This window comes from Streptomyces sp. NPDC045695 (assembly GCF_056432025.1).
In genome coordinates this window covers 54,557-109,370 of sequence record NZ_JBWKJU010000020.1, presented here as the reverse complement: position 1 = coordinate 109,370, position 54,814 = coordinate 54,557, and the positions used below count along the sequence as shown (strand labels likewise).

At 71.2% G+C, this 54,814-nt stretch carries 57 protein-coding genes (2 of these 57 cut by a window edge); 18 read left to right on the top strand and 39 right to left on the bottom strand.

What is annotated here, in order from left to right; genetic code table 11:
• The 7 genes in view from AC07DU_RS27600 to AC07DU_RS27570 are tightly spaced (at most 15 nt apart) and all read right to left on the bottom strand, a layout consistent with a single transcriptional unit that may run on beyond the window.
• A protein-coding gene (locus AC07DU_RS27600; RefSeq protein WP_479114258.1) for an NADH-quinone oxidoreductase subunit G crosses the window boundary here: on the bottom strand, positions 1 to 772 show its start. Its footprint begins 1,763 nt before the window's first position; 772 of the gene's 2,535 nt are visible here — the first part of the coding sequence; its start codon is at positions 770 to 772; its stop codon lies off the left edge, out of view.
• Positions 769 to 2,118, bottom strand: a complete 1,350-nt coding sequence (gene nuoF, locus AC07DU_RS27595) for an NADH-quinone oxidoreductase subunit NuoF (RefSeq protein WP_360890776.1) — start codon at positions 2,116 to 2,118, stop codon at positions 769 to 771. The genes AC07DU_RS27600 and nuoF overlap by 4 nt, the downstream gene beginning before the upstream one ends.
• Positions 2,118 to 2,855 carry an NADH-quinone oxidoreductase subunit NuoE gene (nuoE, locus tag AC07DU_RS27590; protein ID WP_360890773.1) on the bottom strand — a complete coding sequence of 246 codons (738 nt, stop codon included), beginning with the start codon at positions 2,853 to 2,855 and terminating at the stop codon, positions 2,118 to 2,120. The genes nuoF and nuoE overlap by 1 nt, the downstream gene beginning before the upstream one ends.
• The gene (locus AC07DU_RS27585; protein ID WP_360890770.1) at positions 2,852 to 4,195 is read right to left on the bottom strand and encodes an NADH-quinone oxidoreductase subunit D; all 1,344 of its coding nucleotides are present in this window, start codon (positions 4,193 to 4,195) and stop codon (positions 2,852 to 2,854) included. The genes nuoE and AC07DU_RS27585 overlap by 4 nt, the downstream gene beginning before the upstream one ends.
• Positions 4,195 to 4,929, bottom strand: coding sequence for an NADH-quinone oxidoreductase subunit C (locus AC07DU_RS27580; RefSeq protein WP_361941329.1), 735 nt, complete (start codon positions 4,927 to 4,929; stop codon positions 4,195 to 4,197). The genes AC07DU_RS27585 and AC07DU_RS27580 overlap by 1 nt, the downstream gene beginning before the upstream one ends.
• Positions 4,926 to 5,480: a NuoB/complex I 20 kDa subunit family protein gene (locus AC07DU_RS27575; RefSeq protein WP_030010012.1), complete on the bottom strand. Its 555-nt coding sequence runs from the start codon at positions 5,478 to 5,480 to the stop codon at positions 4,926 to 4,928. The genes AC07DU_RS27580 and AC07DU_RS27575 overlap by 4 nt, the downstream gene beginning before the upstream one ends.
• Positions 5,481 to 5,495: 15 nt before the next feature.
• Entirely contained in the window at positions 5,496 to 5,855 is a 360-nt protein-coding gene (locus AC07DU_RS27570; RefSeq protein WP_030028256.1) for an NADH-quinone oxidoreductase subunit A, read from the bottom strand.
• Positions 5,856 to 6,778: 923 nt separating this feature from the next.
• On the opposite strand from AC07DU_RS27570, the gene AC07DU_RS27565 reads away from it, so the two are divergent.
• Both AC07DU_RS27565 and AC07DU_RS27560 read left to right on the top strand, forming a co-directional pair.
• Complete coding sequence (locus tag AC07DU_RS27565; protein ID WP_479026174.1) at positions 6,779 to 7,621, top strand: C40 family peptidase; 843 nt, start codon at positions 6,779 to 6,781, stop codon at positions 7,619 to 7,621.
• A 218-nt stretch (positions 7,622 to 7,839) separates the two neighbouring features.
• Entirely contained in the window at positions 7,840 to 8,115 is a 276-nt protein-coding gene (locus tag AC07DU_RS27560) for a hypothetical protein (RefSeq protein WP_479114256.1), read from the top strand.
• Positions 8,116 to 8,204: 89 nt separating this feature from the next.
• Here the strand turns inward: AC07DU_RS27560 and AC07DU_RS27555 are convergent, their stop codons facing one another.
• A complete protein-coding gene (locus tag AC07DU_RS27555) occupies positions 8,205 to 9,488 on the bottom strand; it encodes a geranylgeranyl reductase family protein (RefSeq protein WP_360890759.1) in 1,284 nt (427 codons plus the stop codon).
• Positions 9,489 to 9,585: 97 nt separating this feature from the next.
• Between AC07DU_RS27555 and AC07DU_RS27550 the strand changes: the two genes are divergently transcribed.
• The gene (locus tag AC07DU_RS27550) at positions 9,586 to 10,116 is read left to right on the top strand and encodes a GNAT family N-acetyltransferase (RefSeq protein WP_360890756.1); all 531 of its coding nucleotides are present in this window, start codon (positions 9,586 to 9,588) and stop codon (positions 10,114 to 10,116) included.
• Between the two features lie 1,253 nt (positions 10,117 to 11,369).
• Here the strand turns inward: AC07DU_RS27550 and AC07DU_RS27545 are convergent.
• Both AC07DU_RS27545 and AC07DU_RS27540 read right to left on the bottom strand, forming a co-directional pair.
• A complete protein-coding gene (locus AC07DU_RS27545) occupies positions 11,370 to 11,600 on the bottom strand; it encodes a hypothetical protein (protein WP_479114254.1) in 231 nt (76 codons plus the stop codon).
• On the bottom strand, positions 11,593 to 11,763 hold the full coding sequence (locus tag AC07DU_RS27540) for a hypothetical protein (RefSeq protein WP_479026166.1): 171 nt from the start codon (positions 11,761 to 11,763) through the stop codon (positions 11,593 to 11,595). The genes AC07DU_RS27545 and AC07DU_RS27540 overlap by 8 nt, the downstream gene beginning before the upstream one ends.
• Before the next feature lie 197 nt (positions 11,764 to 11,960).
• Here AC07DU_RS27540 and AC07DU_RS27535 point away from each other — a divergent pair, with 197 nt between their 5' ends.
• On the top strand, positions 11,961 to 12,743 hold the full coding sequence (locus AC07DU_RS27535; RefSeq protein WP_479114252.1) for a GntR family transcriptional regulator: 783 nt from the start codon (positions 11,961 to 11,963) through the stop codon (positions 12,741 to 12,743).
• A 12-nt stretch (positions 12,744 to 12,755) separates the two neighbouring features.
• On the opposite strand, the gene AC07DU_RS27530 is transcribed toward AC07DU_RS27535, so the two are convergent.
• Genes AC07DU_RS27530 through AC07DU_RS27520 form a run of 3 tightly spaced genes read right to left on the bottom strand, consistent with a single transcriptional unit; the run spans position 12,756 to position 14,803 of the window.
• Entirely contained in the window at positions 12,756 to 13,139 is a 384-nt protein-coding gene (locus AC07DU_RS27530) for a VOC family protein (RefSeq protein ID WP_360890744.1), read from the bottom strand.
• A gap of 36 nt (positions 13,140 to 13,175) precedes the next feature.
• On the bottom strand, positions 13,176 to 14,087 hold the full coding sequence (locus AC07DU_RS27525) for a glutaminase (protein WP_360891175.1): 912 nt from the start codon (positions 14,085 to 14,087) through the stop codon (positions 13,176 to 13,178).
• A gap of 23 nt (positions 14,088 to 14,110) precedes the next feature.
• Positions 14,111 to 14,803, bottom strand: a complete 693-nt coding sequence (locus AC07DU_RS27520; RefSeq protein ID WP_360890741.1) for a demethylmenaquinone methyltransferase — start codon at positions 14,801 to 14,803, stop codon at positions 14,111 to 14,113.
• A 243-nt stretch (positions 14,804 to 15,046) separates the two neighbouring features.
• On the opposite strand from AC07DU_RS27520, the gene AC07DU_RS27515 reads away from it, so the two are divergent.
• Positions 15,047 to 15,958 (top strand): DUF3152 domain-containing protein, encoded by a 912-nt coding sequence (locus AC07DU_RS27515; protein ID WP_479114250.1) that lies wholly within the window; start codon positions 15,047 to 15,049, stop codon positions 15,956 to 15,958.
• Between the two features lie 48 nt (positions 15,959 to 16,006).
• Entirely contained in the window at positions 16,007 to 16,336 is a 330-nt protein-coding gene (locus tag AC07DU_RS27510; protein WP_360890735.1) for a response regulator transcription factor, read from the top strand.
• On the opposite strand, the gene AC07DU_RS27505 is transcribed toward AC07DU_RS27510, so the two are convergent.
• The 4 genes from AC07DU_RS27505 to AC07DU_RS27490 all read right to left on the bottom strand — a co-directional run bounded on the left by AC07DU_RS27505 (position 16,302) and on the right by AC07DU_RS27490 (position 21,163).
• On the bottom strand, positions 16,302 to 16,946 hold the full coding sequence (locus tag AC07DU_RS27505; RefSeq protein WP_479026155.1) for an imidazolonepropionase-like domain-containing protein: 645 nt from the start codon (positions 16,944 to 16,946) through the stop codon (positions 16,302 to 16,304). The two genes, AC07DU_RS27510 and AC07DU_RS27505, sit on opposite strands and share 35 nt — an antisense overlap.
• Before the next feature lie 55 nt (positions 16,947 to 17,001).
• On the bottom strand, positions 17,002 to 18,201 hold the full coding sequence (gene mqnC / locus AC07DU_RS27500) for a cyclic dehypoxanthinyl futalosine synthase (protein WP_360890729.1): 1,200 nt from the start codon (positions 18,199 to 18,201) through the stop codon (positions 17,002 to 17,004).
• 78 nt (positions 18,202 to 18,279) lie between these two features.
• Positions 18,280 to 20,088 (bottom strand): protein kinase domain-containing protein, encoded by a 1,809-nt coding sequence (locus AC07DU_RS27495; protein WP_479114248.1) that lies wholly within the window; start codon positions 20,086 to 20,088, stop codon positions 18,280 to 18,282.
• A 211-nt stretch (positions 20,089 to 20,299) separates the two neighbouring features.
• Positions 20,300 to 21,163 carry a menaquinone biosynthetic enzyme MqnA/MqnD family protein gene (locus tag AC07DU_RS27490; protein ID WP_360890723.1) on the bottom strand — a complete coding sequence of 288 codons (864 nt, stop codon included), beginning with the start codon at positions 21,161 to 21,163 and terminating at the stop codon, positions 20,300 to 20,302.
• A gap of 237 nt (positions 21,164 to 21,400) precedes the next feature.
• On the opposite strand from AC07DU_RS27490, the gene AC07DU_RS27485 reads away from it, so the two are divergent.
• Complete coding sequence (locus AC07DU_RS27485; protein WP_030162033.1) at positions 21,401 to 21,604, top strand: cold-shock protein; 204 nt, start codon at positions 21,401 to 21,403, stop codon at positions 21,602 to 21,604.
• A 212-nt stretch (positions 21,605 to 21,816) separates the two neighbouring features.
• On the opposite strand, the gene AC07DU_RS27480 is transcribed toward AC07DU_RS27485, so the two are convergent.
• Positions 21,817 to 23,466 carry a lytic transglycosylase domain-containing protein gene (locus AC07DU_RS27480; RefSeq protein ID WP_453375025.1) on the bottom strand — a complete coding sequence of 550 codons (1,650 nt, stop codon included), beginning with the start codon at positions 23,464 to 23,466 and terminating at the stop codon, positions 21,817 to 21,819.
• 284 nt (positions 23,467 to 23,750) lie between these two features.
• On the bottom strand, positions 23,751 to 26,501 hold the full coding sequence (locus tag AC07DU_RS27475; protein ID WP_479114246.1) for a PKD domain-containing protein: 2,751 nt from the start codon (positions 26,499 to 26,501) through the stop codon (positions 23,751 to 23,753).
• A gap of 267 nt (positions 26,502 to 26,768) precedes the next feature.
• Between AC07DU_RS27475 and AC07DU_RS27470 the strand changes: the two genes are divergently transcribed.
• Together AC07DU_RS27470 and AC07DU_RS27465 are read left to right on the top strand one after the other, a co-directional pair.
• Positions 26,769 to 27,365 (top strand): dihydrofolate reductase family protein, encoded by a 597-nt coding sequence (locus AC07DU_RS27470; protein ID WP_479114244.1) that lies wholly within the window; start codon positions 26,769 to 26,771, stop codon positions 27,363 to 27,365.
• Between the two features lie 191 nt (positions 27,366 to 27,556).
• On the top strand, positions 27,557 to 28,579 hold the full coding sequence (locus AC07DU_RS27465; RefSeq protein WP_479114242.1) for a tyrosinase family protein: 1,023 nt from the start codon (positions 27,557 to 27,559) through the stop codon (positions 28,577 to 28,579).
• A 40-nt stretch (positions 28,580 to 28,619) separates the two neighbouring features.
• Here the strand turns inward: AC07DU_RS27465 and AC07DU_RS27460 are convergent, their stop codons facing one another.
• Positions 28,620 to 29,168, bottom strand: coding sequence for a hypothetical protein (locus tag AC07DU_RS27460; protein WP_479114240.1), 549 nt, complete (start codon positions 29,166 to 29,168; stop codon positions 28,620 to 28,622).
• Between the two features lie 87 nt (positions 29,169 to 29,255).
• On the bottom strand, positions 29,256 to 30,998 hold the full coding sequence (locus tag AC07DU_RS27455) for an AMP-dependent synthetase/ligase (RefSeq protein ID WP_479114238.1): 1,743 nt from the start codon (positions 30,996 to 30,998) through the stop codon (positions 29,256 to 29,258).
• 134 nt (positions 30,999 to 31,132) lie between these two features.
• Between AC07DU_RS27455 and AC07DU_RS27450 the strand changes: the two genes are divergently transcribed.
• The 4 genes from AC07DU_RS27450 to AC07DU_RS27435 all read left to right on the top strand — a co-directional run bounded on the left by AC07DU_RS27450 (position 31,133) and on the right by AC07DU_RS27435 (position 35,615).
• Positions 31,133 to 32,143, top strand: coding sequence for an AraC family transcriptional regulator (locus tag AC07DU_RS27450; RefSeq protein WP_479114236.1), 1,011 nt, complete (start codon positions 31,133 to 31,135; stop codon positions 32,141 to 32,143).
• Positions 32,144 to 32,202: 59 nt separating this feature from the next.
• Positions 32,203 to 32,664 (top strand): MarR family winged helix-turn-helix transcriptional regulator, encoded by a 462-nt coding sequence (locus AC07DU_RS27445; protein ID WP_479114234.1) that lies wholly within the window; start codon positions 32,203 to 32,205, stop codon positions 32,662 to 32,664.
• Between the two features lie 96 nt (positions 32,665 to 32,760).
• On the top strand, positions 32,761 to 34,263 hold the full coding sequence (locus AC07DU_RS27440) for an MFS transporter (RefSeq protein ID WP_479114232.1): 1,503 nt from the start codon (positions 32,761 to 32,763) through the stop codon (positions 34,261 to 34,263).
• A 179-nt stretch (positions 34,264 to 34,442) separates the two neighbouring features.
• A complete protein-coding gene (locus tag AC07DU_RS27435) occupies positions 34,443 to 35,615 on the top strand; it encodes a lipase family protein (RefSeq protein ID WP_479114230.1) in 1,173 nt (390 codons plus the stop codon).
• 39 nt (positions 35,616 to 35,654) lie between these two features.
• On the opposite strand, the gene AC07DU_RS27430 is transcribed toward AC07DU_RS27435, so the two are convergent.
• The 4 genes from AC07DU_RS27430 to AC07DU_RS27415 all read right to left on the bottom strand — a co-directional run bounded on the left by AC07DU_RS27430 (position 35,655) and on the right by AC07DU_RS27415 (position 41,168).
• The gene (locus AC07DU_RS27430; RefSeq protein WP_479114228.1) at positions 35,655 to 37,205 is read right to left on the bottom strand and encodes an alpha/beta hydrolase; all 1,551 of its coding nucleotides are present in this window, start codon (positions 37,203 to 37,205) and stop codon (positions 35,655 to 35,657) included.
• Positions 37,206 to 37,541: 336 nt separating this feature from the next.
• Entirely contained in the window at positions 37,542 to 39,437 is a 1,896-nt protein-coding gene (locus AC07DU_RS27425) for an AMP-dependent synthetase/ligase (RefSeq protein WP_479114226.1), read from the bottom strand.
• A 164-nt stretch (positions 39,438 to 39,601) separates the two neighbouring features.
• The gene (locus tag AC07DU_RS27420) at positions 39,602 to 40,507 is read right to left on the bottom strand and encodes a helix-turn-helix domain-containing protein (RefSeq protein WP_479114224.1); all 906 of its coding nucleotides are present in this window, start codon (positions 40,505 to 40,507) and stop codon (positions 39,602 to 39,604) included.
• A gap of 259 nt (positions 40,508 to 40,766) precedes the next feature.
• Positions 40,767 to 41,168, bottom strand: coding sequence for a hypothetical protein (locus AC07DU_RS27415; RefSeq protein WP_479114222.1), 402 nt, complete (start codon positions 41,166 to 41,168; stop codon positions 40,767 to 40,769).
• A gap of 198 nt (positions 41,169 to 41,366) precedes the next feature.
• On the opposite strand from AC07DU_RS27415, the gene sigJ reads away from it, so the two are divergent.
• Positions 41,367 to 42,320, top strand: coding sequence for an RNA polymerase sigma factor SigJ (gene sigJ, locus AC07DU_RS27410; protein WP_479114220.1), 954 nt, complete (start codon positions 41,367 to 41,369; stop codon positions 42,318 to 42,320).
• A complete protein-coding gene (locus AC07DU_RS27405) occupies positions 42,317 to 42,622 on the top strand; it encodes a hypothetical protein (RefSeq protein ID WP_360901656.1) in 306 nt (101 codons plus the stop codon). The genes sigJ and AC07DU_RS27405 overlap by 4 nt, the downstream gene beginning before the upstream one ends.
• Positions 42,623 to 42,718: 96 nt before the next feature.
• On the opposite strand, the gene AC07DU_RS27400 is transcribed toward AC07DU_RS27405, so the two are convergent.
• The 5 genes from AC07DU_RS27400 to AC07DU_RS27380 form a co-directional block, all read right to left on the bottom strand.
• Positions 42,719 to 44,068: a dicarboxylate/amino acid:cation symporter gene (locus tag AC07DU_RS27400; protein WP_479114218.1), complete on the bottom strand. Its 1,350-nt coding sequence runs from the start codon at positions 44,066 to 44,068 to the stop codon at positions 42,719 to 42,721.
• Positions 44,069 to 44,521: 453 nt separating this feature from the next.
• Entirely contained in the window at positions 44,522 to 44,890 is a 369-nt protein-coding gene (locus AC07DU_RS27395; RefSeq protein WP_360901650.1) for a DUF4229 domain-containing protein, read from the bottom strand.
• Between the two features lie 44 nt (positions 44,891 to 44,934).
• On the bottom strand, positions 44,935 to 45,459 hold the full coding sequence (locus AC07DU_RS27390) for a GNAT family N-acetyltransferase (protein ID WP_360901647.1): 525 nt from the start codon (positions 45,457 to 45,459) through the stop codon (positions 44,935 to 44,937).
• Positions 45,460 to 45,554: 95 nt separating this feature from the next.
• Positions 45,555 to 46,718 (bottom strand): aminofutalosine synthase MqnE, encoded by a 1,164-nt coding sequence (gene mqnE / locus AC07DU_RS27385; RefSeq protein ID WP_360901644.1) that lies wholly within the window; start codon positions 46,716 to 46,718, stop codon positions 45,555 to 45,557.
• A 70-nt stretch (positions 46,719 to 46,788) separates the two neighbouring features.
• Entirely contained in the window at positions 46,789 to 47,244 is a 456-nt protein-coding gene (locus tag AC07DU_RS27380; protein ID WP_030009228.1) for an Lrp/AsnC family transcriptional regulator, read from the bottom strand.
• 122 nt (positions 47,245 to 47,366) lie between these two features.
• Here AC07DU_RS27380 and AC07DU_RS27375 point away from each other — a divergent pair, with 122 nt between their 5' ends.
• The gene (locus AC07DU_RS27375) at positions 47,367 to 47,501 is read left to right on the top strand and encodes a hypothetical protein (RefSeq protein WP_360901709.1); all 135 of its coding nucleotides are present in this window, start codon (positions 47,367 to 47,369) and stop codon (positions 47,499 to 47,501) included.
• Here the strand turns inward: AC07DU_RS27375 and AC07DU_RS27370 are convergent.
• The 5 genes from AC07DU_RS27370 to AC07DU_RS27350 are packed head-to-tail and all read right to left on the bottom strand — an operon-like array spanning position 47,498 to position 51,691.
• Complete coding sequence (locus AC07DU_RS27370; RefSeq protein ID WP_360901640.1) at positions 47,498 to 48,190, bottom strand: UbiX family flavin prenyltransferase; 693 nt, start codon at positions 48,188 to 48,190, stop codon at positions 47,498 to 47,500. The genes AC07DU_RS27375 and AC07DU_RS27370 overlap by 4 nt on opposite strands.
• 39 nt (positions 48,191 to 48,229) lie before the next feature.
• Positions 48,230 to 48,793 (bottom strand): Uma2 family endonuclease, encoded by a 564-nt coding sequence (locus AC07DU_RS27365; RefSeq protein ID WP_479026097.1) that lies wholly within the window; start codon positions 48,791 to 48,793, stop codon positions 48,230 to 48,232.
• 44 nt (positions 48,794 to 48,837) lie between these two features.
• Positions 48,838 to 49,764: a menaquinone biosynthesis prenyltransferase MqnP gene (mqnP, locus tag AC07DU_RS27360; protein ID WP_361951602.1), complete on the bottom strand. Its 927-nt coding sequence runs from the start codon at positions 49,762 to 49,764 to the stop codon at positions 48,838 to 48,840.
• Positions 49,761 to 50,237 carry a hypothetical protein gene (locus AC07DU_RS27355; RefSeq protein WP_479114216.1) on the bottom strand — a complete coding sequence of 159 codons (477 nt, stop codon included), beginning with the start codon at positions 50,235 to 50,237 and terminating at the stop codon, positions 49,761 to 49,763. The genes mqnP and AC07DU_RS27355 overlap by 4 nt, the downstream gene beginning before the upstream one ends.
• Positions 50,234 to 51,691 carry a menaquinone biosynthesis decarboxylase gene (locus AC07DU_RS27350; RefSeq protein ID WP_360901628.1) on the bottom strand — a complete coding sequence of 486 codons (1,458 nt, stop codon included), beginning with the start codon at positions 51,689 to 51,691 and terminating at the stop codon, positions 50,234 to 50,236. Before AC07DU_RS27350 ends, AC07DU_RS27355 begins: the two co-directional genes overlap by 4 nt.
• A gap of 90 nt (positions 51,692 to 51,781) precedes the next feature.
• On the opposite strand from AC07DU_RS27350, the gene AC07DU_RS27345 reads away from it, so the two are divergent.
• On the top strand, positions 51,782 to 52,117 hold the full coding sequence (locus AC07DU_RS27345; RefSeq protein ID WP_479114214.1) for a PLD nuclease N-terminal domain-containing protein: 336 nt from the start codon (positions 51,782 to 51,784) through the stop codon (positions 52,115 to 52,117).
• A gap of 18 nt (positions 52,118 to 52,135) precedes the next feature.
• On the opposite strand, the gene AC07DU_RS27340 is transcribed toward AC07DU_RS27345, so the two are convergent.
• Complete coding sequence (locus AC07DU_RS27340; protein ID WP_479026089.1) at positions 52,136 to 52,501, bottom strand: cupin domain-containing protein; 366 nt, start codon at positions 52,499 to 52,501, stop codon at positions 52,136 to 52,138.
• 142 nt (positions 52,502 to 52,643) lie between these two features.
• On the opposite strand from AC07DU_RS27340, the gene AC07DU_RS27335 reads away from it, so the two are divergent.
• Positions 52,644 to 53,108 carry a MarR family winged helix-turn-helix transcriptional regulator gene (locus tag AC07DU_RS27335; protein WP_453374616.1) on the top strand — a complete coding sequence of 155 codons (465 nt, stop codon included), beginning with the start codon at positions 52,644 to 52,646 and terminating at the stop codon, positions 53,106 to 53,108.
• A 19-nt stretch (positions 53,109 to 53,127) separates the two neighbouring features.
• Here AC07DU_RS27335 and AC07DU_RS27330 read toward each other — a convergent pair whose 3' ends face one another.
• The 3 genes in view from AC07DU_RS27330 to resB are tightly spaced (at most 25 nt apart) and all read right to left on the bottom strand, a layout consistent with a single transcriptional unit that may run on beyond the window.
• A complete protein-coding gene (locus AC07DU_RS27330; protein WP_360901619.1) occupies positions 53,128 to 53,631 on the bottom strand; it encodes an SRPBCC domain-containing protein in 504 nt (167 codons plus the stop codon).
• Between the two features lie 25 nt (positions 53,632 to 53,656).
• A complete protein-coding gene (gene ccsB / locus AC07DU_RS27325) occupies positions 53,657 to 54,760 on the bottom strand; it encodes a c-type cytochrome biogenesis protein CcsB (protein WP_360901616.1) in 1,104 nt (367 codons plus the stop codon).
• Positions 54,757 to 54,814 carry the 3' portion of a cytochrome c biogenesis protein ResB gene (gene resB / locus AC07DU_RS27320; protein WP_479114211.1) on the bottom strand. 1,733 nt of this gene lie beyond the right edge of the window, so 58 of the gene's 1,791 nt are visible here — the last part of the coding sequence; its start codon lies off the right edge, out of view — the gene reads right to left on this strand; its stop codon occupies positions 54,757 to 54,759. The genes ccsB and resB overlap by 4 nt, the downstream gene beginning before the upstream one ends.

The following is a 54,814-nucleotide window of genomic DNA, read 5'->3' as shown; positions in this document are numbered from 1 at the left end:
GGTCGGTCCGGGTCGCGCAGCCGCCCGCGCAGTGCTCGCACACGCTCGGGGAGGAGACGAGGTCGAAGGGGCGGGAGCGGAACCGGTAGGCGGCCGAGGTCAGCGCGCCGACGGGGCAGATCTGGATGGTGTTGCCGGAGAAGTACGACTCGAAGGGGTCGCCCTCGCCGGTGCCGACCTGCTGGAGCGCACCGCGTTCCAGCAGCTCGATCATCGGGTCGCCGGCGATCTCGTTGGAGAAGCGGGTGCAGCGGGCGCAGAGCACGCACCGCTCGCGGTCCAGGAGCACCTGCGTGGAGATCGCGACGGGCTTCTCGTAGGTGCGCTTCATGCCTTCGAAACGCGATTCGGCGTTGCCGTGCGACATCGCCTGGTTCTGCAGCGGGCACTCGCCGCCCTTGTCGCAGACCGGGCAGTCCAGCGGGTGGTTGATGAGCAGCAGCTCCATCACCCCGCGCTGGGCCTTGTCGGCGACCGCCGACGTCAGCTGGGTCTTGACGACCATGCCGTCGGTGCAGGTGATGGTGCAGGAGGCCATTGGCTTGCGCTGGCCCTCGACCTCGACGATGCACTGGCGGCAGGCGCCGGCCGGGGAGAGGAGGGGGTGGTCGCAGAACCGGGGGATCTCGATGCCGAGCTGTTCGGCGGCCCGGATGACGAGCGTGCCCTTGGGAACCGAGAGCTCGGCCCCGTCGATGGTCAGCGAGACCAGATCGCCGGGCGGTACGGCGGGCCCTCCGCCACCGGCGGGAGCGTTACTGGTGACGGTCATGCGTTCACCTCCGTGTCAGCCCAGAGGGTCGACTTCCTGGGGTCGAAGGGGCAGCCCCTGCCCGTGATGTGCTGCTCGTACTCCTCGCGGAAGTACTTGAGCGAGGAGAAGATCGGGCTGGCCGCGCCGTCGCCGAGCGCGCAGAAGGACTTGCCGTTGATGTTGTCGGCGATGTCGTTCAGCTTGTCGAGGTCGGACATGACGCCCTTGCCGGCCTCGATGTCGCGCAGGAGCTGGACCAGCCAGTACGTGCCTTCGCGGCAGGGCGTGCACTTGCCGCAGGACTCGTGGGCGTAGAACTCGGTCCACCGGGTGACGGCCCGCACCACGCAGGTGGTCTCGTCGAAGCACTGGAGGGCCTTGGTGCCGAGCATCGAGCCGGCGGCGCCCACGCCCTCGTAGTCGAGCGGGACGTCGAGGTGCTCGTCGGTGAACATGGGGGTGGAGGAGCCGCCCGGGGTCCAGAACTTCAGCCGGTGCCCGGGCCGCATCCCGCCGCTCATGTCGAGCAGCTGGCGCAGGGTGATGCCGAGCGGGGCCTCGTACTGGCCGGGGCCGGCGACGTGCCCGGAGAGCGAGTACAGCGTGAAGCCGGGGGACTTCTCGGTCCCCATCGCCTTGAACCAGTCCTTGCCCTTGTTCAGGATCGCGGGAACCGAGGCGATGGACTCCACGTTGTTCACGACAGTGGGGCACGCGTAGAGCCCCTCGACGGCAGGGAAGGGAGGACGCAGCCGGGGCTGACCGCGCCGGCCTTCGAGGGAGTCGAGCAGCGCCGTCTCCTCGCCGCAGATGTATGCGCCCGCCCCCGCGTGCACCGTGATGTCGAGGTCGAGCCCGCTCCCCAGGATGTCCTTGCCGAGGTAACCGGCCTCGTACGCCTCGCGCACCGCCTCGTGCAGGCGCCGCAGGACCGGCACGACCTCGCCGCGCAGGTAGATGAAGGCGTGCTGCGAGCGGATCGCGTAGCAGGCGATGATCATTCCCTCGATGAGGGAGTGCGGATTGGCGAAGAGGAGGGGGATGTCCTTGCAGGTTCCCGGCTCCGACTCGTCCGCGTTCACCACGAGGTAGTGCGGCTTTCCGTCGCCCTGCGGGATGAACTGCCACTTCATTCCGGTGGGGAAGCCCGCGCCGCCGCGGCCGCGCAGGCCCGAGTCCTTCACGTAGGCGATGAGGTCGTCCGGGGTCATCGCGAGGGCCTTGCGCAGGCCCTCGTAGCCCTCGTGGCGCCGGTAGGTCTCCAGCGTCCACGACTCGGGCTCGTCCCAGAACGCCGTCAGGACGGGTGCGAGGAGCTTCTCCGGGCTCGTGCCGTTCTTACTCAGTTCCGTGGACACGGACATCACTCCCCTCCCTCGGTGGTGGCCTCGCCACGCGGGTGGACGATCGGGGTGTGCGGCGATTCGCCGCGGGCGATGCGCAGTCCGATCAGGGAGGCGGCGCCGGCGCCGCCGCTCGCCGCGACCGCGCCCTCGCGCTCGTCCGGGAAACCGGCCAGGATCCTGGCGGTCTCCTTGTAGGTGCACAGCGGCGCGCCCCGGCTCGGCGCGACCTCGCGGCCGGCCAGCAGGTCGTCCACCATGGCTTTGGCGGACTCGGGGGTCTGGTTGTCGAAGAACTCCCAGTTGACCATCACCACGGGGGCGTAGTCGCAGGCCGCGTTGCACTCGATGTGTTCGAGGGTGATCTTGCCGTCGGGCGTGGTCTCGTTGTTGCCGACCCCGAGGTGCTCCTTGAGCTCCTCGAAGATGGCGTCGCCGCCCATGACCGCGCAGAGGGTGTTCGTGCAGACGCCGACCTGGTACTCCCCTGAGGGCTTGCGCCGGTACATCGTGTAGAAGGTCGCCACCGCGGTCACCTCGGCGGTGGTCAGGCCCAGCACCTCGGCGCAGAAGCGGACGCCGGTGCGCGAGACGTAGCCCTCCTCGGACTGGCACAGGTGCAGCAGCGGCAGCAGTGCGGAGCGGCTGTCGGGGTAGCGGGCGATGACGTCCTTGGCGTCCGCTTCGAGGCGCTCGCGTACCTCCGCCGGGAAGTCGGGGGCGGGCAGCTGGGGCATACCCAGCGAGATCTCTGTCATCGGTCGACGCCTCCCATCACGGGGTCGATGGAGGCGACGGCGACGATGACGTCGGCGACCTGGCCGCCCTCGCACATCGCCGCCATGGCCTGCAGGTTGGTGAAGGACGGGTCGCGGAAGTGGACCCGGTAGGGGCGGGTCCCGCCGTCGGAGACCACGTGGACGCCGAGCTCGCCCTTGGGCGACTCGACGGCCGCGTACGCCTGTCCGGCCGGGACCCGGAAACCCTCGGTCACCAGCTTGAAGTGGTGGATGAGGGCCTCCATCGAGGTGCCCATGATGTTCCTGATGTGGTCGAGCGAGTTGCCGAGGCCGTCCGGGCCCATCGCCAGCTGCGCGGGCCAGGCGATCTTCTTGTCGGCGACCATCACCGGGCCCGGCTCCAGCCGCTCCAGGCACTGCTCGACGATCCGCAGCGACTGGCGCATCTCCTCCAGGCGGATCAGGAACCGCCCGTAGGAGTCGCAGGTCTCGGTGGTCGGCACGTCGAACTCGTAGGTCTCGTAGCCGCAGTACGGATCCGACTTGCGCAGGTCGTGCGGCAGGCCGGCGGAGCGCAGGATCGGGCCGGTGGCGCCGAGCGCCATGGCACCGGTCAGGTCGAGGTAGCCGACGTCCTGCATGCGGGCCTTGAAGATGGGGTTGCCTGTGGCGAGCTTGTCGTACTCCGGCAGGTTCTTCTTCATGGTCTTGACGAAGTCGCGCAGCTGGTCGACGGCGCCCGGGGGCAGGTCCTGCGCGAGGCCGCCGGGACGGACGAACGCGTGGTTCATGCGCAGTCCGGTGATCAGCTCGAAGATGTCGAGGATGAGCTCGCGGTCGCGGAAGCCGTAGATCATGATCGTGGTCGCGCCCAGCTCCATGCCGCCGGTGGCGATGCACACCAGGTGGGAGGAGAGCCGGTTGAGCTCCATCAGCAGGACGCGGATGACGGTGGCGCGGTCCGGGATCTGGTCGGTGATGCCGAGCAGCTTCTCGACGCCGAGGCAGTACGCCGTCTCGTTGAAGAACGGCGTCAGGTAATCCATGCGCGTGACGAAGGTGGTGCCCTGCGTCCAGTTCCGGAATTCGAGGTTCTTCTCGATGCCGGTGTGCAGGTAGCCGATGCCGCAGCGGGCTTCGGTGACCGTCTCGCCGTCGATCTCCAGGATCAGGCGCAGCACTCCGTGGGTGGAGGGGTGCTGCGGGCCCATGTTGACGACGATCCGCTCGTCGTCGGCCTTGGCCGCGGACTGGACGACCTCGTCCCAGTCGCCGCCGGTGACGGTGTAGACGAGGCCTTCGGTCGTCTCGCGCGAGGAGGCGGGGGAGGCCGGGGAGGCGTGGTTTGACGTGGACATCAGCTGTACGACCTCCGCTGGTCGGGAGCCGGGATCTGGGCGCCCTTGTACTCGACGGCGATGCCGCCGAGCGGGTAGTCCTTGCGCTGCGGGAAGCCCTGCCAGTCGTCCGGCATCATGATCCGGGTGAGGGCCGGGTGCCCGTCGAAGATCAGGCCGAAGAAGTCGTACGTCTCGCGCTCGTGCCAGTCGTTGGTCGGATAGACGGAGACGAGCGAGGGGACGTGCGGGTCGCTGTCCGGGACGGACACCTCCAGCCGCAGGATCCGGCCGTGGGTGAGCGAGCGCAGGTGGTAGACGGCGTGCAGCTCGCGGCCCTTGTCCCCGGGGTAGTGCACCCCCGAGACGCCGGTGCACAGCTCGAAGCGCAGGGCCGGGTCGTCGCGCAGGGTGGCGGCGACCCGGACGAGGTGCTCGCGGGCGATGTGGAAGGTGAGCTCGCCCCGGTCGACGACCGTCTTCTCGATGGCGTTCTCGGGCAGCAGGTCCTGCTCCTCCAGGGCGCCTTCGAGTTCGTCGGCCACCTCGTCGAAGTAGGAGCCGTACGGGCGGACGGCCGGGCCGGGCAGGCGTACGGAGCGCACGAGGCCGCCGTAGCCGGAGGTGTCGCCGCCGCCCAGGGCGCCGAACATGCCGCGCTGGACGCGGATCTCCTCGCCGTGGTCCCCGCGCTGGCCGGGGAGGTTCTCGCGGCTGAGTTCCTTGTCGGGGTTGGGTTCGCGGGTCTCACTCACCGGAGCAGCCCCTTCATCTCGATGATGGGGAGGGCCTTGAGGGCCGCCTCCTCCGCCTCACGGGCCGCTTCTTCCCGGTTCACGCCGAGCTTGGAGCCCTGGATCTTCTGGTGGAGCTTGAGGATCGCGTCCATCAGCATCTCGGGGCGCGGCGGGCAGCCGGGCAGGTAGATGTCCACCGGGACGATGTGGTCCACGCCCTGGACGATCGCGTAGTTGTTGAACATTCCGCCCGAAGATGCACAGACCCCCATGGAGATGACCCACTTGGGAGCGGGCATCTGGTCGTACACCTGCCGCAGCACGGGCGCCATCTTCTGGCTGACCCGGCCGGCCACGATCATCAGGTCGGCCTGGCGCGGGGAGCCGCGGAAGACCTCCATGCCGAAGCGGGCCAGGTCGTACCGGCCCGCTCCGGTGGTCATCATCTCGATGGCACAGCAGGCGAGGCCGAAGGTCGCCGGGAAGACGGATGACTTGCGCACCCAGCCCGCGGCCTGTTCGACGGTGGTCAGCAGAAAGCCGCTCGGCAGCTTCTCTTCCAGTCCCATGGAAAATTCAGCCCCTCAGTCCCATTCCAGGCCGCCGCGGCGCCACACGTAGGCGTAGGCGACGAAGACGGTGAGCACGAAGAGCAGCATCTCGACGAGCCCGAAGATCCCCAGGGAGTCGAAGGTGACGGCCCAGGGGTAGAGGAAGACAACCTCGATGTCGAAGACGATGAAGAGCATCGCCGTCAGGTAGTACTTGATGGGGAAGCGGCCTCCGCCGGCCGGCGTGGGAGTCGGCTCGATGCCGCACTCGTACGCCTCAAGCTTCGCCCGGTTGTACCGTTTTGGGCCGATCAGCGTGGCCATGACCACGGAGAAGATCGCAAACCCTGCGCCGAGGGCGCCGAGCACGAGGATGGGCGCGTACGCATTCACGCTCCTCGCTCCTTCCAGTCGTCCTTGACCGTTGGACCGCTGCCGGCGCCGAGTGCCCCGCCTCGCGAAGATCGCGCCGTGATCGCGCTGCGATCGAGCGCTTGCATGTGAGGCAGTTCACAAGCCGGACTGCTGCGCATCTTATGCCCGCTCGTCTGTGATCTGCGACACGGGTTACAACACCGAGTTTGTGATCTCCACCACCTGACGAACGATCATGAACTCCGATGAGTGGTGATCTTCATACGCGAAGCATCCACATGATCACCAAAGGTGACATCCGACCCCGTTACCGCAGGTAGAGAGCCGGACCGCTTTATCAAAGATGGCCATTACATGCAAATTGGCAAGACGGGCCGCTGTGGTGATAAAGGGATCGGCGTCGCTCGGTCGGGGGGACCGCGCGTACGGAGGTGGACGCGGGGCACGCGGGGTGGAGCGGCGGCTCCGGGCGCGTGCATCCGTTCACGAAGGGCGCGGCAAGATCGCGGCGCGGCGGCGGCAAGATCGCGACGGCAGATGGGGAGATCGTCTCGCGCCGGGGCGTTTCCCGCCGCGCACCCGGGGTCGACTAAACCGAGGATCCGAGCGAGAACTTCACGGCAAGCACTCGGCCGGTTCACAGGAAGGTCACGGCCGGCCCGCAACGTCCGCATCACGTGACGCTCCTGTGACCTGCGCCACTCTGAATGGGCGCTTCCGAAAGGGGGCTTGGCCATCTGTGCGGCGGGATGGTAGGTCAAGGATCAATTCGGACTTATTAGAGAAACCCCATGATCACAGCCCTGCGGAGCCCTGTCCGTTTCGCCCGTTACGGCGTCAATAAAGGCTGAGAAGCACCCGGTTAGCGCCCTTCGCGCGCAACTGTGGCGCAAGCCACGTTTCTTGAAGGGAACCCTGACGCCCTGATAGCGGTTGTCCTCATGTCCCACACCGCTCACATACCCAGCCACCGGAAGCCCCGCCGCAGCGCCTCGAAGCTCGCGGTCCGCGCCGGAGTTGCCGGTGGCGTCCTCAGCACCCTGGCCATGGCCGGCACCGCGAGCGCGTCCCCCGCCGAGCCCGTGGCCGAGACGACGCTCGAAATGCCGGTCCTGAACCTGGACCTGGGCGCCGAGGTCTCCTCCGCCGTCACCCAGGCCGCCGAGAACACCCGCCTCGCGGCCGTCGAGGGCGAGCTGAACGCCCAGGAGGAGAGCGCCCGTACCGGCGCCGCCGCCGAGGCGAAGCAGGCCAAGGAAGAGGCCCAGAAGAAGGCCGACGAGGAGAAGAAGGCCAAGGACGAGGCGGACCGCAAGGCCGAGGCCGAGCGCGCCACCCGCAGTTCCGAGCGCACCAAGCTCCAGAGCGCCTCCGGTTCCGACTCCGGCTCCACCGCCCAGGGCTCCGGAACCGTCACCGCCCCGGCCACCGGCTCCGCCGCCGCCATCGTCAACTTCGCCCGCGCGCAGGTCGGCAAGGCGTACGTTTCGGGCGGAACCGGTCCAAACTCCTTCGACTGCTCCGGTCTCGTCCAGGCCGCCTACCGTCAGGCCGGCATCTCCCTGCCGCGCATGTCCCAGGCGCAGTCCTCGTCGGGCACCGCGGTCTCGCTCAGCGCGCTGCAGCCCGGCGACATCCTGTACTGGGGCTCCCGCGGCAGCGCGTACCACGTCGCCATCTACGTCGGCGGCGGCAAGTTCGTCGGCGCGCAGAACTCCAGCACCGGCATCGTCGAGCGCAGCCTCAGCTACGACAAGCCGACGGGCGCCGTCCGCGTCCTCTGAGTCGTCTGAGTCGTCTGAGTCGTCCGCACGTGCCGAAGGGCCGGTACTCCCCCGCTCGGGGGTGGAGTACCGGCCCTTCGGCGTGCCCGCACGACTGCCCGTCCGCCTGACCGTCCGCCTGACCACCTAGTGGGCGGCCCATACCGGACCGGCCGCGGCCCTGCGAAGATGGGGGCCGTGGCTCGATGTGATCGTTCGACCCTGGAGGTGGTGGTTCCGTGACGCCGATGCCGAAGTCGTACGAGTACCACGGCACCGACGACCCCACCGCGGCCCCGGCCGCGCTCGGGCTCACCCTGCTCGCCATCGGCGGCTGGCTGCTGACCACCGCCCGCCCCTGGCAGAAACCGGGGCACCCGCTCACGCTGGGCCTCGGCTGGACCGCCTCGGGCGCGCTGCTGCTGTGCGGCCTGGTCCTGCTGGGCCACTGCGTGCGCACCGTGCACGGCGACAGCGGCCCGGACACGGACACCGCCGCCCACGCCGACGGCTGAAGCACGCGGCGCCCGGCCGCGGCCGAAACTGGCCGAACGCCACGAGCCGGGCCGCTCGCCTACCCGACGAGCAGCCCGGCCTTGCGCGCTCAGGCCCGGGGGGCCACCTTCGACAGGCCGTTGATGATGCGGTCCATCGCGTCGCCGCCCGTCGGGTCGGTCAGGTTGGCCAGCATCTTCAGCGTGAACCTCATCAGCACCGGGTGCGTCAGGCCGCGCTGCGTGGCGACCTTCATGACCTTCGGGTTGCCGATCAGCTTCACGAAGGCGCGGCCCAGCGTGTAGTAGCCGCCGTAGGTCTCCTTGAGGACCTTCGGGTAGTTGTGCAGGGCCAGCTCGCGCTGCGCCGGGGTGGCCCGGGCGTGCGCCTGCACGATGACGTCGGCCGCGATCTGGCCCGACTCCATGGCGTACGCGATGCCCTCGCCGTTGAACGGGTTGACGAGACCGCCCGCGTCACCGACCAGCAACAGGCCCTTGGTGTAGTGCGGCTGCCGGTTGAAGGCCATCGGCAGCGCCGCGCCACGGATCGGCTGCGTCATGTTCTCGGGGGTGTAGCCCCAGTCCTCCGGCATGGACGCGCACCAGGCCTTGAGGACCTCGCGCCAGTCCAGCTCCTTGAAGGCGGAGGAGGAGTTGAGGATGCCGAGGCCGACGTTGGACGTGCCGTCGCCCATGCCGAAGATCCAGCCGTAGCCGGGCAGCAGCCGGTCCTGCGCCCCGCGCCGGTCCCACAGCTCCAGCCAGGACTCCAGGTAGTCGTCGTCGTGGCGGGGCGAGGTGAAGTACGTGCGCACGGCCACGCCCATCGGGCGGTCCTCGCGGCGGTGCAGGCCCATCGCCAGGGAGAGGCGCGAGGAGTTGCCGTCGGCGGCCACGACGAGGGGGGCGTGGAAGGTGACCGGGGTCTTCTCCTCGCCCAGCTTCGCCTGCACGCCCGTGATGTGGCCGGTGCGCGGGTCGCGTACGGGCTCGCCGACGTTGCAGCGCTCGTAGAGGCGGGCGCCGGCCTTCTGCGCCTGGCGGGCCAGGGTCTCGTCGAAGTCGTCGCGCTTGCGGACCAGTCCGTAGTCCGGGAAGGAGGCGAGTTCCGGCCAGTCCAGCTGGAGCCGCTGCCCGCCGCCGATGATGCGCAGGCCCTTGTTCCGCAGCCAGCCGGCCTCTTCGGAGATGTCGATGCCCATCGCGACCAGCTGCTTGGTGGCACGCGGGGTCAGGCCGTCGCCGCACACCTTCTCGCGCGGGAACGCCGTCTTCTCCAGCAGCAGGACGTCCAATCCGGCCTTGGCGAGGTAGTAGGCGGTGGTCGAGCCGGCGGGCCCGGCCCCGACGACGATCACGTCCGCGGTGTGTTCGGAGAGGAGCTCGGTCACTGCGGGGTCTCCCGAAGGCTCGATAAAGGGTGCCCAACGGCACCGGACATGTGCAGTCTATGCAGCGAGAGAGATCGCGAACCGAAGGGCTGCCCCTGTGACCACCTCGCCGACCCGGCCGCTCCCGGCCGTACAGCTCCGCGTGCCCACTGACGAGGACGCGCACGCCTGGCACCACCTCTTCGCCGACCCCGACGTCATGGAGTTCCTCGGCGGTCCCGCCGAGCTGTCCGCGTACGAGGAGATCACCGCGCGCCAGCGCATGCACGACGCACAACTCGGCTACTGCCTGTGGACCCTGCTGGACGCGGACGGCGCGGTCATCGGATTCACCGGCGCGCAGCCGTGGCCGCGGGAGAAGGAGTGGGGGCCGGTCGGGGAGATCGAGATCGGCTGGCGGCTGGGGCGCTCCGCGTGGGGCCAGGGCTACGCGTACGCCGCCGCGCTGGCCACGCTGGAACGGGTGCGGGAGGCCGGGGTCCCGCACGTGGTGGCGATGATCAACGACGCCAACGCCCGCTCGATCGCGGTGGCGGAGCGCCTGGGCATGACCTTGACCGACCGCTTCCTCCTGCCGGGCGGCGCCGCCTACGGCAGGCGGTACGAACTCACGCTCGGGGAGGGCTGAGGGCGGCGGCGGGGAGGTACGGGTTCACGCGTGCGGGGTACCCGCCCCCTTGGCCCCTACCCGCGCGCGGCGGGGGTGGGGTCGGGGCGGTTTCCGCTGGGCGGCGCGAGGGCGTGCGGGGTGGCTTCGGGGGGCGGGGGCCACGCGGGCGGGAGCAGAGACGCGTATGGGGGTTTCCCGTCAGTCTCATCGTCTCTCCGTGTCGGGCCGGTCCCTCAAGGGCGCTCCCTTCGGTCGCGTCGCTGCGCGATGGCCTTCGGCCACCCTTGACCGACCGTCCCGCCCCGGACATACGAAGACTGCCGAGAAACCCCCAAAGGAACGGGCCGGGGGTTCCGGGGTAGGGACGGGGAGAGTCGCGATGCGCGGCCTGGGCGCTGGCGGCACGGTCCGCGAGGCGGGCCGATCGCCATCGGATCCCGGGTCGGGGCGGACGCGTCAGATCGCTACGCGCTTCTCATCTCTCAGCGTCTGCCGGCCGCCTGGGGCTGGACATAGGCCGCCCGCAACTGTCAGAAGTCCTCGAAGACGGCGTCTGACCGCCGTCTGGGGAAGTCCAGGCGCCAGAACGCGCCTATACCGAGCTGTATCCGGGTCAGCGGGGGTGGGCGACCGGAAAGCCCTTCGGTTTGCCCCAATTGGGGCGGTCTGTCCACTGGTTTGTGGGAGTGGGGTCGCTCTGATGGGAGTACAGCTCGGCTGAGGCGAGGAATCACCGCCCAATGCCCACAAACGACCGGCAGTCGCCGTCGACGGGGAGCGTGTAGCGATCTGTGGCGGCCTATTCCCAGCCCCAGACGGCCGACGGACGCTGAGAGATGAGAAGCGCGTAGCGATCTGACGCGTCACCCCCGACCCCGGCTCTGGTCGGTGTGGGCCCGCTCCTGGAGATCCGGCCGCCAGCGCCCAGGTCGGTGGTCTCACGCTCCCCGTCCCTGAAATGGAACGCCCGGCCCGTTCCTTTGGGGGTTTCCCGGCAGTCTTCGTATGTCCGGGGCGGGACGGTCGGTCAAGGGTGGCCGAAGGCCATCGCGCAGCGACGCGACCGAAGGGAGCGCCCTTGAGGGACCGGCCCGACACGGAGAGACGATGAGACTGACGGGAAACCCCCATACGCATCCCTGATGCCGCCCGCGGGGCTCCCGCCCACCCGAAGCCACCCCGCACGCCCCACCGAAGCCACCCCCGCCCTACCCGAACCCCGCCAGCCCTCTCAGGCGCCCCGGAGAGGCTCGTCACCTCCGAAGGCGCCGCTATCGATGACCGTCGGCCCCGCCGGCCGCTTCGATGTTGTCGACCGCAGTGGTGAACTCGCGGCCGGACGCGCTGCGGATGTAGGCCAGTTCCATCCAGTGCTCGTGAGTGACGGAGTCCGAGGCGTTTTCGTTGATCACGGCCATCAGCTCTCCCTCGGCGCCGGAAGCGACGTCGCGGACACGACGCCGAAGGAGGCGGTGCGGCACATATGCGTACTGCTCACTCATTGACCGCCCCCTCGAAGGTGCTGACGAAGCGCTCCCAGCCGATCAGTGCCCGGCCGAGCAGATCCTCAGTGGGTCCGGCAACTGCGGCCACCCGCCCGGAGGGGGCGTCTTCAGTGGCGGCGTCGACCTCGGAGCTCGCGGTAGCGCGGGGAATCGGAGGCATGCAGATACTCCTCACTCACGAGACCGCCCTTTGAGCGACCTCTCTAGAGATATCTCCACTGCAGCTGATCAGGCCCCGTCTGTCAATACATCTCTAGAGACCCGGGCGGATCACTGGCGTGCATGGCCCAACTCCGTAAGTGCAGTGACCGATCTTCGGCCCTAGGGTGTCTAGAGAAGCGAAGGAGTGATCGTTCGATGACCAGTCAGGGCAGCACCCGCCAGCCGAAATACCAGCGGATCGCTGATGCGCTGAGGGCGGCCATCCAGTCGGGTGAATACGGTCCGGGCGACCGTTTGCCGGGCGAGAACGACCTCATGGCGGCGCATAGCGTCGCGCGGATGACCGCGCGTCAGGCCCTCGGCGTGCTGCAGAACGAAGGCCTCGTGGAGGCGCGCAAGGGTGCCGGCGTGTTCGTCCGGGCGTTCAAGCCCCTGCGGCGGCGCGGCATTCAGAGGCTGGCGCAGGAGCGGTGGGGCTCGGGTCGCTCCGTCTGGTCCGCCGACACCGAGGACCGCGAGCTCCTCGTCGATCAGATCGAGGTGCGCGAGGAAGAGGCGGGTGGCCGCATCGCAGACGCCCTCGGCCTTCCGGCAGGGTCCCGGGTCTGGGTGCGCAGTCGCCGCTTCGTGCTGGACGGCAAGCCGGTCCTCTTCGCGACGTCGTACCTGCCGTCGGACGTCGTCGACGACTCCGCCGTCACCCAGGCCGACACCGGCCCCGGTGGGACGTACGCGAGGCTCGCCGAGCTGGGGCACGAGCCCGTTCACTTCCGTGAGGAGATCCGGTGCCGGATGCCTTCAGCCGATGAAGCCGAGCGGCTCTCGCTCTCCATGGGCACACCGGTCATTCAGATCGTCCGCACCGCGTTCGCCGAGGGTGGGCGGGCCGTCGAGGTCAATGAGATGACCCTGGACTCCGCTTCCTACGTGCTGGAGTACGACTTCGACGCCTCGCCTGCGCGGCCGGCCACCCCGTAGCGGGAGGCGGCGTCAGGGACGGGGCGCGGCTCGGTCGGATTCGCTGCGCAGGACGCAGAATTCGTTGCCTTCCGGGTCGGCGAGGACCGCCCAGCCGGAGCCGTCGGGATTGCGGTGGTCGGCGACGAGGGTGGCGCCTAGGGCGAGGAGCCGTTCCACCTCCTGGTCGCGCGAGGTCTCGGGGCGCAGGCAGAGGTGGATCCGGTTCTTGGTCCTCTTGGGCTCGGGCACCTGGTTGAAGTACAGCACCGGGCCGTCCGCCAGGAGTACCTGGGTCTCCCGGTCGCCCGGCTTGTCCTCCGGATGCAGGGGACGGTCGGTGACTCGGCTCCAGAACCGGGCCAGCTCGTAGGCGTCCGTACAGTCAATCGCCACGTTCTGCAGTACTGAGGTCATGCGTGTCTGTCTCCGTCCTCGCTTCCGGGTGCGCGTCTAGAACACCGACAGGCCCGTCAGGGTCGTGAAGCGGTCCAGGGCCGCCACGCCCGCCACCGAGTTGCCCTGGGCGTCCAGGCCCGGGCTCCACACCGCCAGGACGCACTGGCCCGGGACGACGGCGATGATGCCGCCGCCGACTCCGCTCTTGCCGGGCAGGCCGACGCGGTAGGCGAACTCGCCCGCCGCGTCGTACGTCCCGCACGTCAGCATCACCGCGTTGATCTGCTTGGCCTCGCTGCGGGTCAGGAGCCGGGACCCGTCCGCGCGCAGACCGTGGCGGGCCAGGAAGAGGCCGGCGCGGGCCAGGTCGGCGCAGCTCATCTCGATCGAGCACTGCCAGAAGTAGTGGTCGAGGAGGGTGGGCACCGGGTTGTCGATGTTGCCGTACGAGGCCATGAAGTGGGCGACGGCCGCGTTGCGGTCGCCGTGCTCCTGCTCGGAGGCGGCGACCTCGGCGTCGAAGCCGATGTCCGGGTTGCGGCTCTCGGCCCGCAGGAACTCCAGCAGTTCGCTGCTCGCGTCGCCCGTCAGGGTCTGGAGCCGGTCCGTGACCACGAGGGCGCCCGCGTTGATGAACGGATTGCGCGGAATGCCGTTCTCGTACTCCAGCTGTACGAGCGAGTTGAAGGGGTTGCCGGACGGCTCCCGGCCGACCCGCTCCCACAGGCTGTCGCCGCCCTCGGCCAGCGCCAGGGCGAGCGCGAAGACCTTGGTGATGGACTGGGTGGAGAAGGGCACCTGCCAGTCCCCCACCCCCCAGACGTTGCCGTCGAGGTCGGCGATGGCCATGCCGAACCGCCGCGGGTCCACGGAGGCCAGCGCCGGGATGTACTCGGCAGGGGTGCCGCTGCCCACCAGCGGGGCGAGGTCGGCCGCGATCTGCTTCAGCAGGGGCCCGTAGTCCACGGGTGCAACGTCGGGCACGGGTGTCAGACCTTGGTGCCCCGGTGCAGCGCGACGATGCCGCCGCTGAGGTTGCGCCAGGCGACCTTGGACCAGCCGGCCTTCCGCAGCAGGCCGGCGAGCTCGGGCTGGTCGGGCCACGCGCGGATGGACTCGGCCAGGTACACGTACGCCTCCGGGTTGGAGGAGACGGCGCGGGCCACCGGCGGCAGGGCGCGCATCAGGTACTCCGTGTACACCGTGCGGAACGGCGCCCAGGTGGGCTGCGAGAACTCGCAGATGACGACCTGGCCGCCGGGCTTGGTCACCCGGTACAGCTCGCGCAGGGCGGCGTCGGTGTCCTGGACGTTGCGCAGCCCGAAGCTGATCGTGACGGTGTCGAAGGCGTCGTCCTTGAAGGGCAGCCGGGTCGCGTCGCCCGCCGTCAGCGGCAGCCAGGGGTTGCGCTTCTTGCCCTCGCGGAGCATGCCGAGGGAGAAGTCGCAGGGGACGACGTACGCGCCCGTGGCGGCGAAGGGCAGCGAGGACGTCGCGGTGCCGGCGGCCAGGTCGAGGACGTGCTGTCCGGGGCGCGCGCCGACCGCCTTGGCGACCTCCTTGCGCCACAGCCGGGCCTGGCCGAGGGAGAGGACGTCGTTGGTGAGGTCGTAGTTCGCCGCGACCCGGTCGAACATGGAGGCGACTTCGTGCGGCTGCTTGTCCAGGGATGCCCTTGTCACTGGCGTTCGCCCCTCGGTGTGCGATGCGGATCGGCGGGTGGGTACGGTCCCATCCTCTCAGGCTGCGTCGCCCCCGGCGGCGGGGGCTCCACCGCTGCCGCAGAACTGGTCCGAAGGACAGTTACGCCGCCGCCCCGCGGCCGCGTTGACTGGCAGCGTGCGGCCCGGTGAGGGTCACCCGCCGGATCAGGGCCCGAAGCGTGGCAGGTCCGGCAGCGGCCGCCGCGAACAAGGGGCTTCACGATGCCGGCAGGCCAATCCACCGGTCGCTCCAGCCGTAGCGGACCGCGCGCCCGGCGCCGGGCGCAGCGGCGCAAGCGGCTGCGGCGCACCGTCCTGATCGGCTCGGTGGCGCTGGTCGCGCTCTCGGGGACCGCGTACGCGCTGCTGCCCGAGGACGGCGCCGGCCCGCGCGCCGGGAGCCGGCCGGCGGTCCGGCCCGAGCAGCGGGAGGAGGCGCAGGGGTCGGACGGCGCCGGGAAGCCGGCGGCGCAGGGCGGCACGAAGGCTCCCGCCCCGGTGAAGTCCTCCGCCTCGCCCGGCAAGCAGCCCCCGGCCTCGCCCGCGCCGACCACCGGCGCACCCGCGGCCCCCGGCGGGCCGGGCGCCTTCACGGCTTCCACCGCCTCCGGCCCGGCTCAGGGCAAGGGGACCGCGCTGCGCTGGCGGATCGAGGTCGAGGAGGGCAGCGGCGTCGACCCGGAGGCCGCCGCCCGCTCGGTGGAGGCGATCTTGGGGGATCCGCGCGGCTGGACCAGGGATCCGGCGTACGGGTTCCAGCTGGTCGGGGCCGGCCAGCCGGTGGACTTCACCGTCAAGATCGCGACGCCGTCCACCACGGACCGCCTGTGCGAGGTGGTCACGCCCGAGCTCATCGGTGAGACCAACTGCCGCGCCGGGCACACCGTCGTCGTCAACCTGAAGCGGTGGCAGGAGGGTTCGCCGCAGTTCAGCGGCTCGGTGGAGGAGTACCGGGCGCTGATCGTCAACCATGAGGTCGGGCACGAGATCGGCCGCGAGCACGAGACCTGCCCGGGCCCCGGCCAGCCCGCGCCCGCGATGATGCAGCAGATCAAGGGCCTGCTCGGCTGCAAGTCCAATGCCTGGCCGTACGACGAGAACGGAACTTATCTGTCCGGTCCGCTCGTCCCCTAGGGGGGAGAGCCGGCCGCGGAGGGTCGCCGGCCGGGGGGAGTGGAAACCGTGCGCGTCGTCAGCTTCAGCGTTCCCGCGTGGTTCCCGTCGTACGAGGAGCCCGCCCGGGAGCCGGCCGCAGCGCAGCAGCTGATCACGACCGGGGTGCAGTTGACCGAGCAGGAGTCGGCCGTGTTCCTGTGCCTGGCCACCGGCGCCTCCAACAAGGAGCTCGCCGTCGAGCTCCAGCTGTCGGTCAGCACGGTCAAGTTCCACGTCGTGAACATACGGGCCAAGCTCGGCGGGATCAGCCGCCTGCAGGCCTGCCTGCTCGCCGCCCTCGCCCGCGAGGAGGACGCGCGCCTCAGCGGCGGCGGTGGAGCAGCCTGCCCCCGATGACCGTGGCCACGCACGTGGTCGCGCCCCGCTCCAGCAGCTGCGCCTCGTCCGCCACCGCGAACACCGCGAAGCGGGCCGCCGCGCCCGGCTCCAGGATCCCGTGGAAGGCCTCCCGGGCCGCGTCCCGCCCGGCGAACGGATCCAGGGCGGGCAGCCCCTCGTACGGCGCCGGGGGCAGGACCGTCAGCCCCGAGCGGACCACCGCCGTGCGCACCGCCGGGCTCGTGAAGCGGCCGCACACCGCCACCACGCCGCGGGCGAGCAGCCGCTGGGTGCCCCGCCGGGCGCTGTTGCCCCGCCGCGGCTCGGTCAGCTTCAGCGCCTCCAGCGCGTCCGCGCCGCGGATCGGGTCGGCGCCGAGCTCGGTGACCTCGTACGGGTCGTCCGGGTAGTACGTCCGCTCCAGCAGCTCGTCCGCCCCGCGCACCAGCAGCCCCGGGGTGAGCAGCCCGGGCCAGCGTCGGACGCGGGCGTGCGGATGGACCGCGCACAGGTCCCCGTACGGTCCCACGCGGGTGATCCGGTCGCCCTCGACGAGGACCGCGCCGCCGGGGAGCGGCGCGGATCCGGGCCCGGTGACGAGGAGTTCGGCGGTGTGAAGCGTCAGCATCGGTTCGTCAGCATCGGTTCATCGGCATCGGTTCATCGGCATCGGTTCGGACGCGTCAGTTCGAGGAGATGAGCTTCAGCTCGGGGTGCGCGGTGCCGCCCTCGATGGCGGTGGAGGAGATGTGCGAGACGACGCGGTCGTCGACCGGGTCGTTCGCCGGGTCGTCGTGGACGAGCAGGTGCTCGTACGTCGTCGCGCGCTGCGCGGGCGTGCGGCCCGCCTTGCGGATCAGGTCGATGATCTCCTGGCGGTTGGAGCGGTGCTTGGCACCGGCCGAGGAGACGACGTTCTCCTCCAGCATGATCGAGCCGAGGTCGTCCGCGCCGTAGTGCAGCGAGAGCTGGCCCGCCTCCTTGCCGACGGTCAGCCAGGAGCCCTGGATGTGGGCGATGTTGTCGAGGAACAGGCGCGCGATCGCGATCATGCGCAGGTACTCGAAGATCGTCGCCTGGGTGCGGCCCTTGAGGTGGTTGTTCTCGGGCTGGTAGGTGTACGGGATGAAGGCGCGGAAGCCGCCCGTACGGTCCTGCGTGTCGCGGATCATCGCGATGTGCTCGATGCGCTCGGCGTTGGTCTCGCCGGTTCCCATCAGCATGGTGGAGGTGGACTCCACGCCCAGCTCGTGGGCGATCTCCATGATCTCCAGCCAGCGCTCGCCGGACTCCTTGAGCGGGGCGATCGCCTTGCGCGGCCGCTCCGGCAGCAGTTCGGCGCCGGCGCCCGCGAAGGAGTCGAGGCCGGCGGCGTGGATGCGCTGGATGGCCTCGCGCGCCGAGACGCCCGAGATGCGGGCCATGTGGTCGACCTCGGACGCGCCGAGGGAGTGGATGACCAGCTGCGGGAAGGCCTTCTTGATGGCGGAGAAGTGGTGCTCGTAGTACTCGACGCCGTAGTCCGGGTGGTGCCCGCCCTGGAACATGATCTGCGTGCCGCCGAGCTCGACGGTCTCCGCGCAGCGGCGCAGGATGTCGTCGAGGTCGCGGGACCAGCCCTTCTTCGTGTCCTTGGGGGCCGCGTAGAAGGCGCAGAACTTGCACGCCGTGACGCACACGTTGGTGTAGTTGATGTTCCGCTCGATGATGTACGTCGCGATGTGCTCGGTACCGGCGTAGCGGCGGCGGCGCACCGCGTCGGCCGCCTGGCCGAGCGCGTGCAGCGGCGCGTGGCGGTAGAGGTCGAGCGCCTCTTCCTTGGTGATCCGGCCCCCCGCGGCGGCGCGGTCGAGGACAGACTGGAGAACGGCCTGGTCGGTCACCGGTGAGTCACCTTTCGGCGGTGTGTCTGTGTCAAGGTCCGGACCGATCCAGCCTACGCCAGGGGGTCCGGCGCGCTTTCAGGGGCTACGGGTGAGATCGCCCTCGGGGTTCCCGGCCGGGCTGTCGCCCGACTTGTAGTGGAGGGTCCCGTTGGCGTTGAGGGTGAAGCGCTCGTCGGCGGAGCCGTTGGAGCAGACCCCCGGGGCCGGGTTGGGGCCGCCGGCGGTGTCCAGGACGAGCGAGCGGTCGGTGGCGGAGGCGAGCTTCCAGTCGCCGCTGCAGTCGGTGCCCAGCACGGCCAGGACCGACTTGTCCCTGGCGACGACCTCGCCGACCTTGCCGCCCTTGATGGTGATCTCGAACTCGCTGGCGAGGCCGAGGCGGGCGGTGGTGACCGTGCCCTTCCAGGTGCCGATGAGCTCCTTGGGGACGTCCGTGCGGGTTCCCCGGGGCGGCTGGCCGTCGCCCTGGCCGGACGGGGTCGCGCCCGGCGCCTGGGAGGCGGGGCTGGAGGCGGCGGGCCCCGGGCCGGAATCGGCCAGGTCCCGCCCCTTGTCGCCCTGGCCGGGCAGCAGGCCGAACCCGTACAGCCCGCCGGACAGCGCCGCGAGGACGGCGGCCGCGGCGAGCACGAGGGTGCAGCTGAAGCGGCGGCCGGCCGCGCGCAGGCTCATCTGCCGCCCGTCGGGCGCGGTCCGCGGCTGCGGGACCCCGCCCGCGCCGCCGCCCGGGGCGGTCTCGGGGGGAGTGCCGTACGGGCCGGCCTGCAGACCGACCGGGCCGACCGGGCCGACCGGGCCGTACGGGCCGTACGGGCCGCCCGCCGCCCGGTCCGCGGGTGCCGGACCTCCCGCCCCGCCCCCGTACGAGGGGTCCGGTGCGCCGAAGCCGGCCACCGCCTGGCCTCCGTAGGACGGGGTCGTGAAGGGGACCGGGCCCGAGGGGGCGTCGGAAGCGACCGCGCCGAACCGGGCGGCCGGTTCCGGGCCACCGGAGGCGTCGGCGTCCAGGTCCAGCAGGGCGACCGCGGCGCGGCTGGCCTCCTCGACCAGGGGGGCCGGCAGCCAGCCCGGGGCGCCCAGGGCCGCGCCGAGCGCCGCCGCGACCGCCTGCGGGGCCGGCCGGTCGGCGGCCGCCTTGGCCAGGCAGGCCGCGATCAGCTCGCGCAGCTCACCGGCCGGGAGCGCGCCGAGCTCGGGCGGCTCGTGGACCACCTTGTAGAGGAGGGTGGCCGAGTTGTCCCCGGTGAACGGCGGCCGTCCGGTCGCCGCGAAGGCCAGGACGGCGCCGAGCGAGAACACGTCGGCGGCCCCGGTGACCCCCTTGCCGAGGATCTGCTCGGGCGACATGTAGCCGGGCGAGCCGACCGAGACGCCCGTGGACGTCAGGGAGGCGGTGCCGTCCGTGGCCCGGGCGATCCCGAAGTCGATGAGCCGCGGCCCGTCGAGGGTGAGCATCACGTTCGACGGCTTCACGTCCCGGTGTACGAGTCCCAGCCCGTGCACGGCCACCAGGGCGCGGGCCAGCCCCGCGCCGACGGCCCGTACCGAGGTCTCGGGGAGCGGCCCGTGCGCGGCCAGCGCCCGGTCCAGGGAGGGGCCCGCCACGTATCCGGTGGCCACCCAGGGCACGGGGGCCTCGGGGTCCGCGTCCAGGACGGGCGCGGTCCACTCGCCGCCCACCCGCCGGGCTGCCTCGACCTCGCGGCGGAACCGGGCGCGGAACTCCTCGTCGGTGGCGAAGTGCGGGTGCACGATCTTGACGGCGACGGTCCGGCCGCCCGCACTGCGCCCCAGGTAGACCCGGCCCATCCCACCCGCGCCGAGCCGGCCGAGCAGCCGGTACGCGCCGATGGTCCGCGGTTCGCCGGCTTCGAGCGGCTGCATCGCGTCCCCCAATTCCCCGTGATCGCGGGCGCCTTGTGCCGCCCGGCCATGCAGCACCCTAGGGGGTGTCTGGTGGGTCGGGCCCGGGGGAAGGGGCTGTCACCCCTTTTGCATTTCCCGGCCGCCGCCCGGAATGCGAAAGGGGCGTGAATTCGCGCGTAACCCCGCATCACCCGGCCCCGCCCTTTGACCTGCCGCCGGGTAATCCCGGTCAGCGCTCCTGAACCACCGTGCTCAGGAGCTCTACGGCGACATCGGCGGGATAGCCCGTCGTCGGGCCGGTACGGCGGGCGAATTCCCGTACGCCGGCCAGTTGCTCGGGGCCGAAGCGGAAGTCGAGCGTGGTGAAGTACCGTTCCAGCAGCTCCGCGTCGAACGCCTCCCAGCGGGCCGCCTGCTCGGCCACCTTGGTGACCTCCTCCAGGGAGACGTCCCGGGAGGCGAGGAAGGCCTCGTGGACCTTCTGCACGACGACGGGCTCGCGGGCGAGGTAGTCCTTGCGGGCGGCCCAGACGGCGAAGACGAACGGCAGTCCGGTCCACTCCTTCCACATGTGTCCCAGGTCGTGCACGGTCAGCCCGAGCCGGGGTGCGTCGTGGAGCGAGGCACGCAGCGCGGCGTCACCGATCAGTACGGCCGCGTCCGCCTCCTGCATCATCACCCCGAGGTCGGGGGGGCAGGTGTAGTAGTCGGGCCGGACCCCGTACTGCTCGGAAAGCAGCAGCTGAGCGAGGCGTACGGACGTTCGGGAGGTCGAGCCGAGGGCGACGCGGGCTCCGTCGAGCTGGTCCAGCGGCACCTGCGAAACGATCACGCAGGACATCACGGGGCCGTCGCAGCCGACCGCGAGATCGGGGAAGGCCACGAGCTGGTCGGAGTTCCTGAGGAACTCCACGAGGGTGATCGGGGCGATGTCCAGCTCACCGTCGACGAGGCGCTGGCTCAGCTTCTCCGGGGTGTCCTTGGTCAGCTCCAGGTCCAGCAGCGTGCCGGTTCGGGCGAGCCCCCAGTAGAGGGGCAGGCAGTTCAGGAACTGGATGTGGCCGACGCGGGGCCGGCTGCGGTAGACGTCCACATCGCGAGACTAGTCCCCGTGTGTCCGTCAGCCTTCGGGCGGGTCTCAAACGTCCGGGTGACGTGATCTTTCCCTCTGGTCTCGGCCGCAGGGTGCGTGCTAGGCTCGTCGCAAGTTGCAGTTTGGTTTCCCTTGCAGTACGAGGCCTGCGGAGAATGTGACCCGCAGGCTTTTGTAGTTTTCAGACTTCTTAGCAGGTTCTGGAGCAGGGCGACCCTTTGGCCCATAGGAGGGCTCATGGCTACCGGAACCGTGAAGTGGTTCAACGCTGAAAAGGGCTTCGGCTTCATCGCCCAGGACGGCGGCGGCCCGGATGTCTTCGTCCACTACTCCGCGATCAACGCCTCTGGCTTCCGCTCCCTCGAGGAGAACCAGATGGTGAACTTCGACGTCACGCAGGGTCCGAAGGGCCCGCAGGCGGAGAACGTCACCCCGGCCTAGTCGCCTGGGCCAACTCTCATCGCGGGTTGGAAAGCAGTACCCAAGGAGCCCTGCTCCTCTCTGCGCGAGCAGCGAGGAGCAGGGCTCCTGCCTTTGCCCTCCGGGGGAGGTGGCGGGGTATACGCGCAAGCCGCCCCGGCACCGTTGCAACGTGCCGGGGCGGCTTGCGTACACGAGTGGCCCTGCGGGCCCGGGGCAGCCGGAGCCTGGGCCTAGTTCGGGGCGGCCGGTGCTGTGATCGTGATCGACAGGATCAGGGTCACTCCCTGCGGGGTGGCCAGGCGCAGCTGGTAGGTGCCCGGGGCGAGGCCGGCGTCCGTGAAGAGCTCCGGCAGGACGATCCGGCCGTCGGCGCCGGTCTTGGCCAGCGGGACGGTGTAGACCTTCTTGCCGGTCTCGTCCTTGAAGTACGGCCCCTTCGCGGTCGCCGGGTCGGCCGGCACCCACGTGCCGTCCTTCTCCTCGCCCAGCCCGGCCACTACGCCGGCGACCGCGGCCGCCTTGCCCTTGGCCGTGGCGAAGACCTCGACGCCCTTGATGCTCGTACCGGCGACCGCTTCCAGCGGCTTCGAGCCGTCCGGGCGGGACAGCAGGTCGGCGACCGGAGCCGTGACGCGTCCCTCGAAGTTCACCGTGAGCCTGCTCGTGGTGTCGTAGGCCGAGGCGCGCAGCGTGAAGGTACCCGGGGTGGCGCCCGCCTTCAGGCCGGGCGCGGCCGCGATGCCGTCGGCGTCCGCCTTGACCGACACGGACTTCTCCGAGCCGAAGAGGGTGCCCGTGGCGTCCTCCTCCACCGTGAAGATCACGTCCCGGCCGGCGGCGGGCTTGCCGTCGCTGAGGACCAGCTTGACCCGCGGGACCACGGTGAAGGCCGTTCCGGCCTCGGCCGTGAGGCCGGGCCCGTCGAGCACCGTCAGGTCCTGGAGGTGCGGAGCGGGCTTCTCCGGGGTCGGGGTCGGGGTCGGGGTGGGGGTCGGGGTCGGCGTGGGGGTCGGCGTCGGGGTCGGCTTCGGCTTGGGAGCCGGGCTCGGCGTGTACGGCGTCTGCGGCGGGGTGGGCCGGGTGCCCGGCTGCGCCGGCGGGTAGTTGCCCGCGGGCGGGTTCGGGACCTCGGCCGCGCCGCCGTTCTGGTACTGGCGCATGAAGCCGAGCACGGTGTTCACGTACTCGCGCGAGTTGTTGTAGCTCAGGATCGCCGCGTCCAGCTTGCCCTGGTTCGACAGGTCCCGGTCGCCCGCGCACAGGTAGAGGCCCGCGCCCAGCGCCGCGTCGTAGATGTTGTTCGGGTCGCGCTTGGCGTCGCCGTTGCCGTCGGCGCCCCACGTCGCCCACGTGGAGGGGATGAACTGCATCGGGCCGACGGCCCGGTCGTACACCGCGTCCGCGTCCCACTCGCCCTTGTCGGTGTCGCGGACCTCGGCGAAGCCGTTGCCGTCGAGGCGGGGGCCGCGGATCGGCTTCTCGGTGTAGCCGTCGGCCTTGAGCCCGTAGCCGGAGGCGTGGACGGACTCGACGCGGCCGATGCCCGCGAGCAGCTGCCAGGGCAGCTTGCAGCCGGGCAGCGCGGCCGCCACCGCCACCTCGGCGCGGTGGTAGGCGTCGAGGGCGGTCGCGGGTATCCCGCTCGCACCCTCCGGCGCGCCCGTCCCCGCCGGGGGCGGGTCGGCGACGATGTCGGGCAGGTCCAGCCGGGCGTCACCGCGGTCGGCGGCCTGCGGACTGTCCGGAGTGGGCTCGGACTCTCCCGCGTCGGCGGTCGACGGACTGGTCACGACCGCGGCGGTGGTCAGGCTGGCCGCGAGTGCGGCCGTGCACAGGACCTTGCGCGAGGTGTTGACGAGGTGACGGTGAAGCGGCTTCACAGTGCGGCGATCCCCCCAGGAGCCGTCAAAGGCGTACGGCCGGACTGACCGTGAATATCCACTGTCTATCAGGTCTTCGCAGGGGACTCGCCGTCCACCCGGCAGATGTGACGCACCATTCGTCTCAGCTTCACCCGCATCTCGTGACAGAACGAACAGCGCGCCCAACTCCCTGCCCGGATTACCCCGGTGGCCGCCGGTTTGGACGGCCCCCCTGGCACCAAGGAGCCCCGGCCGCCGCTCTTCGCGGTGACCGGGGCTCCGGGCGGTGCGGTACGGCGGCCCTAGCCCTGGGTGAAGTAGCCGAGCAGGTCGGTGATCACGTGGTTGCTGCCGCCCCAGCTGTTGAAGATGCTGACCTTGCCCTCACCGGCAGGGGTGATGACGTGGTTGGGGATGGTCGCCCCGGGCAGGGTGTTGAGGCTGCTCGCGTCGGTGCGGGCGGTCCCGTACCCGTGGACGGTGAGGAAGCCGGCGCCGGTGGTCTCGGTCGCGGTGACGTTCAGGGCCGCGCCGATGGCGTGGGCGGGCAGACCGGTGACGGTCGTGGTGGCGCCCGGGGCGAGCTTGCCGGTGGTGCGGGTGTCGGCGAGGCGGTTGGGGACGACCGGGGTGAAGAGGGCCTTGCCGTCCTTGCCGTAGTAGCCGACCGCGTCCAGGATCAGGTGCGTCGAACCGGAGTTGTTGTACAGGGTGATGGTGCCGTCCGGGCCGACCGGGACGATGGCCTGGTTGGACTTGTCCTTGCCCGGCTCCGGGTTCAGGTTCGAGGTGGTGGGCCGCTTCGCCGGGTCCGGGTAGGCGATCACGTGCGTGTTGGCCGTGGTCCCGGTGCTCGTCAGGTTCAGCGCGACGGCGGCGGCGTCGGCGGGAACGCCGTTGACACCGGCGACCTTGACGGTGCGGGTCTGCCCGCCGCCCAGCGCGCCGCCCGCGGTGCGGGTGTCGGTGACGCGGGTCGGGGTGATCGGGCTGAACCGCTGCCCGATGTTGGGCTGGTAGTAGCCGACGAAGTCGACGACGAGGTGGGCGCGTCCGGCGTTCAGCTGGGCCAGCACCTTGCCGTAGGCGGCGACGGGAACGGTGACCGTGTTGGAGGCGGTGCCGCCCGCCTTGACGTTGACGTTCGAGGTGGCCGGACGCGTCTGGCCCGCGGGCCAGACGTTCAGGTGGGTCTCCTGGGTGGCCTCGGTGACCGTCACGTTCAGGACGGCCGCGGCCATGCTGCCGGACAGGGCGTGGCCCTGCGCGAAGCCCGCGGGCAGGGTGACGGGGGTCGCGCTGCCGCCCTGAAGCGGGGTGCCGGTGGTGCGGGTGTCCAGCACGCGGAACGGCTCGGTGGCCACGTACCCGGAGGCGGTGTAGTCGACCCGTACGGTCTTGCTGACCGTCGACTGCGCACCCTTGGAGTCCTGCAGGGAGACCGTCACCTTGTAGTCGCCGGGCTGGCTGTAGGTGTGGGAGTAGGCGCGGTCCATGTGGTCGCTGTGATCGTAGGTACCGTCACCGAAGTCGACTGCCACGCGCTGCACCGGCCACGTCGCCGCGGTGGCGGGCCGGGGGTCGATCGCGACGGTCAGCGGGGCGATGAACTCCATCGGGTTGTCCGTGGTCGGCAGCACCGGCGTGGCCGTGAAGCCCGCCGTCAGGGGGCCGACCGCGGTCACCTTGGCCGTCTTCTCCGAGGAGAACTCCTGCCCGACTCCGTTGACCGTGGTCACCTTGACCATGCATTCGCACGGCGAGCCGTAGACGTGCTCGGCGGTCAGCTTCTGGGTGACGACCGGGGCCGTACCGTCGCCGAAGTCGTAGCGGTAGGTGCGCCCCGTGAACCAGGTGCTGTCCGGGGAGGCTATCGCCTTCACCGTGGTGCCGACCGGCGCCCAGTCCTGCTCAAGCACCAGCCGCACGCCCCGGAGGTCGTCCTGGGTCTCCATGTGACCGCGGTCGATGTACCCGCCGTTCTTGCCGGTGTTGGGCACGCGCGGGTCGTCCGCGATGGGCTGGTTGCCGTAGTCGGTGGGCAGCACGCCGGGAGCCGTCGGGTCCCCGGAGTCGATCGCGGCCGCGCCGGCCACCTCCTCCCCGTCCTGCTGCTGGAGCGTCGGGACCAGGAGGTCGTGCGCGCCCTGGCCCGTGGCGGCGAGGAAGGCCGCCTGGGTCGCGTAGGCGGTGCCGGCCCACTTGTAGGCCGTCCGGTCGCCCTCGGAGCGGCCGGCGTACAGGTTGTAGTCGACGCGAGTGCCCGCCGTCGCGCTCGGCGCCACCGCGATGCCGTGCCGCGGATCAGGCGTCGGGCACGCGGTCGCGGCCCGGGCGGAGATCACGTTGTTGAACACGCCGGAACCGGACGACGCGCCGTCGAGCGAGACGGCCGCCTCGCAATCGAGGTAGATCGTGTTGTTCGTGACGATCGTGCCGGGTGCGTCGTACGCGGCGACCGCGCCTTCGATGTAGCCGTGGAGCACATTGCGGCTCAGCACGGTGCCCCGCGCCCCGCCCTCGATCTGGACGGTGGTGGTCACCCGGCTCCGGGTGAGGCGCACGTCCGTGCTGCCGCCGTCGATCGCGACGGCGATGTACGGACCGGTGGAGTACATCCGGTCCAACTCGATGTCGGCGGACCCGGTGACCTTGACGCCGGCGTGGGTGCGCAGCCCGCGGACCACCACGTGGGAGGCGCCGGTGACGGTCAGGGCCTTGTCCGTCCCCAGCTCCGCCTGCTCGGTGTGATCCGACCCGTCGGAGACGAAGGCGATCGGCTTGCCGGGCTCCCCGGAACGATTGAGGGTGACGGCCTCGTTGTACACGGACGGCTTGATCCGCACGGTCTGCCCCGGCTGTACGACCTTGGCCGCGGCCGAGATCGTGCAGAAGGGCGCGGCCTGCGAGCCGGCGCCGCTGTCCGTGCAGTTGGAACCTTGGGTGCGGTTGACGTACAGGCTGGTCGGCGCATCGGCGGCCGCGGCGGCCGGAACACCGAGGAGGGCGACGAGACCTGCGGTGAGCAGGACCGTCGCACGAGTGGGACGCAACAGGGGGTTTCCTTCAACCAGAAGTGACGGGCAGCCACGACGGGAGCGGCGCCGCACGACTGGTAGACGTCCTGTTCCCCCAGCGACAGTCGGGCGCCCGCGACCCGCGGCGACTTGGATCATCATCCACCGGAAACCGGCCACGGCGGACAGGGAGGTCGATGTGATCCACATCACTGCGACACGGCCCAGAAGCACCGATGACTTTCGGGGAGCCCGGCGGTCTTCTTTGCGTACACACCGCAACGGACCAGAGGAGCGATTCACGTGCGCATCGTCATCAGCGAGTTCATCAGCCTCGACGGCGTCGTCCAGGCCCCGGGCGGCCCCGACGAGGACCGGGACGGCGGCTTCGCGCACGGCGGCTGGTCGCACCCCTTCTTCGACCCGGAGGTGATGGGCGGTGCCATCAGTGAGGCGACGAAGAAGACCGAGGCCCTGCTGTTCGGGCGCCGCACCTGGCAGACGATGGCCGCGGCCTGGCCCGAGCGGGCCGGCGACCCCTTCGCCGACCACATGAACTCGATCCGGAAGTACGTCGTGACCGGCACCCTGGGCGACGAGGACCTGACGTGGAACAACACCACGCGCATCCCCGGCGACCGGACCCTCGCCCGCATCCGCGAGCTGCGCGAGCGCGAGGGCGGCGACCTGGCGGTCATGGGCAGCCCCACGCTCGTGCGCAGCCTGCTCACCGAGGGCCTGGTCGACGAGCTCAACCTGATGATCATCCCGGTGCTCCTCGGCGGCGGTAAGTCGATCTTCCCCGAGGACGGTGGGCTGCGCGCCCTCGAACTGGTCTCCACGACCACCAGCTCCACGGGCGTCCACGTCTGCACCTACCGGCCGGCCCACACCGGCTGAGGCGTCCGTCGACCCAGCCTTCAACCGGGTCCGGCAAGAGCGGTCCACCCCTATGGACTCGCCGGGCTTGCCGGGGGGGCGGGGCCGCTCGCAGGGTGGGGGAGGGGCAGGCAGGTCCAGCCGCTCCGCCTGACGAGGCCGACGCGGTGATGGTGACGGCCGGGCCTCCGCGCCGGGAAGGAACGGCAGTCATGATCCTGAAGTCCTCGAAGGACCGAGCGAAGGCCACGGAAGACGGCACGCGCCACCAGCACGACGCAGACGGGCACGGGAACGCGGCCGGCGGGATGCGCTTCCCCACCCGCGAGGACCTGGCCGGCATGCGGAGGCAATGGCGGGCCGACGGAGCGATCGATCCGGAGCAACTCTCCTTGCGCCTCGCCCGCTATGTGAGGGACCAGGAGCAGGAGCGGGAGCCGGTCGCTACGGCAGCCAATCCCCTGGTGCGCCTCGGGGGCAGGTTCGCGGAGCGGACCTCCACCGACTTCAAGGTCGAGACGCGCGGCCCCCGGGCACGGCTCGCGGCGCACGACTGGCTGGACGTCCTGATCCAGTCGTTGAGGCGTACGCGCCTCGACCACAGGGACCTGGGCGCTTCTGGGCGCAAGGAGTTCAACGACGCGTTGAAGGCCGCGTACGCCCGGGGTGACTACCCGTGGCTCGCCGCTTGGCACGAGGACATGAGCCACCGCATGCACACCATGGCTCACGTCGGCCCCGCCGGTACCCAGCGGTTCCTGCCGTGGCACCGGATCTACGTCTTCGGGCTGGAGGAGTTCCTGCGCACGACGCACCCGACCCTCAGGGTGCCCTACTGGGACTTCGCGAACGACCACAGCCGACCCGACTGGGTCTGGCAGCCGCCGGACGTCGAGCGCCACCCACCGGGCGAGCAGGGCGGGTCCCTCCCCGATCAGGCCACGATCGACACGATCCTCCTCAAGTCGACGTACACGGACTTCACGACGAGTCTGGAGTTCGACGCCCACAACGGGGTGCACAACTGGTGCAACGGCACCATCAGCGACATCGCCCTGGCCGCGAAGGACCCGATCTTCTGGCTGCTGCACGCCAACGTGGACCGCATCTGGGACACCTGGCAGCTGACCCATGCGGGGAAGCCGAACGTCAGCGGGGTCGACGCCTATCTCGACCCCACGATCTACTCCACCGAGGACGTGAACGACATCAGCCAACTCGGGTACTCCTACTAGCCGGCCAGATGACGTCAGGACGTCAGGACGTCAGGGGACATCAGAAGACGAACGTCCCGATCCCGACGAGGGCGCCAGCCGCCATGCCCAGCACCAGGACGGCGACCATCCCGGCCAGCGCGGCGAAGAAGTACCCCTCGCCGTTCTCGACGCGCCCGTGCCGCGCACAGGCCGTCAGCCAGGCGGCCAGCGTCAGGAACGGCACGAGGAGCAGCCCGGCGCCGGTCCCGAAGTTGGCCACGGCGGTCCCGGACAGCTCGTACGCCCGGCCCCGCGCGGTCCGCACCTCCACCTCGGTCCCCGGCCGGTAGTCCTCGGCGGCGGTGGCCAGCACGATCTCGCGCTCCGCCTCACCGGGGCGCCGGGACGCGTACCACCCCGTGCAGTCCGTTCCGGTCGTGTACCCCTCGGCGTCCGTCCCCTCGTGGCACTCGTGCACCGAGACGACCCCGTCCACGGCGCCCACACCCACCACGGCGGCGATCTGCGGTCCGGGTAGCAGCCACGTCAGCCATCCGGCCACCCCGAGCGTCACCACCGCCCCCACCGCGGCCGCCCCGCGCCCCAGCTTCCGCACCCCACCCCGCATCACGGCCCCCTTCCCTGCTGCCGATACCCCCGGGCGCGACGGGACTAACGGCGGTGCGGGGCCGCGGGCGGTAGGGGGTGTCTGGCCCTACCCCCCGTACAGTCCCGCGATCTCCGTCGCGTACCGCTCCGCCACCGCGCCCCGCCGGAGTTTCAGCGTCGGGGTCAGCGTGCCCGCCGCGATCGTGAGGTCCTCCGGGAGGATGTGGAAGGCGCGGATGCGCGCCGGGCGGGAGACCGTGGCGTTGGCGCGCTCGACCGCCGCCTCGATCAGGGCGCGGACCGCCGGGTGCGCGGCCGGGGCGGGACCCGGGTCGAGTCCCTCGCGCTCGGCCCAGGCGGCGATCTCCTCCGCGTCCAGGGTGATCAGGGCGACCGGGTACGGACGGCGGTCGCCGATCATCACCGCGCGGGAGACGTAGCCCGACTGCTGGAGGGCGAATTCGACCTCGGTCGGGGTGAGGTTCTTGCCCGCCGAGGTGATGATCAACTCCTTCTTGCGGCCGGTGATGTGCAGGAAGCCGTCGGCGTCCAGCCTTCCCAGGTCTCCGGTGTGCAGCCAGCCGTCCCCGTCCAGCACCTCCGCCGTCGCCGCCGCGTTCGCGTGGTAGCCCGGGAACACCATCGGCCCCCGCGCCAGCACCTCCCCGTCCTGCGCGATCCGGACCTCGCAGCCCTCGATCGGGCGGCCCACCGACCCGTAACGCACCGCGCCGGGGTGGTTGAGGGAGATGACGCCGCCCGACTCCGTCATCCCGTACCCCTCGAACACGGAGATCCCGCAGGCCCGCAGGAAGTCCAGGGTGGCCGGGGCGATCGGGGCGCCGCCGGTGAGTGCCCACGTCAGCCGGCCCCCGAACGCGTCCCGGACGGGCGCGTAGAGGGTCTTCTCCGCCGCCTCCCAGTCCGACCGCAGGGCATCCGGCAGCCGGCCGGCCGCCGCCAGCACCCCCACCCGTACCGCCTCCTCGAAGCGCTCGCGCCCGCCCTCCTCGGACTCAGCCAGCGAGAGCACCACCGCATGCAGCTTTTCGAACAGCCGTGGCACGGACGGGAGATGGGTCGGCGAGATGACGACCAGCTCCGCGAGCACGTCCTCGATCCGACCACCGAAGTAGCACAGCTCCCCGCCCTGCAGCAGCGTCGTGTACTGGATCATCTGGGCGAGCATGTGCGCGAGCGGCAGGTACAGGTACGTCCTGTCCCCCGGCCCGCCCGTCATCAGCGGGAGGGTGGCGTCCTGGATCGCGCCCAGGTTCCCGTGGGTGAGGCGGCAGCCCTTCGGCACGCCCGTCGTGCCCGAGGTGTAGACGATCGCCGCGTCCGCGTCGGGGGTCACGGCCGCCGCCCGGGCGAGGAGTTCGGACTCGGGCCCCTTCGGCAGGGCGGGCAGCTCGTCCATCAGCACGACCGCGCGCAGGGCGGGCAGCCCGCCCGCACCGCGCAGCGCCTCGACCCGTTCCGCCTGCGGTCCGTCGTCGCAGACCACGACCACCGACTCCGAGTCGGACAGGACCCAGGCGACCTCCGCCTCCCCCGCCGTCGGGTACACGGGGACGAGGACCGCCCCCGCCGCCAGCAGCCCGAAGTGCGTGTACGTCCACTGCGGCCGGGTCTGCGCCAGTACGGCGACCCGCTCCCCGGCGGCCACGCCCAGGCCGATCAGCGCGCGCCCGACGGCCCGGACCTCCGCGCCCAGTTCCTCGTACGTACGGGTCCGCCACGGCCCGTCCGCGCCGTCGGGCGCGCGGAACCGCAGGGCGCTCTGCGGCCCGTACCGCTCCTGCGTCCACTGGGTGAACACCGCCAGCGTGCTCGGTCGAACGTCCATCGCCCGCCCTCCCGGTATGGGTGACCCCGATGAGCCCCGTCCGGTCCGACGCTAGGCAGCCGCAGGGCCCGGCGGCATGACCGGAAGCGTCACCCCCGCTGACCGCAGCGCTCATTGGGGCTACCGTCGGAGCCATGGGAAGGCGGACGATCACCGTGCACCATGTGCGCGCCCTGCTCGCGGGGGCCCGCGCCAGCGGCATCGACACCGTGCCGCTGCTCCAGGAGGCGCAGATCCCTCCGCTGCTGCTGGGCGACGACCGGGCGCGGATCACGCCCGCGCAGTTCGCCCGCCTCTTCCGGGCGCTGTACCGGACCACGCAGGACGAGTTCCTCGCGCTGAGCCCGGTCCCGAGCCGCCCCGGCACCTTCGCGATGATGTGTTACGCCTCGCTGGGCTGCGGTGATCTGGGCGCGGCCATGGAGCGCGCGGCCGTCTTCTACGGGCTGTTCCCGGGCGGACCCGAGCTGGCGCTCGAAGTCGAGGGAGACGAGGCCCGGTTCACCGTGCGCAACGCGTTCGCCCGGGACGAGGACCGGTTCCTGACCGAGTGCGTGCTCGCGATCTGGCACCGGCTGAGCAGTTGGCTGATCGGGCGCCGGATCCCGCTCGCGCACGCCGACTTCGCCTATCCCCCGCCGCCGCACGAGGACGAGTACGAGGTCCTCTTCGACTGCCCGGTCCGCTTCGGGCAGGACCGTACGGGCGCCGCCTTCGACGCGCACTGGCTGACCGCGCCGCTCGTACGGGACGAGGCCGCGCTCGACGCGATGCTGCGCCGCGCCCCCTTCGACCTGCTGTCGCGCCCGGAGTACGGGACCACGGTCGCGGAGCAGGTACGCCGGACCCTGACCCAGCGGCTGCGCACGTCGCCGCGGCTGCCCGCACTCGGGGAGGTGGCCGCGCGGCTGGCGGTGTCCCCGGCGACGCTGCGGCGCCGGCTGCGGCAGGAGGGCACGTCCTTCCAGGAGCTGAAGGACCACGTGCGGCGCGATGCGGCGATCGCGGGCCTGGCCGAGAGCGGCGAGCCGATCGCCGAGCTCGCCGCGCGGCTGGGCTTCTCGGAGGACACCGCCTTCCACCGGGCGTTCCGGCGCTGGACGGGAACGACGCCGGGGGCGTACCGCATCGCTTCGGGTGGCTGAGCGCCAGGTCATCCGCTTCCTGATAATCCGCGACGGATCGATTTCGCTACCCTGACCTTATGACACCGGACCTGTCCTACCTCCTGGACCACACCAGCCACGTACTGCGCACCCAGATGAGTGCCCAGCTCGGCGAGATCGGACTGACCCCGCGGATGCACTGCGTGCTCGTCCACGCCCTGGAGGAGGAGCGCACCCAGGCGCAGCTCGCCGAGATCGGGGACATGGACAAGACGACGATGGTGGTGACCGTCGACGCCCTGGAAAAGGCCGGCCTGGCCGAGCGCAAGCCGTCCGGCGCCGACCGGCGGGCGCGGATCATCGCGGTGACCGAGGAGGGGGCGAAGGTCGCCAAGGAGAGCCAGAAGATCGTCGACCGCGTCCACGGGAGCACCCTCGGCTCCCTGCCCGACGACGAGCGCGACGTGTTGATCCGTGCGCTGAACCGCCTGGCCAGGGGGCATCTGGAGACGCCGGTGGAGGGCCCTCGGACGGCCCGGAGGGCACGCCAGAAGGGGTAGCAGCCCGCGGACCACTCGATCCGTAAAAGATAGTCTGCAACAAAACTATCTGCTACGGTCTTTCCTGTTGCCCAGTCCATGACAGGAGAGACCGCAATGCCTGCCGCCACCGCACCGTCCTCCACGGCCACTCCCACCTCCACGGCCGCTCCCTCCGCCGCCGTTACCTCTCCGGCCGCTCCCTCCCGCTCGCGCTGGCTCGCCCTGGGCGTTCTCGCGACCGGCATGCTGATGACCGTCCTCGACGGCAGCATCGTGACCGTCGCCATGCCGGCCATACAGAGCGACCTCGGCTTCACCCCGGCCGGGCTGAGCTGGGTGGTCAACGCCTACCTCATCGCCTTCGGTTCGCTGCTCCTCCTCGTCGGGCGCCTGGGCGATCTGATCGGCCGCAAGCGGATGTTCCTCGCCGGCACCGGCGTGTTCACCGCCGCCTCCCTGCTCGCGGGCGTCGCCGCCTCCCCCGGGATCCTGATCGCCGCCCGCTTCCTCCAGGGCGTCGGCAGCGCGATGGCCTCGGCCGTCAGCCTCGGCATCCTCATCACCCTCTTCACCGAGCCGCGCGAACGGGCCAAGGCCATCGCGGTGTTCAGCTTCACCGGGGCAGCCGGCGCCTCGATCGGGCAGGTACTGGGCGGTGTCCTCACCGACGCGCTCACCTGGAACTGGATCTTCTTCATCAACCTGCCCATCGGCGTCGCGGCGGTCTTCTTCGCCGTGCCCGCCCTGCCGGGCGACCGCCGCCTCGGCCCGAAGGCCGGACCGGACACCCTCGGCGCACTGCTGGTCACTTCGGGCCTGATGCTCGGCATCTACGCGGTCGTCAAGATCGAGGAGTACGGGGCCGCTTCGGCCCGCACGATCGGCTTCGGGGGCCTCGCGCTCGCCCTGATCGCCGGCTTCTTCGTCCGCCAGGCCACCGCCGAGAACCCGCTCATGCCGCTGCGCGTCTTCCGCTCCCGCAGCGTCTCCGGGGCGAACCTGGTCCAGATGCTGATGATCGCCGCGCTCTTCTCCTTCCAGATCTTCGTCACGCTCTACATGCAGAACGTGCTCGGCTACGGCGCCGCCCGGACCGGACTCGCCATGCTGCCCGCCGCGGTCGTCATCGGGGCGGTCTCCCTGGGGGCCTCGGCCCGCCTGGTCGCCCGCTTCGGCGAGCGCGATGTCCTGCTCACCGGTCTGATGCTCCTCGTCGGTGTGCTCGGCCTGCTGACCCGGCTGCCCGGCCGGGCCGACCAGGTGAACTACTTCACCGATCTGCTCCCCGCGATGCTCCTCGCCGCCGGCTTCGGCCTCGCACTGCCCGCCCTGACCTCGCTGGGCATGTCCGGCGCCGAGGAGGAGGACGCAGGCCTGGCTTCCGGCCTCTTCAACACCACCCAGCAGATCGGCATGGCCCTCGGCGTCGCGGTGCTCTCCACCCTGGCCGCCTCCCGCACCGAGTCCCTCACCGCGGCGGGCCGCCCCACCGCGGAGGCCCTGACCGGCGGCTACCAGCTGGCCTTCGCGGTCGGCGCCGGGCTCATCGTCGCCGCCCTGACCGTCGCCTTCACGGTCCTGCGCCGCCCCCGGCGGACGTCCGAGCCGAACGGCTGAGCGGAGGGCCGAGCCAGTGGACACCGGTGGGAGCGCCGGATCGGCGCGGCGGGCGCGCGGCGGCGTGCGAGTCCGGGCCAGGAAAGGTGAGCTGCACGGTCAGCGACCTTCCTACCGGTCGGTCACTACCTTCACCTCACCTACCCCCCGCACGCATCGAGCCTCTGGGAGAACCGCCCATGCGTTTGCGAAGCACCGTCCTCGCAGCCGTGACCGCCCTGGCCCTCTCGGCCGGCGTCCCCGCCGCCGCCACCGCCGCCGCGGCCACCGACACGGACACCGACACGGCCGGGCTCGCGCCCGGCGACGTCGTCAGCAGCGCGCCCTCCGCCTTCCACCCGCTGCCCGGCCAGCCCACCAACACCAAGGCCTGGAAGATCCACTACCGCTCCACCACCGCCGACGGCGCCCCCAACGTCGTCTCCGGCACCGTGATCGTCCCGCAGGACGGCCGCACCGGCCCGCGCCCCCTGATCACGTACGCCGTCGGCACGGTCGGCCTCGGCGATTCCTGCGCACCGAGCAACAACCTCCCCAACGGCACCGCCATGGAGGCCAACCTCATCCAGCAGCTGACCCAGCGCGGCTGGGCCGTGGTCGTCACGGACTACGAGGGCCTCGGCACCCCGGGCGTCCACACCTACACCGTGGGCCCCTCCGCCGGACACGCCGTCCTCGACGCCGCGCGCGCCGCCCAGCGCCTGCCCGGGGCGGGGCTGTCACCGACCGGCCCGGTCGGCATCATGGGCTACTCGCAGGGCGGTCAGGCCAGCAGCTGGGCCGCCGAGCTGCACGGCTCCTACGCCCCGGAGCTCCAGGTGAAGGGCACGGCGACCGGCGGGGTCCCCGCCGACCTGCTGAAGGTGGCCGAGTTCAACAACGGCTCCTACGGCTCCGGGCTCATCTTCATGGCGGCCGCCGGACAGGACGCGGCCTTCCCGGAGCTGGACCTGGACTCCTACCTCAACCCGGCGGGCAGGCTGCTGGTCTCCGGCATGAAGGAGAACTGCGTGGCGATCGACGCGATCGCGGGCTCCTTCAAGCGGATCTCCGACCTCACCACGCGCGACCCCCTCGCCCAGCCGGACTGGCAGGCCCGCCTGAACGGGAGCAGGCTCGGACGCACCGCCCCGGCCGCGCCGGTGTACCAGTACCACGCGCTGGGCGACGAGTTGATCCCGTACGCGGTGGGCCGCGGGCTGCGCTCCGACTGGTGCGCGAGGGGCGCGAACGTCGAGTTCGACACCATCTGGGTCGGGGAGCACGTCAGCGGCGTGATCACGCAATCGCCGGCGGCCGGGAACTGGCTCGCGGACCGCTTCGCCGGGCGCCCGACCCGCGCCAACTGCTGACCGCACGCCGACCGCACCGCCCCGCCGGGTCCCTCTCCCTCACTCTCCGGCGGGGCAGGACCGCGTCCCCGACGGCAGCCGCCCGTCGATCAGGAAGCGGTCCGCGTACTCCCGTACGCACGGGGAGGCCGCGTAGCCGGTGTGCCCGTCGCCCTTGTAGTCCACGACCACCGCGGAGCCCAGCCGCTTCGCCGTCTCCTCCGTCCACTCGTACGGGGTCGCCGGGTCGCCGCGGGTGCCGATCAGCAGCATCCGCGGGGCGCCCGGGTGGTCGATCTTCCGGATGAAGTCGGTGCCGGCGGGGCGCCCGTAGCAGGCGAGCACGGTCCTCAGCTGGCTCGGCCCGAAGATCTTCGACGCCTGGAGGAACTCGCCCTCCAGGGCGGCCAGTTCCTTCTCCACGGCGGCCGGGGTGGCCCGGTCGTTGGAGCGGTCCGGATCGTCGGCGCAGTTCACGGCGACGAGGGCGGCCTCACCGTTGTCGGCGGGCACCGGCACCGTACCGGCGGCGCGCCCCGCACCCTCGCGGCGGCTGCGGCTGTCGGAGGGCGCTGCCGGACCGCCGAGCTGCATCAGCCCCACCGGATCGCCGTCCCGCTCGGCCATCGCCAGCGCCTCGGCGAGCGCGGGCCACATGCTCTTCGCGTACAGGGCCAGCGAGATCGAGGCGACGGCGTCCTGTCCGGTCACGAACGAGCCGTCGTGGCCCACCAGCGGCTCCCTGTCGAGCCGCGCCACCAGGGCGCCGACCTCCTCTTTGGCGCTGCGGATGTTGGTCCCATACACACAACCCTTCTGGTGGGTGCACCAGGCCAGGAAGCGTTCGAGGGCCCGCTGCTGGCCGCGCGCCGACACGAGTGCCTGCTCGGCCAGCGGTTCGGTGAGGGTGTCGACTCCGTCGAGGACCATGCGGCCGGTGTCGCGGGGGAACTGCGCGGCGTACACGGCGCCGAGCCGGGTGCCGTAGGAGAAGCCCAGGTAGTTGAGTTTCCTGTCGCCGAGGACCCGGCGCATCACGTCCATGTCGCGGGAGACGTTGACGGTGCCGACGTACGGGAGCACGGGGCCGGAGGCGAGCTCGCAGCGCCTGGCCACGGCGCGCAGGGCGGCCAGCTGCGCGGCGGCGTCCTCGCCGGCCGGCTCCTGTGCGGTCTGCTGCGAGCCGCCGCAGGAGATCGGCCCGCTGCGGCCCACCCCGCGCGGGTCGAAGGCGACGAGGTCGTACCGCTCGCCGAGGGCGGCGAAGGCCTTGGGGTCGGCGGCCAGCGCGGCCACGCCGGGACTGCCGGGCCCGCCGAAGTTCAGCAACAGGGAGCCGATGCGCCGCGCGCGGTCATTGGCCGCGATCCGCGCGAGCGCCAGCGTGATCGTCCCCTTGGCGGGAGCGGCGTAGTCGAGCGGAACCTCAACCGTCCCGCACCGCATCCCCCGGGGAACGCTCTCCCCGGGCCCCACCACACACGCCCCCCACCGGATCCGCTGCCCGTGAAACCGCGCCAGCGGATCGCCGCCGGTCGCGGGCGCGGCGGCCAGCGAGGCCACTATGAGGGCGCAGGCCGCGAGCGCGGCGGAGGCGCGGGAACGGTGCACTGCACCCTCCTCGGGGTGACCCCCCGGAGCCATCAGCCCACCCTAAACCGCCTCTGGCCCCCCCGCCCGCCCAGCCCAACACCCCGCAGGGCCCCGACCCCCACCACGTTCGGCCGATACAGACCGAAGCCGCCCGGGGCCGGGTGTGTGCCGGGGTGTCCCCGCAGGGCGCCGAACACACCACCGCCGCACCCCCCGACCCCCCGAACCGTTCGGCGCCCGAGGAGACACCCCGGCGCGCGCCCGGCCCCACCACAACCGCCCCCCAGCCCGGCCCGGCGCGGCCCAGCCCGGCCCGGCGCGGCCCGGCTCCGCCAGTCAGCTCCGCCCCGCCCGTCAGCCCGGCCCGCCGCCAGGCGTGCGGTACAGCTCGTCGATCCGGTCCGCGTAGTCCCGCGCGATCGCCCCCCGCCTCAGCTTCAGCGACGCAGTCACATGGCCGCGCGCCTCCGTGAAATCCCCCGGCAGGACCGCGAAGCGCCGGATCGACTCGGCCCGCGACACGAGCCGGTTCGCCTCGTCGACCGCCCGCTGGAGGTCCGCCAGCAGTTCCTCGTCGCGCACCAGCTCCCGCATCGGCACGCCCTGCTTCTTGTGCATCTGCCGCCAGTGCTGGAGCCCGTCCGGCTCCAGGGTGATCAGCGCGGCGATGTACGGCCGGTTGTCGCCGACCACCATGCACTGGCCGACCAGCGGATGGGCCCGCAGCCAGTCCTCCAGCGGGGCGGGCGCCACGTTCTTGCCGCCGGAGGTGATGATCAGGTCCTTCTTGCGGCCGGTGATGGTGAGGTACCCCTCGGCGTCGAGCTCGCCGATGTCACCGGTGGCCAGCCAGCTGCCGGCCGGAAGCGCGTGCCCGCTGTTCCAGTACCCGGCGAACACGTGCCCGCCGCCCAGCAGCACCTCCCCGTCGTCCGCGATCCGTACGGCGGTGCCCGGCAGCGGCCACCCCACCGTGCCGAGCCGGGGCCGCAGCGGATGGGTCACGGTGCTCGCGCCGGTCGTCTCCGTCAGGCCGTAGCCCTCGAACACCTCGATGCCCGCGCCGGTGTAGAACGCCGCCAGCCGGCGGCCCAGCGGCGAGCCGCCGCTGAGCACGTAGCGGACGCGCCCGCCGAGCGCGGCCCGGATCCGCCGGTAGACGAGCGGGTCGTACAGGGCCCGCGCGGCGCGCAGCCCCAGACCGGCGCCCCTGCCCTTGCCCTCCGCCGCCTCGCCGACGCGCTGCGCGATGCGGGCGGCCCGGTCGAAGGAGGAGGCCCGGCCCATCTTCTCGGCGGTGGCGCGCGCGGTGTTGTAGACCTTCTCCAGCACGTAGGGGATGGCCAGCAGGAAGGTCGGCCGGAAGCCGGCGAGGTCGGCGAGCAGGTCCTCGGTACGGATGCTGGGCGCGTGCCCCAGCTTCACGCGCGCCCGCATGCATCCGACGGCGACCATCCGCCCGAAGACGTGGCTCAGGGGCAGGAACAGCAGGGTGGAGGCCGGGTCCGTACTGACGGATCTGAAGACGGGGTGCAGCAGCTCCACCGCATTGTCCACCTGGGCGAAGAAGTTGGCGTGGGTGATCACGCACCCCTTGGGCTGCCCGGTGGTGCCGGAGGTGTAGATGAGGGTCGCGACGCAGTCGGGCCTACGGGCGGCCCGGCGCTCGTGCACCACCTCGTCGGGGAGGTGTTCCCCGGCCCTGACCAGCCGGCCGACGGCGCCGGTGTCGAATTCCCACAGGTGCGCCAGCCAGGGCAGGTTGGCCCGCTCGTTGCTGATCATCCGTGCCTGCGCGGTGTCCTCGACGGCGCAGGCCACGGCGCCGGAGTCCTGGATGATCCAGCGCGCCTGGAGGGCGGAGGAGGTCGGGTAGATCGGTACGGTGACCAGCCCGGCGGCCCATCCGGCGAAGTCGAGCAGGGTCCAGTCGTAGGTCGTACGGGCCATGATGGCCAGCCGGTCGCCCTCGCGCAGCCCTTCGGCGATGAGCCCCTTGGCGACGGCGAGCACCTCGGCCGCGAATTCGGCGGCCGTGACGTCGCGCCAGCTCCCGTCCTGCTCCTTACGGGCGAGCACCGCCTCGCGGGGGGCCTCCCAGGCGTTCTGGAAGGGGATGTCCCCGAGGGATCCCTGCTGCGGTACCGGCGCGAGCGCGGGGACCCGCACCTCGCGCACCACCCCGTCGACGACCCTCGTCACGGGCTCGACGGTGTCGACGGGCTTGACCGGCCTCAGTTCGGCTTCCACGGCGGGGTCTCCTCGGCTCGACTCTGGAGTTACCGCCGGTAATCTACGGAGGGGTAACCGCCCTGACCAGCCCTCCGGCCGTGCGGGGCCGAACCCACGCGACTCCTCCACACGACCCGCACCGACCGCACCCTGCCTGATCCCGGACGTCCGGACCGAGATGCTCAGGCGGCGGCGCGCGCCTCGGCCGAGCAGGTACGGCAGCGGCCCGGGTGCGGGGCACGGAAGGCGCGTTCGCAGCCGTCGCAGGTCTGGAACGGGTCCGGCCGTCTGCCCGGCCGGACCGCCGTCGCAGCCGGAGCAGCCGGGGCGGGCGGCAGGCACGGCGGGAGCAGCGCGGTGAGGCGGTACGCGAGCACGGCGGCGGGATGGTGCATGGGCGCGGGCAGGTTCGCGGCCAGGGCCCGTGCGACCGCGTCGGGGTCGAGCCCGCGCTCCAGCCAGACCGACGCGCGCGGCGCGAGCCGCTGCACGTCGCGCTCGGACAGCAGGAGCCGGGGGTCGTACCGCCGCAGCCCGGCGAGCAGACCGACCGCCTCAGGGTGCGGGCGCGGCTCCGCAGACGGCGGCGCGAGGGGTTCCGCCGCAGGCCGGGAAGCCTCCTCCGGTACGGGTTCCAGTACGGCCTCCGCTACGGGTTCCCCTACCGGAGGCCGCGGCGGGGGCGGGGGCGGCTCCGGGAGCGGCGGGCCGTCCGGCCCGACGGCCCCCGGCCTGTTGTGCGAGTACGTCCGGGTCACCACCCGCCCGCCCTCCAGCCGCTCCCGCCGCCGCTCCAGGTAGCCGTGCCGCTCCAGCTCCCGCAGGGCGGAGGCGATCCGCACCTCTCCCTCCGGGAAACGGCCGGCCAGGGCCTTGATGCCGACGGGGACCCCGTCCGGCAGCGACTGGATGTACGCGGCGACGCCGATCGCCATCGCGGACAGGTCGGGGTGCTGGAGGAGGTGGTTGCCCACCACGGTGAAGTGACGGGTGTGCGACGTGTTGACGTGGATGACACCGGATCGGGGGGTCCCGGAGGGAACACGGGACGAGGTGCGCGAGGGCGCGCTAGGGTGCTCAAGAGCCATCGGGAAGGTGTTGCTTCCTAGTTGGTCAGGCCCTCGACCGGGATGCCAGTCCCGCCGGGGGCCGTCTCATGTCTGCGGTTGTCGGGGCGAGCATATGCCCGCCAACCGGGCCGAAATCCAGTCCAGTTGGCACCTTTCACCCATCCGAGCGACGTGCGCCCGGTTTGGTTGGGTTGGTTGGTTCTTCCCCCCGGTTCTTTGGCTCCTTATGCGTCTAAGCACACCGGGACCCGGCTCCCCGCGACCCGGCGGCAAGCGGTCACGTCCGGGCGGCGCGGGCGGCGCGGGCGCTCGACAGCGCCTGGCCCAGTGCCAGCATGCTCAGGCCGAACATCGTGATGCCCAGGGGGACGTGGAGCGACTTCACGTGCGCGACGCCGAGGACCACCTGCACCGAGGCGAGAGCGAGGAAACCGGACGCGTGCAGGATGGGGCGGGGCGAGCCGCCGCCGGGCCGCCACGCCAGGATCGCGGCGAGGACGTACACCATCGACGCCCCGTACATGACCTTCGAGCCGGCGTCGTGCAGTGCGTAGCCGTGGGATGAGGTCAGCAGCACCCCGGCGGTGGCCGCCTGGAAGAACAGGGCCATCGTCTGCAAGGCGATGGCGACGCGTACGAAAGTGAATCCGCCCGGCACTGCGGTCGTCTGAACGGCCATGGAACGGCCCCCTCTTCTGCCTCGCGGCGGTGGATCGGTAGTCTCTCGACAGTCCGACGACGCAGGCCCGCGAAATGTGAGGCGGCGTTGTGAGCTGGCGTTGTGAGGTGGCGTGTCGACCTCACCGTCACGTGCGGCGATTCGGCCCCGACAGCGCGAGCGGACGCGGGTGAGAAGAGCCAAGGAGCGGCCACGCCCATGAGTACAACGCCCGAGCTCGCGCACGACCGGCCCGAGCCGGGCCTCAGCGCGCTCCTCAGCGAGCGGCGCAGGCTGCTCAACCTCGCCTACCGGCTGCTCGGTTCGCTGGCCGAGGCCGAGGACGCGGTCCAGGAGACGTACACCCGCTGGTACGCCATGACGCGCCGGCAGCAGGAGGCCATCGAGTCGCCCGCCGCCTGGCTGACGAAGGTCGCGGGCCGCGTCTGTCTCGACGTGCTCGGCTCGGCGCGCGCCCGGCGCGAGCGCTACGTCGGCACCTGGATACCCGAGCCGCTGCCCGACCACACGGAGTGGATCAGCGGGCGGGCGGTCGACGCGAGGACCGACCCCGCCGACCGGATCACCCTGGACGAGTCGGTGAACATGGCCTTCCTCGTCGTACTGGAATCGATGACACCGGCGGAACGCGTGGCGTTCGTCCTGCACGACGTCTTCCGCTACCCCTTCGCCGAGATCGCAGACATCGTCGGCCGGACGCCCGCGGCCTGTCGGCAGCTGGCGTCCTCGGCACGTCGGCGCGCCGGCGCCGCACAGGCCCCCACGGCTCCGGCAGCCGGGCAGGCAGCGCTGGTGCGGCACTTCAAGGAGGCGTGGGAGGCGCGGGACATCGAAGCCCTCGTCGGCCTCCTCGACCCCGGCGCCACGATGAACGCCGACGGCGGCGGCCTGGTGGGTACCGTCCTGCACCCGGTCGAAGGCAGCGAGGACATCGCCGCGTACCTGATCCACATCGCCGACAAGGCCCCCGGACTGACCCTCCTGGAGCGGAGCGTCAACGGCCGGCCCGGGCTGGTCGCCCAGCACGGCGGGGTCACGGTGACCGTGGCCGCGTTCGACCTCGCCGGAGACCGCGTCGCCCGGATCTGGGCGGTCCGCAACCCGGAGAAGCTCCAGGCGTGGCCGCGGAGCGAACCGGACGCGGTGCGATGAGCGAGCTCGACCTGCCCGAAGACCGCGGCTGCCTGCGGTGGGTCCTGGGCGTCCCGCTCGCCGCCCTGGTCTACCTCCCCGCGTCGTTGTCCTGTTACCTCGCCCTGGTCATGCAGCCCCAGTCGCCGCACGACCAGCTGCGGGAGGACGTCCGTTTCATGGCCGCGGTCTGCGTCTTCCTGTGTCTGGTGGGGCTGCTGATCACCATCACCCCGGTGTTCCGCAGGACCCTGGGCCGGTGGTGGTTCGCCATGCCGTTCCTGCTGGCGGCGCTCGCGTACGTCCGCGCGCAGACCGTCTGAGACGCGCCGCAGCCCCCGCCCGGACGGGTCGGGGGCTGCGGCGCGCTCAGGGCCAAGGAAGAGGCGTAGAGGCAGAGGCAGAGGCGGACGCAGAGGTCAGGCTGCGACGGCTACCGGCTCCGGCGTGGCGGTCGCCGCCGACGGGCTCGGCTCGTCCAGGGCGGAGACCGAGGCGGAGGCGTAGGCCTCCTTGTCCAGGATTCCCTCGCGGGCCGAGACGATGACGGGGACCAGGGCCTGGCCGGCCACGTTGGTGGCGGTGCGGATCATGTCCAGGATCGGGTCGATCGCCATCAGCAGGCCGACGCCCGCCAGCGGCAGGCCCAGCGTGGAGAGGGTCAGCGTCAGCATGACGGTGGCGCCGGTCAGACCGGCCGTGGCGGCCGAGCCGATGACCGAGACGAAGACGATGAGCAGGTACTCCTTGATGCCCAGCTGCACGTCGAAGATCTGCGCGATGAAGATCGCGGCGAGCGCGGGGTAGATCGCGGCGCAGCCGTCCATCTTGGTGGTGGCGCCGAACGGGACGGCGAACGACGCGTATTCCTTCGGGACGCCGAGGCGCTCGGTGACCTTCTGGGTGACCGGCATCGTGCCGACCGAGGAGCGCGAGACGAAGGCCAACTGGATGGCCGGCCAGGCGCCCTTGAAGAACTGCAGCGGGCTGACCTTGGCGACCGTCGCGAGCAGCAGCGGGTAGACGACGAACATCACGAGGGCGCAGCCGATGTAGATGTCGGCGGTGAAGGTCGCGTACTTGCCGATCAGGTCCCAGCCGTACGTGGCGATCGCGGTGCCGATCAGGCCGATGGTGCCGATCGGGGCCAGGCGGATGACCCACCACAGGGCCTTCTGGAGGAGCTCCAGCGCGGACTCGGCCAGGTCGAGGACCGGCTTGGCCTTGGCCCCGATCTGGAGGGCGGCGATTCCGGCGACGACGGCCAGGAAGACGATCTGGAGGACCTTCAGCTGGGTGAACGGCGTGACGATGTCCGTCGGGATGATCCCGGTGAGGAAGTCGATCCAGGAGCCGGTCTTCTTCGGGTCCTTGCCGTCGGCCGCGGTGAGGCCGGTGCCGGAGCCCGGGTCGGTCAGCAGGCCGATCGCGATGCCGATGCCGACCGCGATCAGCGAGGTGATCATGAACCAGAGCAGCGTCCGGGAGGCGAGCCGCGCGGCGTTGTTCACCTTCCGCAGGTTGGTGATCGACACCAGGATCGCGAAGAAGACGAGCGGGGCGATGGCGAGCTTCAGCAGCTGGATGAAGATGTCGCCGGTCTTCTCCAGGGTGGTCCCGAGCCAGCTGACGTCCTGGCTGCGGGCTATCCACCCGAAGAGGACGCCGAGCGCGAGACCGGCGACGATCTGGGCCCAGAAGGGGAACGTGAAGGAGGCCTTGGCAGGGGCCGGGGCGGGGGCCTGGGGGGACGCGGATGTCGCGGACACGGACACTCTCCGGTGAGGGGCGCACAAAGAACGGGGAACGAACGGGGGGAAGTTCTGCGGTGGGACGCGGTGGGACGCGGCGCGGCAGGAGCCGGAAAGGGCCGGCCGGGACGCGGGGACCGCTGCTGTATCGATTCAGCTCAACAGCAACAGGCCGCGGACGCGCGGCGGCAGAGGTCGACGTGCAGGCGCGCCACGAGCGGAACGCTCGTGGTCATCGGGTGCGCAGCTGTGGTCGACATGTTGAACACGCTAACACTTCTCCTTTGAGAATCTCAAAGGGACTCTTTGAGGCAGGAGCGCGCCGCCTTCCCCGCGCCGCCCCGGAAAACGCGAACGCCCCAGCACACGGGGTTGGTTACCCGGTGCTGGGGCGGTTCGACGCGTGCGCGATGAATCCGACCGCGTGCGTCGCTACGAGCTCGGGCGCTCAGGGGCCTACGAGCTCCGGAGCTACGAGCTCACGCGCGCCGCGTCGTCGGCCTGGTCCTCCTGGCTGCGGTTCGCGGCCAGCTTCTGCTTCGCGCCCTCGACGCGCCCGGAGATCTGCGCGGACATCTCGTCGCGCTGCTTGCGCAGGAGGACGAAGGAGAGCGGGGCGGAGATCACCAGCGCGAGCAGCGCGACCCAGGCGAGGTTCGCGTCCCCGAGCCCGGCGGGCACCCAGCCGAGCCGGACCAGGACGGCGACGACGACGAGGCATCCGACGAAGATGCCCAGGCGCATCGCGGTGTAGCGGATCGTTGCGCTCGTCTTGAGGGACACGGTGACCCCTTCTCTCTCGTCGTGGTCGTACGTCGGCGTGCCCGTCCAGTGAAGCACGCCCGGAACGCACCCCGGCCAGCCGGGCCCCTAGAGGCGTGTGTCTAGCGCAGCGGCAGCAGCATCGTCACGTCGTCGCGGTCGTCGCCCGGGGCGACCCGGATCGCGCCGGGGACGCGTCCGACCTCGCGGTAGCCGCAGGCCGTGTAAAAGCGTTCCAGGCCCTGACCGCCGCGGGCGCCGAGGCGGATCGCCTCGATGCCCTCGATCGAGCGGGCCGCGTCCGCCACCGCGGCCATCAGCGCGCGTCCCCCGCCCTTGCCCTGGTGGCGCGGATGGACCATCACCGTGTACGCCCACACCCAGTGGAGCTGGAGGTAGTGCGTGTTGTGGGTCAGGAAGGCGGTGGCGGCGACCGCCCCGTCCTCGTCGTGCCCGACGACCAGCCGGCTGCCGCCGTCCGCGACCGCGGCGAGTTGCTTGACCAGGGACGGGCGGATGTCGTCGGGGGTGACGGGGGGCACGAAGCCCACCGCGCCGCCCGCGTTGGACACGTCCGTCCACAGGCTGAGGATTCCGGCGTGCAGGGCGGAGTCGACCACGGGGTCAAGCGTGAAAGTAAGAGGCACACCTGCATGGTAGTCATTACCCGGTCGGGCGCCAACAGACAAAGGAGCCCCGGTCCGCAGGGCGGCCGGGGCTCCGTTGTGCTGCTGGTGGTGCGTCAGACGCGCATCGCCTGCGGGGTCTCGCGCAGCCCCGCGTCCGGACCGGGGTACTCGCGGATGATCTCGTAGCGCGTGTTGCGCTCGACCGGGCGGAAGCCCGCCTCGCGGATCAGCTCCAGCAGGTCCTCGCGGCCCAGCTTGTTCGGGGTGCCGTAGTTGTCCGCATCGTGCGTGATCTTGTACTCGACGACCGAGCCGTCCATGTCGTCCGCGCCGTGCTGGAGCGCGAGCTGGGCGGTCTGCACGCCGTGCATCACCCAGAAGACCTTCACGTGCGGCACGTTGTCGAAGAGCAGACGGGATACGGCGAAGGTCTTCAGGGCCTCGGCGCCGGTCGCCATCGTCGTCCGCGCCTGGAGCTTGTTGCGTACCTTGCCGTCCTTCATGTCCACGAAGTCGTGCTGGTAGCGCAGCGGGATGAAGACCTGGAAACCGCCGGTCTCGTCCTGGAGCTCCCGCAGCCGCAGCACGTGGTCCACGCGGTGGCGCGGCTCCTCGATGTGCCCGTAGAGCATCGTCGAGGGGGTCTTGAGGCCCTTGGAGTGCGCCAGGCGGTGGATGCGCGACCAGTCTTCCCAGTGGGTGCGGTGGTCGACGATGTGCTGGCGGACCTCCCAGTCGAAGATCTCCGCGCCGCCGCCCGTGAGCGACTCCAGACCGGCCTCGATCAGCTCGTCCAGGATGTCGGAGGCCGACATGCCGGAGATCGTCTCGAAGTGGTGGATCTCGGTCGCCGTGAACGCCTTCAGCGAGACGTTCGGCAGCGCCTTCTTCAGCTCGGACAGCGAGCGCGGGTAGTAGCGCCACGGCAGGTTCGGGTGCAGGCCGTTGACGATGTGCAGCTCGGTGAGGTTGTCGTTCTCCATGGCCTTGGCCAGGCGGACGGCTTCCTCGATGCGCATCGTGTACGCGTCCTTCTCGCCCGGCTTGCGCTGGAACGAGCAGTACGCGCAGGAGGCGGTGCACACGTTCGTCATGTTGAGGTGACGGTTGACGTTGAAGTGGACGACGTCGCCGTTCTTGCGCGTGCGCACCTCGTGGGCGAGGCCGCCGAGCCAGGCCAGGTCGTCCGACTCGTAGAGGGCGATGCCGTCCTCACGGGTCAGCCGCTCGCCGGAGCGGACCTTCTCCTCCAGCTCACGCTTGAGCCCAGCGTCCATGTACCGGTCGCCTCCTCTAGATGCCTCTACCTGTCCTGCACTGTCCTGCAAGCCCTGGCCCACCGTACTCTCAGGCTTCCTCGGGCAGTTCCCCGACCCGGTTCTCCCACTTCGTGGAGAGCACGATGGTGGTGCGGGTGCGCGAGACGCCCTTGGTGCCGGAGAGCTTGCGGATGATCTTCTCCAGGCCGTCCACGTCGTTGGCGCGCACCTTCAGCATGAAGGAGTCGTCGCCCGCGATGAACCAGCAGTCCTCGATCTCCGCGAGGTCGCGCAGCCGGCGGGCGACGTCCTCGTGGTCCGCGGCGTCGGAGAGCGAGATGCCGATCAGCGCCGTGACGCCGAGGCCGAGGGAGGCCGAGTCCACCGTGGCCCGGTAGCCGGTGATGACGCCGGCCGTCTCCAGCCGGTTGATGCGGTCGGTGACGCTGGGGCCGGAGAGGCCCACAAGACGGCCCAGCTCCGCGTACGAGGCACGACCGTTCTCCCGGAGTGCCTGGATGAGCTGCCTGTCCACCGTGTCCATTACGTGGAGCCTTCCATTATTCGGCGATCCTGCAAGTTTAGGTATAGAATCTAAGGCACACAGGGTCAACACCCTGTGAAATCTTTCATCAGATCAATGACGATCTTCAGGAGTGGTTCACCGTGTACACGATCGAGATGGCCTACGCGCACATGCGACAGCTCCAGGAGCTGGCCAACCGATCCCGTGCCCACCAGCCCGCCGCCGCCCACCGCATCGACAAGATCCGCAAGCCGCTGGGCCGTAAGAAGGCCTAGTCACCGCCGCTTGCCCCCAGGGGAGAACGGGAGCCTCCCAGCTCCCCGTCCCAACGGCGGTACAGCCGGTGCGGCACCCCTGCCGCGTCCAGCACCCGCCCCGCGACGAAGTCCACCAGATCCTGGATGTGCGTCGCACCCGCGTAGAACGCCGGAGAGGCGGGCAGCACGACCGCGCCCGCCTCGTCCAGCGTCACCAGATGCTTCAGCGTCTGCCCGTTCAGCGGGGTCTCCCGCACCGCGACCACCAGCCGGCGCCGTTCCTTGAGCGTCACGCTCGCCACGCGCTGGAGCAGGTCCTTCGACAGCCCGAGCGCCACCCCCGCCACGCAGGCCGTGGACGCGGGGACGATCAGCATCCCCTTGACGGGATACGAGCCCGAGCTCGGGCCGGCCGCCAGGTCCCCGGCGCCCCAGTACCGGACGTCCGCGTCCTCCATGACACCGGGAAACGTCCCCGGCTTGCCGTCGGCGCCGCGCGCCAGCCACTGCGCGAGGTCGTCGCGCCAGTGCCCGTCGCGGAAGGCGATCCCCGTCTCGTCCAGCAGGGTGAGCCGCGAGGCCCGGCTGACCACCAGGTCGACGCTCTCCCCCGCGGTGAGCAGCCCGCGGAGCACCGCCGCCGCGTACGGCGTCCCGGACGCCCCGGAAACCCCTACCACCCAAGGGGTGCGCTTGCGCTCAGTCATACCTCCGAGACTATCCGGCCATGCCCGGGCAGGGGCGGGTCAGGTCTCGCTCGGGTGCACGGGCAGTGTCGAGGTCTCCACCGTCAGCACGCCGATGCCCGTGTCGACCTTGAGCGGCTTGCCGTAGGCGATGGTGTCCCGGCCGAGATACCCCTCCGGGCCGGGGTTCCACAGGGTCACGCAGTGCGCCCGGTAGGGGTCGAAGATCAGGTAGTGCGGGATGCCGCGCCGGGCGTAGGCCCGGTCCTTGGTCTCGTAGTCGTTGCGCACGCTGCCCGGCGATACGACCTCGACCGCCACCTCGATCAGCTCCGGCGGGTAGGCCCTGAGGTTCTTGGCGACCTCAGCGGCCGGGATCACGGCGAGATCCGGACAGAACTCGTTGTCCTCGTCAAAGGGGACGGCGACATCGGAGATCACCGCCCACTCTTCCCCGAGCTGCGCCTCCAGCGCGTTCCACACCTGCCGGATCGTCTGTCCGTGGTGCGGCCTGACCGGACTCATCACGATGGCGCCCTCGACAATCTCCGTCCGGTACCCGGGGAACATGTCCTCGAACCGGCTGAGCTGCGAGTGCAGGCGGTCGCTCTCCGAGATGGTCACGTCGGCCTCCCTCTCTCTGCACTCGATGGTAGGCCGCACGCTAGCTAGAAGGTCAGGCCCCGGGCCACCAGGTCGGCCAGCGCGCACACGAAGAGGGCAATGCCGATGAAGCCGTTGACCGTGAAGAAGGCCCGGTTCAGCCGGGACAGGTCGTGCGGCTTCACGATGGTGTGCTCGTAGCAGAAGGCGACGGCGACGATCGCGAGGCCGGACCAGAACAGCGCCCCCGCGTCCGTGGCGAGGGCGTACCAGACCAGCAGGGCCGTGGTCACGACGTGCGCGCCGCGGGCCCCCCACAGGGCGGCCGGGACGCCGAAGCGGGCCGGGACGGACTTGACGCCCTCGGCGCGGTCCGCGGCCACGTCCTGGGAGCCGAAGATCAGGTCGAAGCCGCCGATCCACACGCCCACCGCGAGGCCCAGGATCACCGCGTCCCACGACCACTCACCGGTGACGGCCAGCCAGGCGCCGACCGGGCCTATCGCCTGGGCCAGGCCCAGGATGGCGTGCGGGAAGTTCGTGAAGCGCTTGCCGTACGGGTAGACCACCATCGGGATCACCGCGACGGGCGCCAGCGCCAGGCACAGCGGGTTCAGCAGCGCCGCCGAGCCGAGGAAGACGGCGACGGCGATCGCGGCCCCGGTCCAGGCCGAGCGGACGGACACCGCGCCGGTGACCAGCTCGCGGCCTGCCGTGCGCGGGTTACGGGAGTCGATCTCGCGGTCGATGATCCGGTTGGCGGCCATCGCGAAGGTGCGCAGCCCCACCATGCAGACGGTGACCAGCAGCAGCTTCACCCAGTGCACGTTCCGGTCGAGCTGGAACATGGCGGTGAGCGCGGCGATGTAGGCGAAGGGCAGCGCGAAGACCGAGTGCTCGATCATCACGAGCCGCAGGAAGGCCTTGACCTTGCCGGTGGCCTGCGGCGCGGGGCCGGAGCCGGGTCCCAGGACGTCGTCGGCGGTGGTCATGCGAGGCTCCCGCGGAACGCTTCGAGGCCGGCCAGCAGCTCCGCCGCCGGGAGCGCGCCGAGCTCCAGGGTCTGCGCCGCGGCGCCCTCCTCCGGCGGGGTGACGTGGGCGGTGATCACCCAGGCCCCGCCGGACGGGCGGCCGTCGAGGCGCAGGAAGTTCCCGGCGTCGACGGTGAACGGCTCACCGGCCGCCAGGGCGTGCTGGAGCCGCTCGGCGAAGTCGTCCGCCTCGACGTCCCGCGCGCCGGGCAGTTCGAAGCCGCCGCCCTCCTCGTCCCCGGCGAAGTCCCCGTCGTACATGACGGCCCAGGTGTCTCCGGCGCCCGCGAACTCCTCCGGGCTCACGCCCGCCTCCTGTGCGGCGATGACCACACCGGGCTGCGTCGGGTCGATCTCGGGCCGGGCGAGGGCCACGTAAGCCGCCTCGGTGCCCAGGAAGAGCTCCGGGCCGTCCACTGCGATCGGGCTCACAGTCCGTACTCCTTCCAGCGCCGGTCCACGAGGGCGGCGGTCGCGGGGTCGGACTCCACCATGTCGGGCCAGCCGCCGTCGCGGGTGTAGCCCTCCTCGGGGAGCTTCTTCGTCGCGTCGATGCCCGCCTTGCCGCCCCAGAACTGCTGGTACGAGGCGTGGTCCAGGTGGTCGACCGGGCCCTCCACCACCGTCAGGTCGCGGGAGTAGTCCGTGTTGCCCAGCGCCCGCCAGGAGACCTCGTGCAGGTCGTGCACGTCGCAGTCGGCGTCGACCACGATGATCAGCTTGGTCAGCGACATCATGTGCGCGCCCCAGATGGCGTGCATGACCTTCTGCGCGTGCTTCGGGTACTTCTTGTCGATCGAGACGATCGCGCAGTTGTGGAAGCCGCCCGACTCCGGCAGGTGGTAGTCCACGATGTCCGGCACGATGATCTTCAGCAGCGGCAGGAAGAAACGCTCCGTCGCGCGGCCCAGCGGGCCGTCCTCCGTCGGCGGCCGGCCGACGACGATCGACTGGAGCAGCGGACGCTTGCGCATCGTCACGCAGTCGATCTTCAGTGCGGGGAACGGTTCCTGCGGGGTGTAGAAGCCGGTGTGGTCGCCGAAGGGGCCCTCGGGGAGCATCTCCCCCGGCTCCAGCCAGCCCTCGATGACGACCTCGGCGTTGGCCGGGACCTGGAGCGGGACCGTCTTGCAGTCGACCATCTCGATCCGCTTGCCCGCGACGAACCCGGCGAAGAGGTACTCGTCGATGTCGCCGGGCAGCGGCGCGGTGGACGCGTACGTCACGGCGGGCGGGCAGCCGAAGGCGATGGCGACCGGCAGCCGCTCGCCGCGCTTGGCGGCGACCGCGTAGTGGTTGCGGCTGTCCTTGTGGATCTGCCAGTGCATGCCGATGGTGCGCTTGTCGTGGCGCTGGAGGCGGTAGAGGCCGAGGTTGCGCACGCCCGTCTCGGGGTGCTTGGTGTGGGTCAGGCCCAGGTTGAAGAAGGAGCCGCCGTCCTTGGGCCAGGTGAAGAGGGCCGGGAGCTGGTCGAGGTCCACGTCGTCGCCGGTGAGGACGACCTCCTGGACGGGCGCGGAGTCGCCCTTCACCTTCTTCGGCGGCACGTGGACCATGGAGCCGAGCTTGCCGAAGGCCTCACGGACGCCGATGAAGCCCTGGGGCAGTTCGGGCTTGAGCAGGCCGCCGATCTTCTCGCTGATCTCGCCGTAGGACTTCAGGCCGAGGGCCTTCAGCAGGCGGCGGTCGGTGCCGAAGACGTTCATGGCCAGCGGCATCGCCGACCCCTTGACGTTCTCGAAGAGGAGCGCCGGGCCCCCCGCCTTGTTCACTCTGTCGACGATCTCCCCGATTTCCAGATACGGGTCGACTTCGGCCTTGATGCGCTTGAGGTCGCCCTCCCGCTCCAGAGCCCGGAGCAGCGAGCGGAGATCGTCGTAAGCCATGGGGCCCAGTATCCGCCACCAACTACGCTGGGAGTGTCACCGGGGCCCTGTGCGGCCCCGCCGCCACTGCCCGGGAGTCGGTCCCACACCGTGCTGCGCTATCTGCCGTTCCTGCTGATCATCGCGCTGACCATCTACGCCTTCATCGACTGCCTGAACACGCCGGAGGAGGAGGTCAAGCACCTCCCGAAGGTGATCTGGGTGATCATCATCCTGCTCTTCTCGATCGTCGGCCCGGTGGTCTGGCTGTTCGCGGGCAAGCAGCGGTCCGCCGTGGGGGGCGCTCGCCCGGCGAAGACCCGGTGGGTGGCGCCGGACGACAATCCGGAGTTCCTGCGGTCGCTGCGCCAGGAGCGGGCCGACGACGAGGACACGGGCAAGGACACGGACACGGACAAGGGCAAGAAGGACGGCGAGCAGCCGTAGGCCGGGATGCCCCGGGTGTCATTCGGCCCAGGGCAGGACGCGGGTGCCCTCGGCGCCCTGGACGGAGACGACCCCGTCGCAGCGCATGACCACGTACGCCTCGCAGCGCTCGGGGGCGTGGACGCGGCGCGGCACGTCGGCCGGCAGGACCAGGGTCTGGCCGGCGCGGACCGTCTCGGTGCGGCCGTCGCAGGTGATCTCCAGCGCGCCGGCGGTGAGCATCCACACCTGCTCGCGGCTGACCGCGTGCTCGGGGCCCGTGTTTCCGGCGGGCATGTCGACGTGCCAGGTGCTGAGCTCGGCGCTGCCCCGGCTGGGGGCGGCGAGGCCGGTCATGGTGGCGTTCGGGGTGACGGTGACGTGCTCGGGGGCCGTGGTGATCACGTGCAAGGCGGATCCTCGTCTCTCGGTCGAGTGGTCGCGCGGTCGACGGGTCGACGGGTCGACGGGTCGCGCGACGAGTAGGTCAAGCTGCTTTACTCGCACTGAGTAAAGCAGCTTGACTCGACCGTGTCACCATATTTGCGTGACGAGACAAGACACCGACGGCCCCGAGCTCGCCTTCCTGCTCGGCCTGGGCTTCCAGCTGCTGCTGGGCGAGTTCACCCGGCGGCTCGCCGAGGCCGGGTACGGCGACCTGCGGCCCGTGCACGGCATGGCCTTCCAGGCCCTCAAGGGCGCCGGCGCGACCGGTACCGAGCTGGCCGAACGGCTCGGGGTGACCAAACAGGCCGCCGGACAGATCGTCGACGACCTGGAGAAGCGCGGCTACGTCCGCCGCGAGCCGCACCCCGAGGGCGGCCGCCGCAAGCTGGTCGTCCTCACCCCGGCGGCCACCGCGCACCTCGCCGTCGCGGGCCGGATCCTGCACGAGCTGGAGGCCGAGCTCGGCGGCGCCGTCGACCTCGGCGCACTGCGCGGGGAGCTCGGGCGGCTCGTCGGCGCGCTCCACGGGGAAGAGGGCCTGCCGCCGCTGCGGCCCGTGTGGTGAGGGCGGCCGCGCGCGGGCGTCAGGCCGGGGAGAGGGAGGCGTAGGCCTCGCGCAGTTCGGCCCAGCGGGTGTCGGTCCACGCGGACCAGTTCGCCGGACGTCCGGCCAGCGCCGCTTCCAGCAGTTCGAAGTGCTCGTGCCAGCCCGCGAGGCAGTCCAGGCGGTCGTCCTGCGAGCCGCCCCGCTCGTTGACGAACCGGAGCACCGTCGAGTCGGTGCCCACCGCCTCCAGGTGGAAGCGCAGCCGCCCGTGCTCGGTGAGCGTGTACTCCGCGACCCGCTCCACGTCCCAGGCGGTGACCCGGCCGGTCGCCACCGTCCCGGTGTTCAGCCAGCGCAGCGTGACCGCCCCGCCGAGCCGGCGCTCCAGTACGTCCGCCGCCGCCAGCCAGCCGAGCAGCCCCTCCGCCGTGGTCAGGGCGGGCCAGAGCGTCTCGTACGAGTAGGGCAGGTGCAGCTCGAAGCGGAGCAGCCAGCGGTCCTCGCCGCGGCGCTCGCTGGTGGCATGGCTCACGAGAGACATGCCACCAGGGTCCCACTCCGGGCGGTCAGACGCCCGCGTAGGAGTGCTTGCCGCTGAGCAGGATGTTGACGCCGTAGTAGTTCCAGATCCAGCAGGCGAAGGCGAAGAGTGCCAGGTAGGCGGCCTTGCGGCCCTTCCACCCGGCGGTGGCGCGGGCGTGCAGGTAGCAGGCGTACGCCACCCAGGTCACGAAGGACCAGACTTCCTTGGGGTCCCAGCCCCAGTAGCGGCCCCAGGCGTCGCCCGCCCAGATCGCGCCCGCGATGATCGTGAAGGTCCACAGCGGGAAGACGGCCGCGTTGATGCGGTACGAGAACTTGTCGAGCGAGGCCGCGGAGGGCAGCCGCTCCATCACCGAGGAGCGGAACCTGCCGGGCTTGCGGCCGGCCTCCAGGTGACCCTCGTAGGAGTCGCGGAAGAGGTAGAGGACCGCTCCGGCCGCTCCGATGTAGAAGACGGCGCCGCAGAAGATCGCGGTGGAGACGTGGATCCACAGCCAGTACGAGTGCAGGGCCGGGACGAGCTGGTCGCTGTCGGTGTAGAGCCAGGTCACGGCGATGCCGAGGTCCAGCAGGACGGTGGTGACCAGGAGCAGGCCCAGCCAGCGCACGTTCTTCTTCAGGGCCAGCAGGACCAGGTACGCGCCGACGGCCACCGTGGAGAAGGTGATCGAGAACTCGTACATGTTGCCCCAGGGGGCCCGCTCCACCGACATCGCGCGGGAGACGACGCCGGCCGCCTCGATGAGGAAGGCGAGCGCGGTCAGCGAGATCGCGATCCGCCCGTACAGGTCGCCCTGCACGGTGCCGCCGGAGGCGCCGGGGCCGTCCGGGACGTCGCGGGTGCCGGCGGCGGAGCGGGTGGTGACCTTGGGCCGGTCGAGGACGGCGGTGGCGCCGTTCTTGCCCTTGACCCGCACGGCGGGGCCGCTCCGGGCGTCCTGGACGCCGTCGGCGCCGCGGGCGCCGGTCAGCGCGGCGGCCGTACGGGCCACCTTGCTGCGGCTGCCGAAGGTCCACTCGGCGATGTGCGCGAAGAAGGCGAGCGTGTAGACCGCCATCGACGAATAGATCAGGTAGTTGCTGATCTCAGCCAGACTCTCGTTGGCTGCGGCTGCGAGCGGCGTCATCCGCGCTCTCCTTCAGGGGTTTCTTCCACAGGTGGTTCGGCTGGTTCGGCAGGC

Excerpts from the sequence above, each read along its gene's own strand:
- nuoF (WP_360890776.1), bottom strand. The coding sequence starts at position 2,118 with ATGTCCGTGTCCACGGAACTGAGTAAGAACGGCACGAGCCCGGAGAAG.
- nuoE (WP_360890773.1), bottom strand. The coding sequence starts at position 2,855 with ATGACAGAGATCTCGCTGGGTATGCCCCAGCTGCCCGCCCCCGACTTC.
- AC07DU_RS27585 (WP_360890770.1), bottom strand. The coding sequence starts at position 4,195 with ATGTCCACGTCAAACCACGCCTCCCCGGCCTCCCCCGCCTCCTCGCGC.
- AC07DU_RS27575 (WP_030010012.1), bottom strand. The coding sequence starts at position 5,480 with ATGGGACTGGAAGAGAAGCTGCCGAGCGGCTTTCTGCTGACCACCGTC.
- AC07DU_RS27565 (WP_479026174.1), top strand. The coding sequence starts at position 6,779 with ATGTCCCACACCGCTCACATACCCAGCCACCGGAAGCCCCGCCGCAGC.
- AC07DU_RS27545 (WP_479114254.1), bottom strand. The coding sequence starts at position 11,600 with ATGAGTGAGCAGTACGCATATGTGCCGCACCGCCTCCTTCGGCGTCGT.
- AC07DU_RS27540 (WP_479026166.1), bottom strand. The coding sequence starts at position 11,763 with ATGCCTCCGATTCCCCGCGCTACCGCGAGCTCCGAGGTCGACGCCGCC.
- AC07DU_RS27535 (WP_479114252.1), top strand. The coding sequence starts at position 11,961 with ATGACCAGTCAGGGCAGCACCCGCCAGCCGAAATACCAGCGGATCGCT.
- AC07DU_RS27530 (WP_360890744.1), bottom strand. The coding sequence starts at position 13,139 with ATGACCTCAGTACTGCAGAACGTGGCGATTGACTGTACGGACGCCTAC.
- AC07DU_RS27515 (WP_479114250.1), top strand. The coding sequence starts at position 15,047 with ATGCCGGCAGGCCAATCCACCGGTCGCTCCAGCCGTAGCGGACCGCGC.
- AC07DU_RS27505 (WP_479026155.1), bottom strand. The coding sequence starts at position 16,946 with ATGCTGACGCTTCACACCGCCGAACTCCTCGTCACCGGGCCCGGATCC.
- AC07DU_RS27495 (WP_479114248.1), bottom strand. The coding sequence starts at position 20,088 with ATGCAGCCGCTCGAAGCCGGCGAACCGCGGACCATCGGCGCGTACCGG.
- AC07DU_RS27485 (WP_030162033.1), top strand. The coding sequence starts at position 21,401 with ATGGCTACCGGAACCGTGAAGTGGTTCAACGCTGAAAAGGGCTTCGGC.
- AC07DU_RS27465 (WP_479114242.1), top strand. The coding sequence starts at position 27,557 with ATGATCCTGAAGTCCTCGAAGGACCGAGCGAAGGCCACGGAAGACGGC.
- AC07DU_RS27460 (WP_479114240.1), bottom strand. The coding sequence starts at position 29,168 with ATGCGGGGTGGGGTGCGGAAGCTGGGGCGCGGGGCGGCCGCGGTGGGG.
- AC07DU_RS27455 (WP_479114238.1), bottom strand. The coding sequence starts at position 30,998 with ATGGACGTTCGACCGAGCACGCTGGCGGTGTTCACCCAGTGGACGCAG.
- AC07DU_RS27450 (WP_479114236.1), top strand. The coding sequence starts at position 31,133 with ATGGGAAGGCGGACGATCACCGTGCACCATGTGCGCGCCCTGCTCGCG.
- AC07DU_RS27445 (WP_479114234.1), top strand. The coding sequence starts at position 32,203 with ATGACACCGGACCTGTCCTACCTCCTGGACCACACCAGCCACGTACTG.
- AC07DU_RS27440 (WP_479114232.1), top strand. The coding sequence starts at position 32,761 with ATGCCTGCCGCCACCGCACCGTCCTCCACGGCCACTCCCACCTCCACG.
- AC07DU_RS27435 (WP_479114230.1), top strand. The coding sequence starts at position 34,443 with ATGCGTTTGCGAAGCACCGTCCTCGCAGCCGTGACCGCCCTGGCCCTC.
- AC07DU_RS27420 (WP_479114224.1), bottom strand. The coding sequence starts at position 40,507 with ATGGCTCTTGAGCACCCTAGCGCGCCCTCGCGCACCTCGTCCCGTGTT.
- AC07DU_RS27415 (WP_479114222.1), bottom strand. The coding sequence starts at position 41,168 with ATGGCCGTTCAGACGACCGCAGTGCCGGGCGGATTCACTTTCGTACGC.
- sigJ (WP_479114220.1), top strand. The coding sequence starts at position 41,367 with ATGAGTACAACGCCCGAGCTCGCGCACGACCGGCCCGAGCCGGGCCTC.
- AC07DU_RS27405 (WP_360901656.1), top strand. The coding sequence starts at position 42,317 with ATGAGCGAGCTCGACCTGCCCGAAGACCGCGGCTGCCTGCGGTGGGTC.
- mqnE (WP_360901644.1), bottom strand. The coding sequence starts at position 46,718 with ATGGACGCTGGGCTCAAGCGTGAGCTGGAGGAGAAGGTCCGCTCCGGC.
- AC07DU_RS27380 (WP_030009228.1), bottom strand. The coding sequence starts at position 47,244 with ATGGACACGGTGGACAGGCAGCTCATCCAGGCACTCCGGGAGAACGGT.
- AC07DU_RS27370 (WP_360901640.1), bottom strand. The coding sequence starts at position 48,190 with ATGACTGAGCGCAAGCGCACCCCTTGGGTGGTAGGGGTTTCCGGGGCG.
- mqnP (WP_361951602.1), bottom strand. The coding sequence starts at position 49,764 with ATGACCACCGCCGACGACGTCCTGGGACCCGGCTCCGGCCCCGCGCCG.
- AC07DU_RS27350 (WP_360901628.1), bottom strand. The coding sequence starts at position 51,691 with ATGGCTTACGACGATCTCCGCTCGCTGCTCCGGGCTCTGGAGCGGGAG.
- AC07DU_RS27330 (WP_360901619.1), bottom strand. The coding sequence starts at position 53,631 with ATGTCTCTCGTGAGCCATGCCACCAGCGAGCGCCGCGGCGAGGACCGC.
- ccsB (WP_360901616.1), bottom strand. The coding sequence starts at position 54,760 with ATGACGCCGCTCGCAGCCGCAGCCAACGAGAGTCTGGCTGAGATCAGC.